Consider the following 43641-nt stretch of genomic DNA (forward strand, 5'->3'; position numbering starts at 1 on the left):
TGCGGCCCCGCCACTCCTGCGGTGCCCACTGTCCCCTGCGGTCCAGCAGGTCCAACTGTCCCCACCCCGCTTCCGACCAGCGCAATGTCCAACTCGGGAGCATGCGCAGTCTCATCATTCTCTTTGCTGTCAAACTGCACCACCGTCCCACTCCCCGCCACCAGCGCCAATCCAAAGTTCGTTCCCGGTGCCCCCACCCATCCCTGCACCGCCGACGTCACATCGAACGTCACAAACTCTCCCGCCCCCGTCACCTGCGCAGTCTGAAACGGCGCGCCCATAGCCGGCAGCGTCGCATAGGTCACACTCGACTCCGTCCACGCACCGCCCACCAACTCTGCCTGCACAACCCCCGGGACATCTGCCCGATTGCAGTACACACGCAGCGTCGCCTTCGCAATCTGCGCCGGTGTCGTCCCCGCAGGCAGCATTCTCAGGTCAATCTGAACCAGCGAGGTATACCCGCCACCCACATTTAGATTGCTAAGGCTTCCCGAGTTCACCGCAGGCTGCGCGCTCGAGACATGCGCATCGCCCGCCAGAGTCCCCTGTTGACCCCACATACTCCCCGGCACGCACACCGCCATCACCAGCAGCAACCTCACCGCAGTGCAAACCGTGCCCCTCATCCGGAGCGTGCGCTTCACTTCTTTCAGCCCTCAGCTGCATACAGCAACGATCACAACTCAACAACGCACATTGCCGACGGGCCTCCCGGATTTCCAGAGTGGTTACCAGGGGTAGGACCTTTTAGTTCGGCAGAGACCTAAGCCAATTCAAGCAACAATTAGAGAAACCTCATGTGATGAAAATCACATGACTTAGGACATGATCGCCCTACCCCGTCTGGCCCTGCAGCACGACACAAAATCCCCACCCTCACCTTCCTGCGTCAAGTTATGAGACGATGCACCCAATGCCCTCCTCGCCCGACCAGGGTCTCGCTCCCTCCGACAGCGCCAGCAATCACCATCTCTCGCGCCAGCTCACCCTTCGCGACCTTGTCCTCTCCCAGGTCCTCACCGTCGTCGGAAGCTCCTGGGTAGGCCTTGCCGCTGGCCTCGGCCACGCCCAAACGCTGGTCTGGCTCTTCGCTTTCGCCGTCTTCTACACCCCAATGGCTGTCGCCGTTTACTTCCTCAACCGCGAGATGCCTCTCGAAGGGGGCCTCTACGTCTGGGCCCGCCGGTCCTTCGGCGACACCATCGGCTTCCTCACCGCGTGGAACATCTGGGCCTACGGACTCTCCTCCATCGCCACCATCTTGTTCCAAATCCCCAGCGAGTTCGCCTTCATGATCGGCCCGCGCGCGGCCTGGGTCCCCGAAAGTCACACCATCGTCTTCATCGGCCTCGCCGTTCTTCTCGCTGCCCTCGCTCTCTCCGCCATCCGCGGCCTCGCCCTCGGCAAGTGGATCCATAACGTCTCGGGCGCCGCGATGATTGCTGCGTTTGCCCTGCTCATCTTCGCGCCGTTTTGGGCGATGGCCCATCATGTCCCCATACACTTCACCCCTTTCGAGCTGCATCTGCCCCACACCGATCCCAACTCCCTCGCTCTCATCGGCCAAACCCTCTTCGCTGCCGCTGGCCTTGAATACATCGCGATCATGGCGGGCGAAGCCAAGTCCCCCTCCCGCGACATCGGCCGCTCCATCATCATCGCCACGCCCATCATTGTCGTGATGTTCATCTTCGGAACCGCTTCGGTCCTCGCCTTCCACGAGTACACCGGCGTCCCCATCAACTACATCGCCCCGATCCCCCAGACCCTTCGCCTCGCCTTCGGCGCCAGTACCCTCGGCAACCTCGTCGCCCGCGTCATCATCCTGCTGCTCCAAATCCGCATCCTCGGCGCCGCCAGCTATCTCTTCACGGGAGTCTCCCGCCTACCTATGGCAGCGGGCTGGGATCACCTCATCCCCGAATGGTTTTCCCGTCTCCACCCGCGCTACCGCACCCCCACCAACTCAATCCTCGTCGCCACACTCATCGTCGCCGCACTCATCGTTCTAGGCAGCGCAGGAGTCCACGCCGCCGTCGCCTTCAACCTACTCAACAACGCCTCCAATGAGTTCTATGTCCTCGCCTACCTCGTGATGTTTGCGATCCCCGTCCTGATTCCGATAGCCGGCCTAAAATTGCTACGCGGTCGCATCCCCACCTGGGCCATCGTCATCTGCGCCGTCGGCTTCGTCACCTCCGTCGCAGTGTTCGCGCTCAGCGCCTACCCCTTCGACGGCTCCTCCAAACTCCTCACCTTCGCCACTGAGATCATCGGCACCACCCTCATCGTCAACCTCATCGGCTACGCCTTCTACCGCACCCGCTCCCTCCGCGCCACTGCGCGCTAACTACTTTTAACTCCCGCCGTCCGCGCAGGACCCAGCATCCAACCCGTATGCTTTCTTCCATGCCTTCGAACGCCACCGACCCGCTAGCAAACACTCCTGGCCATCGCTCCACCCCGGACCGCCTCGTCAACATCCCTCGCCTGGTCACGGCCTTCTATGCCAACCACCCCGACCCCGCCGTCCCCGAGCAGCGCGTCAGCTTCGGCACGTCAGGCCACAGAGGCTCGTCGCTGAACTCGAGCTTCAACTACGCGCACATCCTCGCCATCACGCAAGCCATCGTCGAGTACCGCGCCACCCAGAACACCACCGGCCCCCTCTTCCTCGCGCAGGACACCCACGCCCTCTCCGAGCCAGCCTTCTCCACCGCCCTCGAAGTCCTCGCGGCCAACGGCATCACGGTGATGATCGACCAGGACCTTGGCTACACGCCCACGCCTGTCCTCTCGCACGCCATCCTCGAATACAACTCCTCCGGCGCGAAGACCCCCGCCGACGGCATCGTCATCACGCCCTCGCACAACCCGCCCGACGACGGCGGCTTCAAGTACAACCCGCCCAACGGTGGCCCCGCCGACACGACCGCCACCAAATGGATCGAGAATCGTGCTAACGAGCTCATCACCAACAAACTTCAGGGCATCAAGCGCCTTGCCTTCGCCAAAGCTCTCGCCGCCGAAACCACCCGCCGCCACGACTACATCACCTCCTACGTCAACGACCTCGGCAACGTCATCAACTTCGATCCCCTCGCTGGCACCGCCTTAAAGCTGGCGGTCGATCCGTTAGGCGGCGCTGGCGTAGCCTACTGGCCTCGCATCGCCGAGCAATATAAACTCCCGCTCCAGATCCTCAACCCCTATGTCGATCCAACCTTCCGCTTCATGACCCTCGACTGGGACGGCCGCATCCGCATGGACTGTTCTTCTCCCCTCGCCATGGCGAGCATGATTGCGAATAAAGATCTCTACGACGTAGCCTGGGCCTGCGACACCGACCACGATCGCCACGGAATCGTCACGCGCAGTTCCGGCCTGCTCAATCCCAACCACTACCTCGCCGTGTGCATTCAGTACCTCTTCACGCACCGGCCTGATTGGTCCGAAAATGTAGGCATTGGCAAAACTCTCGTTAGCTCCAGCATCATCGACCGCGTAGCCAAAGGCCTCGGCCGCCCCATGCTCGAAGTTCCTGTGGGGTTCAAGTGGTTCGTCGACGGATTGATCGACGGGACGCTAGGATTCGTAGGCGAAGAGTCAGCTGGCGCCACCTTCCTCCGCCGCAACGGCAGCGTTTGGACCACCGACAAAGACGGCCTCATCCTGGGTCTACTTGCTGCAGAAATAACTGCCACTACCGGGAAAGACCCCGGCGTTCTCTACAACGAACTCACCGCCAGATACGGTGCCCCCGTCTACCAACGCATCGACGCAGCCGCGACCAAGGAAGAAAAATCCAAGCTCGCCAAACTCTCGCCGAGCCAAGTCACCGCCAAAGAACTAGCCGGTGAACCCATCACGTCCATCCTCACCGAAGCCCCCGGCAACCACGCGCCCATCGGAGGCCTCAAAGTCACGACCGAAAACGGCTGGTTCGCCGCTCGCCCCAGCGGCACCGAAGATGTCTACAAGATCTACGCAGAGTCCTTCAACGGCCAGGACCACCTAACCCAAATCCAAACCGAAGCCAAAGCCCTGGTCGCCAAGGCCATCGCTTAACTCTCGCCGCCGGCGGAGGACGAGCCAACCCTCCCTTACAGCTGCCATCTAAATAATGAAAGCGGCCGGACGCAGACCGCTGCAAATCTGTTGCCCGGAGCGAAAGTATGCCAACCAAATCCCACACCCTCTCTGCCGACGATCGCAAGCAAATCGACGACTCCAAGTTCGCCTTTCCCGAACAGCGCAAAGAGCCCCTCGAAAACGCATCCCACGTTCGTAACGCCATCGCGCGCTTCGACCAGGTCAAGGACGTCTCCGATGCAGACCGCGAGAAAGCCTTTCACCGCATCAAGACCGCCGCGAAGAAATTCGGCGTCGAGATGAAAGAGACCCACTGGCACCAGCTAGGCAATCACGCCCACACCAAGAACTCCTCCAACTAACTCTCACACGGCAAACACGGGTGCCCATTTATGACTGTCTCATCGCCATGGGTGGGCATTGCGTAACGCGCGACCGCCCGCAGCTTGAACCAGAACCCAACCCTTTTCCTCCCGACCGGCCCTTGCCGTCCGCGGAGGACAAGGACTGCGCTATCCTTCTCATGTCCTCGGGCCTACTTCCTTCACAGGAGCCCCACATGCGAACCCTCCGCCGTATTCTTCTCGGCCTCGCCGTCCTAGTCGCGGCCGTCTTCGCGATCGCCTATCTCGACGGCCTTACCCTCCCCGTCAACCACGTCGCTACTGTCACCGGCACGGTCGCCGCGCCACCCGCCAAAGTCTTCGCGCTTATCACCAACATCTCTGGCGCTCCCAACTGGCGACATGCCGTCAAATCCGTCACTGTCCTTCCTTCGGACGCCGGTCGCGACCACTGGACAGAGAACCTCGCCCACGGCCAGACCATGACATTCCTTGCCACCCGCACCGAGGCCCCCACCCGCCGCGACGTCCTCCTCGACCTTGCCACCCCCTCCTACGGCGGCACCTGGACCTACCTGCTCGTCCCAGGCCCCACCCCCGACACCACCATCCTCACCATCACCGAAACCGGCTTCATCCGGCCCCCACTCTACCGTTTCATGATGCACCACGTCCTCGGCCTCACCTACAACCTGAACCAATATCTAACCGACGTCCGCGCCGCAGCCCCCACACTTTAAACCCGCGCCGGACCTTGACGCATCCGACTGACTCCTTTAGTCTCAAGTTCAAGATGAAGCAGATCCACACCGCCGCCTTCTGTTGCATGTGTTGTCGCATGCCGCGCTGTCGCGCCGGTGTCTGTCTGCTCTAAGCGAACCCACAAACTTCGCAGCAAGCTCAAACACCCACGCACAGCTCTTTAGCAGCGTGGGTTTCGTGCATCTGAGCCCAATTTTCTCCCCTCACAACCAAGCACAGGAGTTCCCCATGGAATCCCCCACCCGCAAGCTGGCCTTCAACGCCGACGCCGCCGCTATCCTCATCGCCCTCACCTTCGCGGCGCTCATCCGGCTCAACATCATCCATCGCATCTCCTGGTAACCACGGTTCTTTCTGAGAACTGACAACTGAGAACTGACAACCTGCCTTTGTCCGCCCAAACCATCCCGCTGCCCACACCCGCTCGCAAGCCTCCGCGATCGCAGCAACTGCTCGCGCTCCTGCCCGGCACGCTCCTGCTCTTCGCCATCGGCCTCGCCGGCAAAGCTCTCGAATCCCTCGGCATCTTCCTTCGCGCCCACCACCACTACTTCCCGCGCATTGAGTACGTCCTCTGGGCCATCATCCTCGGCCTCGTTATTTCGAACGTCTTCTCAGTCCCCGCGATCTTTCGACCCGGCATCGCAACGTACGAGCTCTGGCTCAAGCTCGGCATCGTTCTCGTAGCGGCCCGTTTCGTTCTTTCCGACGTCCTCCGCATCGGCGGCATGAGCCTCGTCCTCGTAGCCATCGAGCTCGTTCTCTCCCTCAGCGTGATGACGCTGCTAGGCAAGCTCTTCCGTCTTCCACCGAAGCTCACGAGCCTGCTCGCCATCGGCAGCTCTATCTGTGGCGTCACCGCGATCATGGCTGCGCAGGGCGCCATCGACTCCGACGAAGAGGACACCACGACCGCCATCGCCGCCATCCTAGCTCTCGGTGCCCTCGCCCTCTTCACCTTCCCCGCGATAGGTCATGTGCTCCACATGGGCCAGCAAGCGTACGGAATCTGGGCCGGCCTCGCGGTCGACAACACTGCCGAAGCCACCGTCACCGGCGCTCTCTACGGCGACATCGCCGGCCGCTTTGCAATTCTCGCGAAAACGGCCCGCTCTGCCTTCATCGGCTTCGTCGTCCTTGGCTACGCGGTCTACTGGGCATCGCAGGGCCAGGCCGCCCGCGTGGAGCGCAAAGCCCTCTTCCTCTGGCAGAAGTTCCCCAAGTTCATCCTCGGCTTCATGGCGCTCTCCATCCTCGCCAGCGTCGGTTTCTTCTCGGCGGGGCAGCTAAGCTCTCTTGGCAATCTCAGCAAGTGGGCTTTCCTCCCCGCCTTCGCCGGCGTAGGCCTCCGCACCCAGCTCCGCGACCTCGTCACCCAGGGCTGGCGCCCCATACTCGTAGGGGTCCTCGGTGAGATCTTCATCGCCCTCATCACACTTGGCATGGTCTTAGCGGTCTACCACCACGGAGCCGCCCAATGACGAATCTTCCCACCGCACCCCTCGCAACACCCCGCTGTCGTTGTCGCTGTTAGTCCCCAACTAACTCGCGCGAGAACCAGCTCTCCACCACAACACAAATCCAAAAGCCTGCCGCAAGCACGCGCAGGCGCACACCCACACTCAGGAGTCCCATGCAACGCCTTCGCCTCATCCTCCCTCTCTTCCTCCTAGCCTTTTCCCTCGCGGCCCGCGCCCAGGTCGTCGGCGGCACCATCGCCGGCCTCGTCACCGACTCCTCCGGCGCCGCCATCCCCGGCGCCCACGTCCTCATCCACAACGACGACACCGGCGCCCAGCGCTCTCTCAACACCAACGCCTCCGGCCAGTACATCGCCTCCTCTATTGCGGTCGGCCCCTATACCCTCAACGTCACCGCGCCCGGCTTCGCCCAAACTACCCGCACCATCACCCTTACCACCGGCCAATCGCTCAACCTTAACCTCGCCCTCTCCGTCGCCGGCCACGAGACCGTCACCGTCCACGACACCCAACCCATCGTGAACACCTCCACCGAACAAACCGCTGGTCTCGTCGACTCGCGCCAGGTCAAACAGCTTCCCCTCAACGGCCGCTCCTACGACCAGCTCATCCTGCTCAATCCTGGCACCGTGAACTACACCAACCAACGCAGCGGCGGCATCGGAACTTCAAATTCTTCGGTGGGCAGCATGTTCTCCGTATCCGGCCGCCGCCCGCAAGACAATCTCTTTCTCCTCAACGGCATCGAGTACACAGGCGCGTCGCTGATCAACACCACGCCCGGCGGCACCTCCGGCCAGCTTCTCGGCATTGACGGCATTCGCGAGTTCAACGTCGTCACCGACACTTACTCCGCGGCCTACGGCAAGCGCGACGGCGCGCAGATCTCCATCGTCACCACTGGCGGCACCAACCAGCTCCACGGCTCCGTATACGAGTTCGCCCGCAACAGCTTCTTCGACGCCCGCAACTACTTCGACGGCCCCCGCATACCGGAGTTCCAGCGCAACAACTTCGGCGCCTCGCTCGGCGGCCCCATCCGCAAGAACAAGCTCTTCCTCTTCGCCAACTACGAAGGCTACCGCCAGAACCTCGGCGAGTCGCTCGTCACCCTCGTCCCCGATGCAACCTCGCGTGCCAAAGCCGTCGCCAGCGTAGAGCCGCTGCTCAACCTCTGGCCCATCGCCAACGGCCCGGAGATCACGCAAAACGGCGCCGCGACCGGCATCGCTCAATGGATAGGCTCCGCTCCGCAACACATCCGCGAGGACTTCGGCACCACCCGCTTCGACGCCAACCTTTCCAACAACGACACCTTCAACTCCATCTACACCATCGACGACTCCGACGCTGTCTCTCCCTCTGCCAATCCCTACTCCTACGTCGACGAAACCCTTCGCGAACAAGTTCTCAGCGCCGAAGAGCACCATGTCTTCTCGCCTAACTTCATTAACGTCGCGCGCTTCGGCTTCTCGCGCGCCAGCTACTACTTCAACGGCTACGTCCCCGCCGAACAGCAAGCGCTCACGCCCTCCGTCCGTCCCGGCGTCCCCACCTACGCCGTCGTCATCTCCGGCTCCACTGCCTCCAACGGCGCATCCTCCATCACGGGCGCCGGGGCTAACGTCGGCGCCAACAACGCCATCACCCGCAACCTCTTCACCTTCGACGACCACGTGTTCTACACCGTCGGCAAGCACACCCTAGAAGGCGGCATCTGGATCCAACGCCTGCAGTCCAACGACAACCTTGCCCAGGATCAGTACGGGCAGGCCTCTTTCGCCTCGCTCGCTACCTTCCTCACTGGCGCCATCAAGACCTTCACCTACGCGCCGGACATCACCGAGCTAGGCTGGCGCACGCTCTTCGCCGACGCCTTCCTCGAAGACACCTGGCGCATCACCCCTCGCCTCCAAATCCGCGCCGGCTTCCGCAGCGAGTCCTCCACCGGCTGGAGTGAATCGCAAAACCGCGCCAGCGTTTACTCCTTCGGAGCCGTCAGCAGCGGAGCACCGCTGGGCGTCATCTCCACCAACCCCACCTCCGGCCTCTCCAACGCTCTCACCGACAACCGCGCTCTCTTCCTCCCCGAGCCGCGCATCGGCCTCGCGTGGGATGCCTTCGGCAACGGCCGCACCAGCGTCACTGCCTCTGCCGGTCTGCATCACTCCCTGCTCGATGCGCTCGACTACCGCCTCGACCAGGCCGCCCCCTACAACACCGTCAACTCCTACTCCAGCACCACCGTCACCAACCCCATAAGCGGCACGCCAAAGATTTCACCCTCCACCATCGCCACCAATATCTCCACGCCCACGCTGTTCTCCTACACGCTCAGAATCGAGCAGCAGCTCGCGCCCTCTACCTCCCTCACTCTCGGCTACAACGGCTCGCACAGCTACCACCAGATCCTCAACGGCGATCTCAACGAGCCAGACTTCGAAGTCCTCGCCAACAACCTCATCTACTACCCCACCACCACCAAGGCGAACAACGCCGTAGCGAACACTACCTCCTGGTGGTCCGGCGGCACGGGCAATTACAACGCCTTCATCGTTGACCTGCGCCACAACCTCTCCCGCGGTCTGCAATTCCGCATCAACTACACCTGGTCCAAAAATCTCGACGACGGCTCCGCCTGGAACACTTCCGTCTCTTCCAACACGCCAGCCTTCGTCTCAGTCCCGGCTCTCCCGCATCTTGACTACGGCCCCGCCGCCACCGACGTCCGCCACCTCTTCGCCGCCAACGCTACCTACGATCTCCCCATCGGCACCGGCCAGGCCCTCTTCGCCGACGCCAACAAGTTCACCGAGCACGTCATCTCCGGCTGGAGCCTCGCTTCCATCGTGAGCCTCTCCACGGGCTTCCCCTTCTCGCCGCAACTCGGCTACAACCCCACCGGCTCCGGCGACAGCCGCAACCCTGTCCGCCCCAACGTCAACCCCAACTTCACGGGCAAGCTCTACCCCGGCGGCAGCACCGCCCAAAAGGCCGCGCAGTTCTTCAACCCCAACGCCTTCTCCGCTCCCGCCTACGGCACCGTCGGCAACGCTGGCCGCGACAGCCTCGTAGGCCCCGGCTACGCCGACTGGGATTTCTCCCTCCTCAAGTCAACGCAAATCACCCAGCGTTTCCGCCTGCAATTCCGCGCCGAGTTCTTCAACATCCTCAACCACACCAACCTCTCTCTCCCCAACGAAGTCGTCTTCTCTAATGGCCCCACCCAAGGCACCACTGCCAACCAAACCACACCCGCGGCCTTGGGCACTCCAGGCGTCATCACGGCCACGGCCAACACCAGCCGCCAAATCCAACTAGGCCTCAAACTTCTGTTCTAAGCGACGCCTCCGGGGGCCCCATTCATAGACGGCATCATCGTCATGAGTGGGGTTCACAGATCTCTGCTGATATATGCTTCCTTGCAGAGTCCATCATGCCCAAGCCCCTCTCCCCAGGCCGCCTCGAAGCCTTCTCCGACGGAGTCATCGCCGTCATCATCACCATCATGGTGCTCGAGCTCCACGTCCCTGGCAAAGAAGTTTCGAACCTCAACGGCCTTATCGCCCTCGCCCCACTCCTCACCGTCTATCTCCTCAGCTTCGTCCAGACAGGCATCTACTGGGTCAACCACCATTACCTCGTCGACGATCTCGACCACGTCACCCACGGCATCCTTTGGGCCAATCTCGCCTTCCTCTTCACGCTCTCGCTCATTCCGTTCGCCACCACCTGGATCGGTAGCCGAGGCATCTCATCCTTCTCCGTTGCGCTCTACGCCTTTACGTGCGTTCTCCCCGCCATCACCTGGGTTGTTCTTTCCAACTGCATCTGTCACACGTCCGGCCAACCACCCGCGGGCAGCCGGATCAAGCAAGCCATCTCCACCGGCCTCTACTTCGGCTCGATCCCCGCCGCCTACTGGTCGCCCAAAGCCGCGCTCGGCATGATCTGCCTCGTGGCAATCCTCTGGCTCCTGCCTCCTCAAAAGGTTGTCGAACAGACCCGATCCTTCAAGTCCGATAAACAGTCCCACAGCGATCCGCGCTAAACTCGCAGCGGTATGAAACTCCAAGGCTGCGGCACCGCGCTCGTCACTCCTTTCCACCCCGACGGCTCACTCGACGAGCCCGCCCTCCGCGCCCTCGTCGAATCCCAGCTCGCCCAGGGCGTCTCCCTCCTCATCCCCTGCGGCACCACCGGCGAAGCTTCCACTCTCACCGAGGCTGAGACCCACCGCGTCATCGGGATCACCATCGAGGTCGCTGCCGGCCGCGCTCCCATCTTCGCTGGCTGCACCCACAACGCCACCGCCCAGGCCGTCCACAACGCCAAGCGCATCGCGAAGATTCCCAACCTCACCGGTATCCTCACCGCCAACCCCTACTACAACCGGCCCAACCAGGAAGGCCAGTACCAGCACTTCCGCGCCATCGCCGAAGCCGTGCATCTGCCCATCCTCCTCTACAACATTCCAGGCCGCACCGCGACCAACCTTCTCCCCGAAACCGTTCTCCGCCTTACCGAGATTCCCAACATCGTCGCCATCAAGGAATCGAGCGGCGTCATGGGCCAGATCACTGAGCTGCTCGCCAACGCCCCCTCCACCTTCTCGGTCCTCGCTGGCGACGACGCCTTGGCCCTGCCTGTCATCGCCCTCGGCGGAACAGGTCTTGTCTCCGTTGCGTCGAACGCAATCCCCGGGCCTATGTCCCTGATGATCGCCGCCGCGCTCTCGGGTGACTGGGTTACCGCGCGCGATCTCAACAAGCGCTACTTCGCCCTCATGCAGGCCCACTTCATCGAGCCTAGCCCCGCCCCTATCAAGGCCACCCTCGCCCTCCTCGGCCGCTGCTCGGAAACCCTTCGTCTTCCAATGGTCCCCGTAACCGAAGCCACCCGCACCAAACTAGAATCCATCCTCCAGGGCCTCAACCTCCTGCCGAGCAACTAGCCGTCTTGCGTCTCTCCACCGCCATCCCCGCTACAATCAACACATCCATGAACTCCGCAACTCCGCAAGACCTAGAACCCCTCATCGAGCACTGGTTCGCCCAGGGCCTCTTCGCCGTCGGCAACCCTGACGCTCTCGCCGTCTTCGTCCAGCTACGCGACGCCCTCGAAGCCGGCACCCTCCGCTCCGCCCAGCCTGACCCGACCGCCCCAACCGGCTGGCGCGTCAACGCCTGGGTTAAGCGCGGCGTACTCCTCGGCTTCCGCCTCGGCCGGCTTGAAGCCGTCGAGGATGGCGTGCTCCACTGCGTCGACAAGCACACCTACCCCACCCGCCGCTTCACGCCCGAGCAGAACATCCGCATCGTTACCGGCGGCTCGGCTGTCCGCGCCGGCGCTTATCTCGCTCCCGGCGTGATCGTCGTCCCGCCCGCCTACATCAACACTGGCGCCTTCGTCGACGAGGACTCACTGGTGGATTCCCACGCCCTGGTCGGCTCCTGCGCCCAGATCGGCAAGCGAGTCCACCTGTCAGCAGCCTGCCAGATCGGCGGAGTCCTTGAGCCCATCAATGCCTCCCCCGTCATCATCGAAGACGACGTTTTAGCCGGCGGCAACACCGGCGTCTACGAAGGCACCATCGTCCGCTCCCGCGCCGTCCTCGCCTCGGGAGTCATCCTCACCCGCGGCACCCCCGTCTACGACCTCCCCAACAAAACCATCTACAAAGCCACCCCCGAAACCCCCCTCATCATCCCCGCCGGCGCCGTAGTCGTAGCGGGCAGCCGAGCGATCCAGCACGGCTACGGTAAAGACTTAGGCCTCAGCGTCTATACCCCCATCATCGTCAAATACCGTGACGAGAAAACCGACCTCTCCACTAGCCTCGAAGACCTTCTCCGCTAGCCACGGAACCACCGACCCCGGCGCTGCGTACAATTCCATAGAAAGGCAGCCACGAACCATGAAGCTTCTCCTCTTCCTGATCCTCCTCATCCTCTGCTGGCCCGTAGCCCTGCTCGCGCTCGTCCTTTACCCTTTCATCTGGCTCATCCTCCTCCCCTTCCGCCTGCTCGGCATCGTAGTCGGTGGCGTGTTTGAGCTCATAGGCGCCCTCTTCACCCTCCCCGCCCGCATGATCCGCGCCATCTAGCCCCACCGCCCCGGCATCTAGCGCTACACTATCCGCACGATGCCCAATCATCATGACCTCGTAACCAAGGACGGTTTCCGTCTCCGCGGCACCCACATGTCCCGCATCGACGGCTTCTCCGACGTCGTCTTCGGATTCGCCCTCACCCTCCTCGTCGTCTCCCTCGAAGTTCCCCACACCTACGACCAATTCCATGCCGCCCTCCTCGGCTTCGTCCCCTTTGCCATCTGCTTCTTTTTCCTCATCCTCGTCTGGATGTCCCATTTTCGCTTCTTCCGCCGTTACGGCCTGCACGACATGGGCACCCTGTGGATCAACTCGGCTCTTCTCTTCTCCGTCCTTTTCTACGTCTATCCCGTCAAGTTCATGTTCGCGGTGGCCAGCGGCATCCACGTCGACTCCAACGTCTTCTCCAATCCCTCCCAGCCCCGCGAGATGATGGAGGTCTACTCCCTCGGCTTTGCGGCAATCTACTTCTGCCTCACCGCACTCTACTGGAACGCCTGGCGCCAACGTCGCCAGCTCAAGCTCAATCCCCTCGAGATCACCATCACCCTCGCCGACTTCTCGGAAAAATTAGGCGATGCATGCATAGGTCTCCTCTGCGCCTTGATCGCCCATCTTCTCCCACCGCATGAAACCGGCAACGCTGGCTGGTTCTTCTTCCTCATCGCCATCTGGAGCACCATCAATGGCAAAATCGCCGGCCGCAAGATTCGCCGTCTCCGCGCCCTCACCCCTCCCGAAGAACTCGAGCCACTACCCCACGCCTGAGTCGCGCACCTCGGCACCGCATCCCGCCAGCTGGCCGCCAATCGCGCTACACTTGCCCAACCATGCAGTTCTCCCACCAGCCAAAGTCCCACCAAGGCTTCCGCCTGCGCGGCCTGTCCACCTCGCGCATCGACAGCTTCTCCGACATCGTCTTCGGCTTCGCCCTCACCCTCATCGTCGTCTCCTCCGCCGTTCCCCACACCTTCGACCAGCTTCGCACCGTCCTTCTCGGCTTCTACGCCTTCGCCATCTGCTTTTGCCTGTTCATCTTCATCTGGCTCGCACACTTCAACTTCTTTCGCCGCTACGGTCTCCACGACGCGACCACCATGTGGATTAACTTCGCCCTGCTCTTTACCGTGCTGGCGTACATCTATCCACTCAAGTTCCTCTTCAGCTTCGCGGCCCACGATACCGGCCCGGGCGTTTTCTCCAGCTTTTACCAGCGGCGCGATCTCGTGGTCATCTACGGTGCGGGCTTTGCCGCCCTGCAGCTGTGCTATGCCGCTCTCTACGGCAACGCCTGGCTCAAGCGCACGCCTCTCCACCTCAGTCCACTGGAAATCGCTCTCACCCTCGCCGACTTCTGGAATTACATCGGCACCGCCTCGGTCGGCCTCCTTTGCTGTCTCCTTGCTTTCCTCCTTCCCCTTGCCCACGCCAGCAGAGCCTTCTACGGCTTCTTTCTCCTCATCATCTGGGGACGAACCCAGGCCATTGTCTCCGCTCGCCGCATCCGCGCCGCCCGCGCCCGCACCGCGCCCCAGGATCTCGAACCCTTTCCCTCCAAAGCGAATGCCGCGTAAATTGCAGCCATTCCTGCCCCCAATTGCTCACTCATCTGGCCGCAATCTTTCCCCAATCCGACTCGACTTTCCGTACTGCGATAGACTGAAGGTCCATGGCTAATGAAAAACTGCAAATAATCCCGCTTGGCGGACTCGGCGAGTTCGGCATGAACTGCCTCGCGCTCCACTATGGCGACGACATCATCGTTATTGACGCCGGCCTCATGTTCCCGGAAGAAGAGCTCCTCGGCGTCGACATCGTTGTCCCCGACATCTCCTACCTCATCGAGAACCGAGCGAAGGTCCGCGGGATCATTCTTACCCACGGACACGAGGACCACATCGGCGGCCTCCCGTGGATCCTCTCCGACCTCAACGTCCCCGTCTACGGCACCGAGTTCACCCTCGCCTACGTCGAAGGAAAGCTCGAAGAGCATCGACTCCTCGACGATGCCGAGCTCATCGAAATCCTCCCCGGCCGCCGCTTCAACCTCGGCGTCTTCTCGATCCTCCCCATCCGCGTCACCCATTCCCTAGTCGACTGCGTCTCCTTCGCGATCCACACCCCCGTCGGCATCGTCGTCCACACCGGCGACTTCAAGATCGATCTCTCCTCGCCCGACGGCCACCCCTTCGACCTCCAGGCCTTTGCCGACCTCGGCAAGCAGAATGTCCTCTGCCTCCTGCAGGACTCGACTAACGTCGATCGCCCCGGCTTCACGCCCGGCGAAAAGGCCGTCATCCCCCGCCTCGACGACATCTTCGGAGCCGCCAAGCGCCGCATCTTCTTCTCTTGCTTCTCTTCCTCCATCCATCGCATCCGCATCGCCATGGACCTCGCCCACAAGCACGGCCGCAAGGTTGCGTTGATCGGCCGCTCCATCGATAACTCCACAGAAATCGCACAGGACCTCGGCTACATCGACCCGCCCCAGGGCCTCATTATCCATCCCAACCAGATCAAGGACACCCCAGCCAACAAGCTCTGCATCCTGATCTCCGGCACGCAGGGTGAACCCATGTCGGCGCTCTCCCGTGCCGCCGTCGACAACCACCGCTTCGCCAAGATCGAGCCCGGCGACACCGTCCTTCTCAGTTCGCGCGTCATTCCCGGCAACGAAAAGGCCATATACCGCGTCATCGATCACCTCGAGCGCCGCGACGCCCGCGTGATCCACGACGACGGCACGCATGGATTGATTCACGTCTCCGGCCACGGCTCGCAGGAAGAGCTCCGCATGATGATCAACCTCGTGCGCCCCAAGTTCTTCATCCCCGTCCACGGCGACTACCGCCACCTCAAGCGCCACGCGGAACTCGCCGCCGCCACCGGCGTCCCCGAGAAGGTCATCCTCCTCGAAGACGGCGATGTCCTCACCCTCGACCGCGAACACGCCGAAAAAACCGGCAAGGTCACCACCGGCCGCGTCTGCATCGACAACAACTCCACCGCCGACGTAGTCGAAGACACCGTCATCCGCGACCGCAAACATCTAGGCGAAGACGGCGTCTTCCTTCCCATCATCGCCATCAACAAGCGCACCGGCCAGGTCGAAGGTGTCCCCGAAATCACTACCCGTGGCTTCGCCGCTGACGACCCCGAACTCCTCCGCAATGCCCGCGATATCGTAGCCCGCACCCTTGAGCAGTCGAGCGAAGAAGAGCGTCGCGACTACGGCGTCATGAAGGACAAGATCCGCGGCGATCTAAAGCGTTTCCTGCAAAAGAACGCGAACCGTCGCCCCCTCATCATGCCCATCATTCTGGAGCTGTAACCAGCCCTCTAATCCCAGCGATCAATGTGGCGCTGTCGTGCTGCTGACCGGCGCGCTCTGTTTCCCTATGCTCGCGGTCATCTTTGCGACAAAGTCCGCCTGTAGCGCCTTCAACTGTGGCTGCATCTCGACCATGCGGGCCTGCACCACCTTCATACTTGCCTGCATGAGCTCCGGCGTCTTGCTCAACATCGTCTGCCCAGCGGGCGACTTGTAGAACGCTGTGATCGCCTCGATCTCTTCCGTCGTATACTCCGCCCCATAAATCTTCACATACTCCGGCTCGAGTGACTTCCAACTCAATGCGTCATGAGAAAGCTTCATCGCCTTGTCCGTAAAGTCCTTGATCAGAGCTCTTTGCTGCTCCGTCATCTGGCTTGCGCCGGGCGTCGTCTGTATCGTCTGCTCAATCATCCCGTTGATGGTGGTCATCATTTGCTCCATCGTGCGATCCATATGCATCGCGTCGAAGAGCTCCTGCACCTTCGCTTGCTTAGCCGCATCCAGATCCGCCGATGCCACCGTCTGCGCCTTCACCACAGGCCCCACCGCCAACATCACCGCACACACTGCTATCCAACGCTTCATCCGAAACCCTCATGCCTTCCTGAATTTTGAGCCGCGTGCCTGAGCCTACGCCTTCCCCTCACAAAGACTCAACCACAGCAGCGGCTGCCCATCCGTCCGCGCAGGACCTACGGCGCATACTGCGTAAACACACCATCACGCGAAGCCTTCGCATGGCAAGGCGCGCAAGTCTTCATCTGCGCGTCCGTAAATGCTTTGCCCTCCGGCGTGAAACTCCCAAACCCCCACCCACCCGTAGCCGCATACTTCTTCGAATCCTTCACCATGAACTGATAATTCGAAGGCGGCCCCGGCGTGTACGACTGCACATCGCCAAACACCGTGTTGTTCTCCGCATTCGGCAAGTGGGTATAGTGCAACGCCGCAATGATCGTCCCGTCAGGATACGGAAGCGTCTTTTCGCGGTAAGCCTTCATCGCCACCTCGTTGCCCAGCATAGCGCCAAGACTATTCAGCTTCCCTGCCTCATGCGCCACGGAAATCAGCTGCCAGTCGCGAAATCCAGACGGCATTTTGGTCAGGTAAATTGGGGGCGCCGCCTTATCCGCCTGTCCGGACGCGGGCACCATCCAGGCGATACTGCCAGCCAGCATTGCAAGTGCCATCAGAAAAAAATGGATCCGTCTCATAGTTCCTCATTGAGTAAGTGCGTCCACAAGTTCTCCTGCCTGGCATCGAAGCGGGAAACGAGTGAATTGAGCCTCGTGAAACCAGATAGCCTGCGAAGCGGGATCTGCCACTCCCCTTCGGAAGCACGATCGGCCGGGGTTCCCCCGCCCATCCTGCCTCCTCATACGAGAGGCCAGAATTGTAGCAATCAAGCTTGAAGAGTCGCAACGTCTCGGAGAGAACGCCCGCACTTCGCATGGCTGGCTCGCCCGCATCGTTTCGTCCGCCCCGCCAATTCCTGTCAAGCCCTCCAACCCCACCGAATCCGCCAAAACCCCTGTCAACACTGGCGATTTAAATTCTCAAAAGTTGGCATACTTGCCCCTTCCACTCAACTAAAATAGAAGTAGGGACAAATTCAGCGTCGACAGGGCTATCACCCTAATTTGCAGGAGAGCCTTGACCTCGAAAGCCTGCACTCGACTCGCGGGATAAGTCCCTGCTCCGAAGAGGCATACTGTGCAGATGGTCAGACCCTGTTTTCTCGTGATCGACCGTGAACACGCTGGCGCGATTTCGACCCGAAAGTTAGTCATCGAGACCGCGAAATTCAACGTGCTCACGTCCTACTCTTCAGCCGAGGCCATTGCCACGCTCCAGAAGTTCCCGCAAGTCGACGGCGCTGTCGTCGATGCCGGAATGGACGACATGTCCTGCAGCGATCTCGTCCGCGGTTTACGCGAGGTTCGGCCCAACTTGCCGATCATTTCGATCTGCCCACCGGGCGCGTCCAACTGCGAAGGCGTGACCCAGCAGCTCGAGTCCTTCGATCCCAGGCGTCTCCTCGCCATCCTGGAGAAGCTCGTGCCAGAGGCATCCGACGCGATCGAAAAGCACGAAGAGGACCTCGCCCGCAGAGACGAGTAAGTCGCTCCTAACTCAGAGTCCAACCGTCCAACTTACCCAAAACACCGTTTTTCGGGACGTACCAAAAGAGTGGATCGCTGACGAGAAGCCGACTTATGAAGTCTGATCGCGGAGCAATCAGGCTTTGAATTGCTTCCATTCTCCTTCGGAGACAACTTCAACAGAGTCGCCGATCACCTTGATGGCGGTCTGATCATCGATGGCGTACACCGGCACCGGTAACTTTGCCGCCCACTTCGATGCGCCAGCGAACGAAGCGTCAGGGCGATCTTTGTGGTTCGCGTGTGGAATCAATGCAAAGTCAGTAAATCCCGCTCCTCTGGCCGTGATGAAATTCATCGTGACTTCGCCATCGCCGGTGGGGAATGTCATGTCTTCCCGCGTGAGTGGACTTCCAGTCCCCTGATACGGCTTGTGATAGGTTTCGCCGAAGATGGGAGCTACCACCATGCTACCGGCGCTTACCCCGACATACACCACAGGTCGTTGCATGGACGACAAGAGATCTGGCAATCCGGACTTGTTCATCCAGTAGCTCAGGAATAGCGGATCGCCGCCCCAGACGAGCAGTGCATCCGTTTCCTCTACCGATGGAACCCACACGTTTCGATCGATGCTGGGCAGCGCGGTGAGCTCGAGCAACCCTAACGACTTCCAGCCCAATTCGCACAAAGGAGTTGGGGCCTTTCCGCAAATCGCCCTATAGGCCATGGCAGCGCCTACGGAGAAAGGATAGATGCCGGTAGGAACGAAGAGGGCGTTGGCTTCGGCAATCGGCTTGCCCAGAAGATCGACCAGAGCGCGCTGAATGCTCGAGTTGCTGATGCCGGAAGAAGTGAGGAGAAGCTTCATCATGCGTGTCCTTCGTATGAGCGTGTTCGATGAGCGAAGCGTCCGAGAGCTGTTGAAGGGATACTTTTGCATCTAAGCCGTCTGAATGCAATACTTTACAAGAAGGGGTGGGGGTACTTTTGCCACCTAACTGCAATGGTATGAAATAGTTACAGGCAAGGTATGACCAGCAGGGGGGAGGGGGGGTACCCCATGCCTCATTGGGCCGCCGGAGGAGCCATCGCCTTCACATACAGCTCCTGGAGCCCCTGCATCTTCGGCTGAAAATCGCCCATGTGCCCGTGCACAATCTGCATCACGCCGGCCGACAACTCCGGCGTCTTGGTCAGCAGCGCCTGACCAGCCGGTGATTTGTAGAACGCCAGGATCCCGTCCAGCTCAGCTTCGGTGTACGTGTCCGCGTAAAGTTTCACGTACGCCGGCTCCAGCTCCGACCAACCAAAGTTTTCATCTACCACCTTCATCGAGTTGTCGACGAACTCCTGCTGCATCTTCTTCTTCTCAGGAGTCATCTGCTCGGTTCCCGGAGCGTTCTTGGCCGTTGCCTGCACCTGCTGCTCCATCGCGCTGCGCATCCGGTCCAGGCTGTGGTCCATATGCATGACCGCGAACAGCTCCTTCACCTTCGCCTGCTTCGACGCTTCATCCGCCCGCGCCCCCACCGGCGCCACAACCATCACCACAGCCAACATCAAAATCCGACGCTTCATCTAAAGTTCCTCGCTCTCAACCTGTTCCAGAATCTTCTCTGAATCCAACGGCTTCCTCGCAAAGTAATACAAGCTGAACGCGAGCGCTGCGAAGCTGATCACACTGATCCAATCTTTATGCAGCGGATTGGTGGATGAGAAACTCGGAATCACCTTGTCGGTCGCAGCCTCGTACAGCTTCACGCAAACGCCCAACAGCCCCATAATTCCGCCAGCAGCAATCAGCCCCGATGCATACAAACTGCCTGAAGAAATCTCGCTCTCTGCCTCCGTCTTCGGCCCATCACCGCTCTTCGCGAGCGCGCTGTCCACCATCCATCGCACCACGCCGCCGACGAAGATCGCGAGCGTCGTCCCGATCGAAAGGTAAGCTCCCACGGCAAACGTCAGCGACCGCACGCCCAGCAGCTCAATGCCAATGACCAGCGCGACGCCGAGCAGTACCAAACTCCACGGCAACTTACGACTCAGGATCCCGTTGATTACGGTAGCCATCAAACGTCCCTGCGGCGCAGCAGCCTTCTCGCTGCCGATCCCCTGAACCCATTGCACTTCGATCCTCCCAGTCGCCGGGTCATACAGATACTTGCCATCCTGCAACGTAGCCGACCCAATCGAGTTCAGCACCACATACTTCGTCGCATCCGACAGCTCCTCATGCGCAGCCGACCCCGAACTTCCGGCCACCGGCCGCTCCGTCACTGTCACATGATCACGCTTGAAGTTCCCCTGGTTCGACACGCCGTCCGGCAACGCGGCCAGCGAGATCGCCCGCGGCGTCGGCAGCTGCTGGAAGCTCTCCAGTCCCTTGTTCATCGCGTTCAGCGTAGCCCCAATCGAGAACACCGACACGATTACACCAACCATCACCGCGACCTGCTGCTTCCACGGCGTAGCGCCAATCAGGAACCCCGTCTTCAGATCCTGGCTCGTGTCGCCAGCATTCGACGCCGCAATACACACCATTCCGCCAATCGTGATCGCCAGCGCCCCAAACGCCGGAGCAGTCCATCCCTTCACCAGGAAGATCGCCGACACCGCCATCAGCGTAGCAATCGTCATCCCGCTCACGGGGCTAGCGCTAGAGCCCACAATGCCCACGATGCGCGCCGACACCGTCACAAACAGGAATCCGAACACCACCACCAGCAAGCTCGCCGCAAGGTTCGCCAACCAACCCACCTGCGCTCCCGGAACCGGCTTGAACTGCAGGAACAGGAACATCAGCAGGATCAGTACCAGGCTGCCCGCAATCACCACGCTCATCGGAATGTCGTTCTCGGTCCGCAGCGGCTTGTCCGTTGCCGCACCCTTGCTCAATCCCATCTTGGCAAACCCGGAGGTAAGCGCACTCACAATCGTCGGCGCCGTCCGCAGCAGAGTAATCAAGCCACTGGCCGCAACCGCGCCAGCTCCCATCGGCCGCACATATGTCGACCAAAGCTCGCTAGGACTCATCTGCGCAATCGGCACAACACCCGGATACAATGGCCCGGCCAGATGCTTCCCGAAGAACACGATCGCAGGCATCAACACCAGCCAACTGAACACACCGCCCGCCAGCATAATTGCCGAGACCCGCAACCCGATGATGTACCCCACGCCCAGGTACTCCGGTGTAACATCCGCCCGAATCGCAGCGCCTTTCAGAATCTGCTGTCCGTTCGGATCGAAGTTCGGCGACCAGTTCGGAGTAGCCGGAAACAAGCTCAACAGATTCTCATTCTGGAAGAGCGTATATAGGCCGCCGAGCCCGAGACCCAAAAACACGCGACTCGCAAACGAACCACCGCGTTCTCCAGCTTGCAATACATCGGCGCAGGCGGTTCCCTCAGGGTACGTGAGCGTTCCGTGCTCTTCTACGATCAACTGTCGCCGCAGCGGAATCATGAACAGCACGCCAAGCCAACCGCCGAACAACGCGAGCGCAAAGATTCGCGAGCTCTCAAGATCGAATCCTAAAAATATCAGCGCAGGCAGCGTGAAGATCACGCCAGAGGCAATGGACTGCCCCGCATTGCCAGTCGTCTGCACAATGTTGTTTTCCAGGATCGAAGCACGCCCGAATGCCCGAAGGATCGAGATCGACAGAACAGAAATTGGAATGCTTGCTGCGACCGTCAGGCCGGCGCGCAGGCCAACATAGACCGTCACCGCGCCGAAGATCACTCCAAAGATCGAGCCCAAAAGCAGCGCACGTATCGACAGTTCCTTTCGATCCTCACTTGCTGGAACAAAAGGGCGAAAGGTCGTATGTTCAGCCATCAGGCAAGGTCTCCTCAGCAACGCAAAAGGCTATTAGCTTCGCATCGGAGTTTACTCCATAGCTCTTCACCCGCGAAATCGAGGGATCTAGCATGAAGGCCGTAGAGGGCGAGACGAGAATGGGAGTTTAGCCAGCGATCCGCATCGTGCGACCATGCCTGGTAACGATAGCTAACCGCTCGCTGCCAAGGATCTTCCTTGCCTGACTGCGCGCATGGCTCGCCCATGGCCCAGTCGGATCCAACCTTGTATAGCTTGTCCAATGCCGCAGAGCTTTCCGAGGTTCCTGAATACGCTCGTACGCCAGCGCAAGATTATAGTGAGCATCCGCATACTGAGGCACCAGCGCAAGAGCTCGCTGATACGCTTCGATTGCCTCATCCATCCGCTGCTGCTCGTCCAGCACATTCCCCAAATCAAAAAATGCCAGGGCATATTCGGGGTCAGCGTCAACCGCTTGCCGATATCGTTGCTCTGCCTGCACGAAGTCTTTCTCGTTGTAAAAAATTGTCCCGAGATTGATAGCCGCAGCCGCATGTCCGGGCTGGATCTCAAGGATCGTTTGATACACGGTCTTGGCTTCCTCCAGGCGCCCGGGAATATCCTCGAGCCGCACCGCCCGCAGAAACATCTCGTGTAGGTCGGAGTAGTTCGGGGTCAATTCCTGGCCGTTCTTTCGAACGACAGCCATCCCATTCGAGGGCATTAATTCGAAGTCAAATGCCATCTGTCTCGTCATGGGATCCACCAGCGCGCCCCATTGCCGAAATGCGAGCCTTGAGCCTTGCAGCACCGCCACCGATTCCAGCAGCGGATTGGTCATGCCGGACACCCTCTGCATCGCATCAACAGACTGACGAATGCTTTTAACAGAGATCCTCGTTGCCGTCAGATCGCGCAGCTTGCGCAACTGCACTAATTCGTCGAATGAATAATTTTCGGAAGAAGCGATTAATCCAGCCTTTTCCCACGCAGTGAGCTGGCGGATAGGTAACCTGAGAATGCGCAGAACATCTTCACGGCAATATCGGCTCACGGCGCTCATCTCTTAGTACTAGACTTCCACAGCAGCCGCGTCATGCGGCATGCCCTAGGTGCGAGTATGCTTCGCAGCCCTTCATCTATCAAGGGCTTTGCGTGTGGATTTCATGAATTCAGTGGATAACCCGAACCAAATGTGGTTCCGTGGCACCAGCGAAGTAAATCCCAACGCCCCTGTCACTTAGCTCACAGACCGCGCAGTCGCCGAACCGAGTCCAACCGCAAGCAACCCGATAATAAGGCTCGCGCCAATGTAAAGTAGTCCGATCCAGTAGGCGCCATTCGTGAAATCTGACCATGCTTCCCATTCAAAACTGGAAAACGTCGAATACGCACCCAGAAATCCGATCGCAAACGCGTACCTCCATGCGGGATTCATATGCGTATGACGTGTGAGGTACTCGAGGATAAAGCCGATCATGAAGCATGCGCTGATATTGATGGAGAATGTGCCGATCGGAAATCTCGACCTGAAATGCTCGGCGGCAAAGACACCAACAAGATATCGGGCCAAAGCTCCCAGTGCTCCGCCCACTGCAATCAATAGATATCGTCTCAAGCTGGCGCTCCTTTGCGTGTCTCTAAAACAGTAACTGAACACAGTTGGTTACAACCGACATCTCATCGAGGGGTCGAGTCATCAGTTTCAGGGTGCTAGTTTGAATATTCATGCGGATCTGCGCCCCAGATCCGGGGTTCGCAGTGTGCCATCTCAACCGGCGCGAGAGCTTCATGACCGAACAACTCCTCCGCAGGTAGTCCTGCGAGGAGTCATCATCCATAATCTGAAAATTCCTCAGGCTATGGCGGTTCGGGTGAACTCCATCACCCTTGAACTTCTTGACTGAAAAGAAATCTGCGAAAAATCCTGACCAACGTCCCGCCAAATACTCCGGGATGACATTAGTAAGGATTGGTGGAGCTGAGCGGGATCGAACCGCTGACCTCCTCGTTGCGAAATCGCTTCGCAACGTACTTTCAATAGTTTAGCAAAGGAATTGCGGGCACAAAAGGGCGGATAAGCATCCGTCGCAATCCTTATTGTTCCCACATTGTTCCCTTATTGTTCCCACGCTTGGGCTGCAAATCAACGCGGCGCGGACGGTACCTCAGCGTGGAACACGAGGGATCTTGCAGGAAACCAATCGCCATGGTCTGTAGTTGCCGATAACCCGACATTGCAGGAGGCCGGTCTGACCGCTTTACCAATGTCGCTGAGTGCATTGGCGATTTAGCGCTCATTGAACTGGCAGAGAAGGATCCCGGGTCGTAGTTCTCTACCCCCCCTTTGCGGGATTCTACGGAGCAGAAGGGCGTGGAGGCCGAGGTAAGACCAAACTTTTAGTGCGCGGGTGTCGCCTCAGGAAACTTCCAGCTGCCATTCAGGATCTCGGTGCGGGGACGATAGAGTCGCACCATGTAGTTCCAGCCGGGCATGATGGGGAGGCAGTTGGGAATCTTGCCGTCGCACCCGCCGAATTGTATGGAGACGGAGCCGTCGGTGTCTTCTTTCGCGGTAAGGTTGTTCAGCGAATAGGCGTTGTATGGATTCTGTTCGAAGTACCCCTTCTCGTTGTACAGGCTGATGGACCAGAAGCCATCGACGGGGACATCTTTCACATGCAGCCGATAGATGGTCTTGCCATCGTTCTTTGCGGGGACGACATTGAGATAGAGGGCATCTTTTTCAGGGTTGCCGCCCACGCAGATGCCGAGCCGATGAGATGCCTGATGGGATCTACCTGGTTTTGGGGACCGAACATCCCCTTGGTATCGGGTAGTCCTTCGGCGAGGACGAGCAAGGCTCCGCGCACCTTCTTCTGACTGACGAGGTCCCACTGGGGAGGTTCGAACTTGCCCGCATCTTTTTGAGTCAGTGTGATGGCATCCTGCAGTGCTTGAACTTCCTTGAGGTCCTGCGGATTCTGCGGATCGATGAGGGTGCGGATGGCCAGGATAACGTATCTCGTGCCCATCTGATCCCACGGTGCGCGCGCTGCAGTGTTGAGGATCAAGCGCGACCGGGCGCCCATCGGAGCCTGGCTCGATGCACTTGACTCCCGCGCACCTAAGAACGTCGTCGTGGTTGCCATGGCCAACAAGCTTGCACGGATTGCGTGGGCTGTCCTGTCCAGCGGCAACGATTACAGGCCAGCAGCTGTTCCCGCGTAACGGTGCGGAAAAGACGCCTTCGGCTTGGAACCGCTGCGCGCTCCCACTTTCCCGCACCACCACGACGACTAAAGTTTTCCCCACCGAAGTCTGCACGGAGTAGCAACGACGAAAGAACAGTCCCAACGGCGTGGCCGCAGCCTGATCCTGAAAATGGTCTTCAACGACCGACCGACTTTGAAGGACGGACACGCGCGCAACTCATCCTGGCCAGGAGAACTAGTCTCCAACTAAAGGCCGTATACATTTGCGCAGACTTGTCTTCCCGTCCAAACTTCCCCTTGCAGTCCTGCGGCGGACCATACATTTTCGGGAGGCGGCTATCTCGGTCTATCCAGGAGCTTGCAAATCACTCGCTTCTCTGATCGTTCCTTGCGGATTAGCGCACTCTGGCAACAACGGGTAGAGTCCAGGCGCCACTTAGAGCATCCTCGCCGGGCCAATATGCACGAATACACAGAACAGGGTCTTCCTTCGGCGCGGGAAGCCAATTGGCGCGCTTATCACCAACGGATCGGCTTGTACATAGATGGTGAGAGAGCCCTCGCGCGCAGTAACGAGAGTCTTGTTTTTGGTACCGCCCGAGTAACGTCTATCTCGTTGGCCGAGAAGAAGTGGTACTGGTTATATGAAGTGAGTGTCCAAAACCCTTTGACCGGGGGAAGCTTGCCACCGGCGAACGTCACCGCATAGGCGTGGCCACCGTTGAGTTGCTGCCCGGTACCGTCTGCATTCTGATAAAGGTATTTGGTCTCGCGGACGGTGTTTACGAGGATGTGGGCCTTTGCCGCTGCGGTACGGCTGTAATAATCCGTGCCAAACGCCGCGCCATTGCTGATCGTGGTCCAGTTATAGGGCAATGAAAGGCGGCAATTATGAAACTGAAATAGGGGCGTCACGACGTTCTTATCGGCATCGAGAGCTGGCGCGACCAGAGCTGCACGGAGCTGCGGATCCTGGCCCAGCGCGGAGCTTTTCTATTAAAGGTGAAGCAGGCCTTCGGCATTCTTGTGTGCGATCTTTTCTTTATCTTCATGACTGATCGGCAGCGACTCAAGGAAGCGTCGCGCACCCGCCATGGTGAGGTAGGGATAGTCGACGGAGTACAGGATTCGTTCAGCACCAACTACCGAATGAATAAATTGAAAATGAGGCAGGTTCATCATGCCGCTCGGGGTAACGTACACATGCTCTTTGAACGTGCCTGTGATTGATTTCGACAATCCTGTCATTTCCTGGGGCATCGTGTCATCGAGGCGTTGCAAGTAGAACGGGACCATCTCTCCCCAATGGCCGCTGATCACCTGCAGGTTTGGGAACTGGTCAAACTTCTTCGATAGAAGCACTCGCAATAGGTGAACGCCTGCTTCGTTGTGCCAACCCCAACCGAATAAGGACAGTCGAGCCGTCACCTCCGTGTCCAGGCCCCCATAGTAAGGGATTTGCACTTGCGGCAGGGGGTACCCAGGGTGCATATAGATGGGGACGCGAAGTTCGTTCAATTTAGCCAGGACCGGCTCAAACTGCGGATCATCCAGAAACACCCCAGCCGGACGCCCGATCAGGAGGGTTCCGACAAAGCCGAGATCTTTCACCGCACGCTCAAGTTCAGCGGCAGCGGCCTCCGGGTGTTGCCAGGGAAGAGCGGCAAATCCTTGGAAGCGCGTGGGCGCCGCCTGAACCTTTTCAGCGAGTTTGTCATTTGCTCTCCGCGTCAGGTCGATTGCTTCGTCGGGGGGCGCGTCCTGCGCGGGATTGCTGTAGGAAAGAACCTGCATGTCGATTGCATGCTTGTCCATCTGCGCAATGCGTTCTTCGCCTGTTTCCAGCAGGAGCCCATTTGTGGTCCGAAAATCCAGGCCCATGGGAAGCTTGTCGTCCCCGTCGTCAAGACTTCCTCGGAAGCTTGTACCGACCTCGGTGAAGTAGGCGGCATTCGCTTGCTGCTTGGCTTGGCCTGCCTTGAACAATCCCTGATCGCCGATATGCTCTTCAACAGTGATAATTCTCATCGATTGCTCCTACTGAAACATGTTTGCTGCCTGGACGTTTTCACACAAACGTGTGATGCTTCTTCGAGGTTGCTCGGCATCTATTCCTCTCGAGGGCATGCAGAAAACGCTATATCGGCTAGTCCCTTTATGCCGTGCTAAGTTGCATCCTATACATCAGTACTGAGGAGGAGCTCGAAATGGGTAAAGAGGGCCAGGTCGAAACGCAGAGTTCGATGACGAAGTTTATTTTCTACGCAACCATCGTCTCGGGATGTGTTGCTGCTTACTTGATGTATCGCCGGGGAGAGTCGCTTGGTACGATTGCCCGCCGGACCATCACCAACCCGGTAGGTTCGTTGGTGACGGAAGTGAAAAGCGCTGTCTAAGCGCGGTGGAGGAGCCCCACTGAGCGAGACAAGAAGATCTATTTGCCCTCCCACCCGCTGTCGACCAACGAGGTGCCCGCTCGTAGTTTCGATCGCGTCGAGAAGCTGTCGCCGGGCGAAATCGCCGAAATTGAAATCGAGCTGATGCTGATCGGTCTCATGTTATACCCCGGCGAGCAATTGCACTTTGTGATCAGTTCAAGAAACCTTCTGGGAACGCTGATGCCTGCGATCGAAGAGTATGTCGGCGCGAACAGTGGCCAGCACGTAATCCATACGGGCGGCGAACGCCCGTGTCATTTGGGAACTGCCCATTCAAATGGCGGGATAAACTATTCGAACATGAATGGCGCGGACAACGAACTGATCCTTCCTGATGGCAGGAAACTCTGTTATGCCGAGTACGGAGACCCGAATGGCTTGCCTGTGTTTTACTTCCACGGCGCGCCGTCGTCACGCCTTGAACCTGAAATGTTCGGAGACGAGTTGTCGTCCTCAGGGCTTCGGATCATTGCGCCGGATCGACCGGGAATTGGCCGCTCCGATTGGCAGGAATCACGATCTTTCACTAACTGGGCAGAGGATATCGAGAATCTCGCCGATCATCTTGGTTGGGAAACTTTCGCGCTACTGGGGAACTCCGGAGGGGGACCTTATGTAGCGGCCTGCGCGGCTCTGCTACCAGAGAGGGTGACGGCCGCTGTCGTCGTCTCGGGTGGTTGGAGGATGGACGCGCCAGAGGTAAAGGCGAATCTGCCATTCGTCAACCGACTCTTCTGGATTCTGGCTCGCCGCTTTCCTCTGGGGTTGCGACTGCTGCTTACAACCATGAGGAAGTCCGGCTCTAGCGTTCAACCCGATTTACCTTCGGAAGCGGATCTCAAGAGACTCCAGGTCAGGTTGCCGGCACCCGATGTGGCGGCTCTCTCAGTCCCTGGCCGAATGAAGGCAACCTCCGCGAGCATCGCGGAAGCTTTGTCCCGTGGGACAAAAGGTGAAGCGTGGGAAGCGCGCATGTATGTTCATCCGTTCAGCTTTGATCACACGAGGATTCGTGTGCCATTTAGCGCTTTTCATGGTGGGTTAGATCGTAATGTTCCGCTGGCCTTGGTTGAGGCCTACGTCGCGCAGATCCCGAACGCCACGCTCAAAGTATGGCCTGAGGATGGGCATCTGTCTGCTCCATGTAATCACATTTCTGAGGTTTTCGAAGTCATCAGGAAATCATCCACCGAACATTCTGGAAGAGTCGAGCTCATCTCGCCACAGTTGGGTGAGTGATCCATCGCAGAGCTACTTTCCTCCAGCACCTTCCGTTGTGAAAGCGACGGTCCGGTGGGCTAGCGGCCAATTTAGCTGGCCGCTAGCTGATGCGCGAAACTGTGGGCACGCTGGTGCCCTACGTTTTCACCGTCGGAAAGATCGTCACGCGCAACTCCGTTGATCCGTAAGGGACTAAGGTAAGCTCCTCCACCTCTTGGCTGAGCTTGCTGACGCCCAACTCCGGCAAGGGCGGCGTAAATTTCTGCGCGGGATTGTCTGGATTGATTTGTAGCTGCCAGTTCTCGATCCTGCGGGCGCGAACGGTCAGCGTGGTCGGCGGATTTTCCCAAGGGCCGAGATTTTCACTCGCATCGTCTGGCCGCCGCTTGAAATCGATCCCTCTGGTTGGCTGAGTTGGATCCAAGGCAAGGCCGTAGTTCCAATCACTCATCGGCGTTGCTTCCCAACTGGGAAAATCCGCGGTCGTGTACTTCTCCTCGACGACGGCTTTCCAATTTGCCTTGATCGCCAGGGAGTAAACCAGTGGGCCATGTTCCAGGCCGACGCCTCCTTGCGGCCAACGGGTCAAGGCCGTCTGCATCGGGAGAGTCAGGGTTAGTGTGTCGCCGGGATTGAACGTACGCCGCACAACAAGAAATCCTTTCGTTGTTGGTTGCGCGCTCGTAGGAACACCAGTCACGGTCAACTTCGGGTTCTGGCACCAGGCTGGAATCCTTAGTGAAAGCGGGAAGTTTACTGCGCGGCTCACACGAAGGGTGAAGTGAATCTTGTCGTCGAAGGGATAACTCGTCGTTTGTTCAATCTCGACCGGTTCGTTCCCTGCCCCCACATTTGCCCTGACCGTTGAAGGCCCGTAGAGCACTGCCGCCAAGCCCCCGTCTGCGGTCTGCATCCACATGCGGGTCGTGTAGTTCGGGAAGATGCGATGTACATTGCCGCCGCAGCAGGCTACGCGCTTTCCCGGGTTCGGCTGATAGGCCATCTTGAAGCCGCCAAGGCCCTTCAAGTGATGATCGGAGTTAAGAGTCGCGAGGAATTGATTTGGGCAGGACATATATTGCAGCGCCTTCCAATCTTTCTTGATCGCCCCAGGCGCGGCGTTGAAGCAAGCCCGCTCGATGCGATCAGCCCATACCGCATCACCAGTCGCCATCAATTGGTAGCCCCATGACCAGGTGTGGTCGGCAATGTCGCAGGTCTCATGCATGTCGAGCGAGGTGACCGTGGCGTAGAACTCGGAGGTAGATGGAATGCCGTCGATCAACATGTGGTGATCGAAGATTCGTCGCTCGGCCGCCTCGGCAAACTTCAGATACTCTTCCTTGCCGGTGTAGAGACAGAGGACGGCCGGAAGCTTAATCGTCTCCGCATAGGTGACACCGTGCGCGTCAATCGGCGTGGCAGCATAGACGCGCAGCGGTGATAAATCGCCGTGAAGCTCGTCGCCGGCCACCTTCATGAAAGCTGCCCAGGAGTTTTCTGCTAGAGCAAGTAGGCGCGGGTCGCCGGTACGCGCATAACACCAGAGGATTGACTCGATATTGGTGATGTTGCGCTCTGGAGTGCCGTACGAGGCTTGATCGTTGAGGTAATGCTTGCGCATCGCATTGGCGATGTCTTTGCCAGATGCTCTCTTCAACGGCGATGAAGTGTCGGCGCAGGCTGTCAAGCTGCGAAAGAAGACGGCTTGCGGCCAGCGATGATTATCACCCTTCGGATCCTTGAAGAGCTGTGGTCCAAGATATCCGTCCGTGTCAGGGTGGGTCAGCGTGTAGTTGATCGTCGTCCAAACCTGCTCCATGAGCGCCTCGTCTTCCAACACCAATGCGAGCCGCGCCGCGCCGTCAACCCAATAGCCCCGCTGCTCCCAAGGGAACCACGATTGTCCTGGCTTTATCGATTCATCCTTCTCCTCGCCCGCCCAATAGGCTCCCGTAAACGGCCATGAGACCTGCGGAAGTTTCGAGCCGAGTTGAACTGCCTGCTTCTCAAGCATGCCGCGCAGCCAACCGTCCGGCCGCACAGCACCGGGAGCTAATTCGCGCAGTTGTGCGTGGGGAGTCTGCTGTTCTCCCTCCAGGATCGAACCCGTACCCATCAGCATTGCGGAACTGATGATCGCGAGTCTCAGAAACTCACGCCGACTCAGTTCATTCGGTTCCATAGGAGCTTTGCTCTCCACCACGATCTCCTTCTGTATCCGGTTCTCGGTCCGTTCATAAATTACTAATGCAGCGAATCACCCGGACGTTCGGGGTAGCCCGTGTCATCGAGTATCTGGACTGCGGTGGCGGGACCGTAATTGGCCCAGTCCTGCATGACCCAAACGACCTTTTTGTCGCGCGTTACTTCGACTAGCTGAGGACCCTGCTGGTGGCCGCCGCGCGAGCAGACGATAGTGTCGCCGTTATCGAGGCGGGTGACGGATTGTGCGTTGCCATACCAAAACTGCGGGGGAATGTCGTCCTTGGTGAGTTCCCAGACGGTTTCGCCTTTGGGGTTTACTTCGCGTTGGAGGACGGCCTGCTCCGAGGTGATGAGGGTGTTGCCGTTCTTGAGGCGAATAGCGGCCCAAGGGTGGGGGATGTCATAGCTCCAAATCTCTTTGAAGTCTTTGTCGTACTCGACTACACGGCCCATGGAGAGGAAGCTTGCGAGGTAAGTGCCCTGCGCAGTGATGCGGACACGGCGAAACTGAGGGTGGATGGACTTCACGTCAGTATAAGAGGGCGAAGGCAGTTGGCGATCCACCTCGACCCCCTTGGTGTGGATGTTGACGATCATCAGGCGGGGACCCGGCAGGCCGTTGAGAACGAACATCACCTTGTTAAAGCCGATGGGCTGGCAGGTGTGAATCTCAGTTCCACGGGGCGCATCGTAACGCCAGACGATCTGCTTGCGGGGCGTAATCTCCGCAATATAGTACATGCGCGTAAAGAGTATGTTTCCATTCGAGAGCATCCAAACGTCGTCGTACTCGTTGCCGCCGCCGGTGGAGTATGTCCACTGAGTCTTGCCGTGATTGATGAGGTACATCTTGTTGTACCCCTCACCGATGTAAAGCATAGGACGCTGCGAGGCACCCTTGTCAGGAAGGCCAGTCAGCGTGGGAGATTTGGCGACAAGCGGGTCAACCGGCTCTTCTTCAGGACCGAGCACAGGCACATTGGCTGCGCTGAAGCGGTGGAGCTGCTTGACGACAGGCTTGGCGCCCGAACCTGTGGCGCGCATCGCAGGCAGCGGCGAAGGGTAGGAATCAAGAATGGGCGCGGGAGGCGTTGGGTGGGTATTCGACCCGCTCTGTGCTTGCGCGGTCAGAGCAAGAAGAGGAAGCAGGATTGTGGCTGTTGCGATGAAGATACGGGCCGGCGATAGAGCGGATGTTTTTTGAAACACGGGATTCTCTTCTGTAAGGACGTAGTGGATATATCGGTCGAAGCGCTATTAGCCGTTGAGCCAGGCTTCAGCTAAAATAGTTGGCCTCTCAGCATCGGCCGCACCTCTCATCGCGATAGATACGCGGAAAGGTTCATCGGCTAATCATGTTGTACTCCGCGTGGACTGCATTCGTATCGCCTTCAGCTATGGAGGCAGAGCCGCGAAGATCGCATCCGGAAACGAGGATGTCCTTGGATGACTTCAGGTTCAGAAGTGCGCGCGCACCTTGGGAAGCCTTGGTTTCCGACAGCCAGGCACCCGTCACGTCTGTCATCTGTAGCATGGGTTCCCCGTTAAGTGCAGGCGTTGATTGCAGGCCATTGCACCGGAGGTCCTGAACGTCGTCGAACACCAGCGTGGGCCTCCACTCCTCCGCTGGCGCCGAGAAGGAGACGTCGCGCAGGGACAGGCCCTGCACATGCCGGACATACAAGCCGCTCGCGGGCAACCAACCGAACATGCGTGACTGCGGGTAATCAGCCGGCACCTCCGGCACCGGATGCGCCACCCACTCAGGCTTGCCCGGCATGACGGTGGCGATGCGAATATCCGACAGGCGAACATCCTCTACCTTCATACCGGGTAGTCCGGTAATTGAGCTGGTCAGGATCGCGTCGGAAGCGTGCAGGCCGTCGATGACGATACCGCGCATACCATTCTGCGCTGTGACGCTGACCGTATCCCGCGTTCCTCGGCGAAGACAAATGGGCGCACGCACGCGTCGCATCTGAATGCCGGTGATCACGACCCCGTCCACCCAGCCGCCATCCACCGCGCTTAGCTGGATTCCCGCAATGACGCGCGACGATAACGGCACGTCGTCGTTATAGATCACAGAATTGGAAAAGGTTATATTTTCGAATCCACCATAGGTAGGTGTTCCGAATTTGAATCCATTACAGCAGCCGGTGAGAATGCAGTTCGTGACAACAATGTTTTTCGACAAGCGAGCAGGTGCACCGTTAAGCGACTCGCTCTTGAGGCAGATCGCGTCGTCTCCGGTGTCAATGATGCAATCCGAGATCAGCAAGTCCTGGCAGCCAGTGGGGTCGATACCGTCTGAATTGGGACTGTAGACCGGGTTCTTGATTACTATTCCGCGGATCTGCACGCGATCGCAATTGAAGGGCCGGAGAGTCCAACCGGGTGCATTGCAGAGGAAGACATCCGAGATGCGGACGTCCGTACAACTTTCGAACTCAACCATGGGCGAAGGGTGATTCGGCTTGTGAGTCCAGTCAAGGTGGATGGCGTCACTCCAAACCTGACCCTCCGGCACGGGTGCTCGACCACTTCGGACCCAGAACGCCGAGCCCTGACCGTCGATCTTGCCGGGACCGGCCAACCCTACATTCTGCGCGCCGCTGGCGTAAATGAAATGACGCGGTTGGTAGTCGTTGGCGTCGCTGCTGCCGAGCAGGACAGCGCCAGCCTCAAGATAAAGTGTGACGTTGGACTTGAGGACGATGGTGCCGCAGAGATAGATTCCTGGGCCTAAATAAACAATGCCTCCGCCGTCCGCTGTGCACACGTCGATCGCCCGCTGGACCGATTTCGTATCTTTTGCACGTCCGTCGCCAACCGCGCCGAACGAGCGGGGATCGAAGATGGCCGGACGCGTCCCGTCACTGCTGGGCGCGGCGCCGGCTGCGGTACTAAATGTAGACAAGCCGAGGCCGGCAATAGCACCAAGCATTTCCCTGCGATCCATCAGCGTTTCTCCTGAAACATGGCCCATTGCTACACGGGATAAATCTTTAGGCGTTAGCCTTCACCAGATGCGGCCGCAGTTGTTTTGCGATCTGCCGGGTCTCATCGTGGGAAGGGCAACGGACTTTGGAGGATGATCGAGGTCCGGTCGGTTCATCCGAAGATGAAGGGACGTTCCGGACCTCGACTGTGACGTGAGGCTGGTAAAGCGTGGCTCAGAATACGATGCGAGCCGAAAGCTGCGCCTGGCGGGGATTGTTGGTTTGGGTCGACGGGATGCTGAAGCTCGCGTTACCCACCGTAGTGTTGACGTTCCCGAACTGCACAAAATTGGTCACGTTGTACAAGTCAGCCTGGAGCTGCAGGGCGGTCGATTGCGTGATGTGCAAAGGAAAACTACGTCGGAGGCTTATGTCCATGCCGAAGAATCCAGGTCCTGTAAGGCCGTACGGTGCCGTGCGCGGAGAATTGCCAAACGTGAATGCCGGCATGTACACCGAGTTCGCCAGAGCCGGCGTGATGAACGGCCCTTTAGGTGCAACCGTTGCACTGCCGGTACTTGCCACTATGTTCGGTCCGAAGCCGCTCCAATGCTTGGTACTACGTGCGCTGCCGGTAAATCCTGGGTTGAGCGTTGGCATACAGGTCGCCTGTGCAGGATTGGTCTGACAAGAGGTGGCCGTTATAGCGAGCGGTGAGCCAGAGTAAATCTGCACAATTTGCGAGAACTCGAAGCCGCCAAACACAGCTCGTGTCCAGGCATGTTGACCACCTAATCTGCCGCTGCCGAAGGGAAGATGTTCCACTCCCGTAAAGATGAAGTGATTCGGCTGATTTGTCGATGACACGGTACGCTCGATGGCATCTGCCGCATACGAACGGCCTGTATTGGAGTAAGCTGCGGGGATCGCATAGCCGGAACGGAACGTGCCACTATCGTCGATTGCGCGTCCCCATGTGTAACTCGACATGAGGGTCACGCCGCGCGTTACGCGAAGGTTGGCAACGACCTGAAGAGCGTTGTAATGTGCATTGGCAACTTGGTTATAGTTATCGTTGACGGCGTACTGCGGGAACGGCCTTAGAGCAACGCTAAGTTGTTGTCCCGTGTTGAACCAGGTGGGAACGGCAGTTCCGGATTGCTGCAGTGCAGCTTCGCAGTTGACGCCTGCGGCATTCTTCGTGGTGGCCAGTTTGGAGACGGCGGTGGTGAGACAGGACCCGAGGCCCAGATATTTCGGATCCAGTTGATCCGCCCAGTAACCACGCGGGTTGCTGCCGTCTGGCTGGAGAAAGTGTCCCTGGGAGCCGATATAGCTCATCGAAGTGGTGAAGCTATTCGTCCACTGGTGTTCGAAGCCGAACGTGTAGTTGATGAACTCTGGTGCGCGGCCACCATAGTAGGGATCGCCGTAGTAGGCGGTTGATGGCGAGCCCGTAAAGCCTTTGGTGGTGGTGTAGCCCGTGCCATATTGCGGGCCAGAAGCACGCCCCTCGGCGGGGGTGTAGGCTGGCAAACCCGAATCAAGCGGAGCCGAAGTGAGATAGGTGCTGGAATTCGACTGAAAGTTCGGCGAAGCTGAGAACCCGAGAGTCTTCGTGCCTTGACTCGATGCCGCCGAGCCCGCAACGCCGTTCCCATGCGAATAGATAACAGCAAAGCTTGAGCGAACGACAGTCTTCGGGTCAACCTGGTACGCCAGGCCAATGCGCGGACCAATGTTCTTGAAATAATTTTTTACAGGTGTGGCGCAGTTACAGGTACCCACTCCATGGCCCGCGAAGTTCAGCGCTCCGTTCACTCCGGTAACGGGATTCAGCAGATTGGGGTCGAAGTAACTCATCACATCATGAGCTTCTTTGTATGTCGGATAAAAGTCATAGCGCAAGCCTAGATCGAGCGTTAACTTGTCACTGACCTTCCAGGTGTCCTGCACATAAGGCGAGACCGGCCGGAATCGTGCATAGGTTGTAGCCACGGCATACTGCGTAAAACTCACGTTATCGGGTTGCCCAAGCAGAAAGCTCGCATAGGCTACGCCGGTCGAACTGATGAGAGAGCCGTTGCTTTGAATGCCTGCAGTCTCCGTCACGGCGTTGGTGAAGGTTACGGGCGAGGATCCCCCGGTAGCGGGAGTGTTGGCGTACTCCAGCCAACTGATCATTCCGCCAACTGTCACAGAGTGCTTGCCCAGCGTCCACTGCACATTGTCGAGCAACTCATATGAGTTCGCAATTCCCCAGACGGCGGTATAGCCCGCAAAATTAGTCGGTGCGTCGACACCAGCAAACGTCACACTCGGAAACGCTCCCGCAGCCTGACCCGCGGGGGCTCCGGTGTAGCCGTAATTCGTCAACGCATATTTTGGAGTCTCGTTCACGTTGTAGTCCAAGGAAGCGTAACGAGCGAATCCGTAGTTGAATTGATTGACCAGATTGGGTCTGAAGACATGCGTCTCTTCGATAAGCCCGACATAGGTTTTGGGCGCATAGGATTGACCATAGTTATAGGGCTGCGGACCCTGATTGTTCGTTGTACTGGTCGAACCGACCGGACTACTACTCACTTGACGGCCGTACGCTCCGATGACAGTCAGCACATCCTTTGGAGAGATGATGTAATCGATGCGGTTCGTAAGGGAATAGTTATTCAGGCCCTTCACGTTAGGAGCGATGAAGTTGTTCGTTGGATTGGTGTTGATCAACTCCGAATTAGGAAGGCTAGCCTGCAACCCCAAAGCAACCTGACTCATCTCGCTCATCGGAATCTGATCAATCGGTTGGCCGTCGGGTATTTGTGCGCTGGCCGGAGTTGCACCGTGCGTGTAGCCGAATCGATAGCGGCATTCATAGGAGTAGAACGCCGTGCAGGCCGACTGGGTGTTCGGGTCATAAATTTGCGCGATGCCTTGAAAGTTACCCTGCTGTTCGGCTACTGATGGGTAACTCTGGATGGTTGGGTGCGTGGAGTCACTCCGGAATCCTGTGTAATTGCCAAAGTAGAACAACTTTTTGCGCCAGGTTCCGAACGGAAGCAAGGGTCCGCCAATGGAGACACCGAATTCGTTTTGATGTTCAACTGGCTTTTCCGGAAGTCCAGTGTACGGATTCTTGCCTTTGATGAACCCCCACGAATCAAGTGCAGTGTTGCGAAAGAAATCGTACGCAGAGCCGTGGTATGTATCGCCACCTTGTTTCACGTTGTAGTTCTGCACGCCCTCGCCCTCATACATAGCGGAGTAGCCGGAAGTCTGCACCTGAAATTGACCGACGGCATCCACCGAAATCGCTGACCACACAAATCGCGGGTCGCCTTCGCCAGATACATTCGTGAACGGCACACCGTCGACATAGATCGCAATTGCGCCGCCACGCGATCCGACTCCGTTCACGATGCCCGAATTGGTTGTCGTTCCGCCGCTGGTCTGGTTGCCCTGCACGCCAGGCAGCAAATAGGCAAAGTCGGTCGCCCGGCGCTGGTCCTGCGAGCCGAACGCACCCATCTCAACCGGAAGGGCGGAGTACATCTCCGCCTCAAGTGTTCCCCCGAGAGTGGCGTTGGCCGTTTGGAGCTGAGGGGGCGCGGTGGACACGGTCACTGTCTGTGAGCTCGATCCGAGCGTCAACTTCGGGCTATACGTCGTGGATTCCAAGGCATTGACATTGACGTTTTGTTGCTGCTGCGTCTGAAATCCGGGAACCTCTACCTTGACGGTGTAGGCGCCGGGGTCAAGGGTAGAAAGCGTATAGTCACCCGCGCTGGTTGAGGTGGTCGTTACGCTGATACCTGTGGCGGTGTTGGTGACCGTCACCTTGGCATTTGGGATCGCGGCGCCGCTTGGATCCTCAACGATTCCGCTGATCGCGCCCTTTCCAGCCAACTGCGCCAGCATCGCCGCTCCAGGAAGCAGGCAGGCGATAAGGATGAGTCGAAGTAGGAAAGGAAGACCGAAAAGCCGGCGGATCTGACCGCTCTGTGTGAATGTGTGTTCCGCAATCTGCATGGTGGCGCTCCTGAGACTATGTGCGGCCGGTTGCCTTTGGCGAACGCGGCGAAGCAGTAGTTAGTGACGAGCCTTGATACGTTGTTTCAGAATCTTAGTAACGTGTGACACAGTGCTCTTACTGTAAGAAGAGCTCTAACTCCTTGTTTCAATTGATCCTTCAGAGCTTTTGCCCCGTACCGACTGCAGCGTATAATTTCCGCGTGTTCAAAGAAGCTCCATTCGATCATGGATATGACCCACCCTCTCCTGGCTCGGAGGACGACCCGATTGAGTCGAATCTCGTTCGACAGGAGCTTCACCGAATCATAACCAGCCGGCATTTTCGAACCAGCAAACGCGGCAAAGAGTTTCTCCAGTATGTTGTCGATCAGAAGATTAGCGGTAACGGCGACCTGCTGAAGGAGCGCCTCATTGGGGTGCACGTCTTCGGCCGAAACCCGGACTACGCCACCGGCGAGGATCCGGTAGTTCGCGTTCAGGCTGGCGACGTGCGGCGGCGTCTGGAGAGCTATCACTCGGATCCGGAGGTTCAATCCGACATCCTCATCCAGATTCCGCTCGGTTCGTATGCGCCTGTTTTTCTGCTAAAAAGGAGCGTCCAGCCAGACCAAGTGTGGCAAGGAAGCCTGGACACGGCAACCGATCCCAAAACCGAGACTACTGGACCCAGCTCCGCACGTCCGAGGGAAGTTAACGAGTCGAGCGCGCTGAGTCCGACCCAGGCCCTGGTGAACGGGTCAAATGGCTTGCAAACTTTAGAGTTCGACGACCATCCGCGGGAGGTTGCTCGCCCCTCCTCAAGAATGGGAGTTTGGCTGTTAGCAATACCAGCGCTTGCCTGCGTCACGCTTCTGGCTTATTTCGCCCTCTCGTATATCCACAGATCTCCTGCGTGGACGCTGAAGGCATTCTGGTTGCCCGCGTCGGTGGCGACGAAACCCATACTGATTTGTTTGCCGCGACCCATCGTCTACAGGCCTTCCGAGAAGCTTTATGACAAGTACCAGCAGATGCACCCAAATGCCTTCGCCACTCGCGAAGCACGTCGGGATCAGATTCTTCCGCTGTTACCCACTGACACGATTCAGTGGGGCGATATGGTGCCCGTTCGCAATTCCGGACCCGGAATCGGCGCCGTCGTTGCGGCAGTAAACATCAGCAAACTGCTCACCGAACAGGGCATAAGGTTTGAATTGCGATTTGGAGAAGAGGCCACTTACGCTGACATGCGGGACTCTCCCGTAGTGATTATTGGGGCCATCAACACTGATTGGGCAACGCAGCTGACGTCAGGCTCGGACTTTGTCTTCGACGAAACACGCGGTGCGCCGAACATTTATGAAACCGCGGGTGCGAAACGGGTTTGGAGGATGGAAAAAAACGACGGCATTATTACGCGCGATTACGGCTTGATCACGCGACAATTGTCAGGAAAAACAGGCCAGTTCCTGGTGCAGGTCGCAGGTATCTCTCATTTCGGAACCGAGGCCGCCAGTGAGTTCCTCGCAAACGAGAAGGATCTGACTAACGTGCTGCAGGCAAGATCGATCAATCTCCAAAAAAAGAATTTTCAGATCGTCGTCTCAACTGACATCACGGATGGAATGGCGGGGCCACCTCACGTTGTTGCCGTCGGTACCTGGTAATTCGGCGATTTCCTGGCCGGGCTTTGAGCGGCTTAACGTTCAGAGAATGGGTAGAGCATGTCTTCGCTATCTAACTCAAAACGGATCATTTAATGGTGGGCATACTGTAAGACACCGTTTGACACCTGTCTGAAAACCGCGCGATGCCGTATCAAGGTTGGGCGCCATCTGAATCGTCTGGTTGAACGGCAAAAACAGTCGGACCAATTCCTCGGTCCATACGAACAACGCCTGGGTGGCACGCCCCGCTCGAACAATTATGCATTCAATCGCGATCTTTCTACTACCCGAAGGAGCGTTGTGGACACACGCCGCAGGGATTTACTTAGGCTTTCGCCGCTTGCCATAGCGATGACCACGATCGGTCACACCGCAGGTGCTCAAGCTCCCGAAATTGCAACGGACGTGACATTCAACGTGCGTCGCTATGGAGCGACCGGCGATGGGAAGACGGTCGATACGCCAGCCATCAACAGGGCCATTGACGCCGTCGCTGCAGCCGGGGGCGGCCTGCTCTTTTTCCCGGCGGGAACCTACTTGAGTTTCACGATCCACCTGCGTAGCAACGTAGATCTGCACCTCTCACAGGGCTGTACCATCCTCGCGGCCGACTCACCGAAACCTGGCGAATCCACCGGCTACAACGGCGGAGCCTACGACGCGGCAGAAGCTAACGCGCCTTGGGATGCTTTTGAGGACTACGGCCATAGCCATTGGAACAATTCCCTCTTCGTCGGCGTGGACATCGCGAATTTTTCTATCCTCGGCCCAGGTCTCATTCACGGCAAAGGCCTCTCCCGCGGAAGTGCTCCCGGGCAGGTTGCGCCGGGCTATTCATCCTTCGTTGCCGAACAGGCAGGCGTCGGGAACAAAGCAATCGCGCTTAAGAACTGCCGCCACGTGACTCTCAGGGACGTCTCGATCTTGAAGGGGGGGCATTTCGCGGTTCTTGCTACTGGTGTTGACAACCTCACACTCGACAATCTGCGGATCGATACAGACCGGGACGGCCTGGACATCGATTGCTGCCGCAACGTGCGTATTTCGAACTGCACCGTAAACTCGCCATGGGACGATGGAATCTGTCCGAAGTCCAGCTATGCCCTGGGGTATGCGCGCGCCACCGAAAACGTGACCATCTCCAACTGTTTTGTCACCGGGGCGTACCAGCTCGGCAGCGTCATCGAGGGCAGGTGGAAGAAGTTTCCCGACGGCGCGGCTCCGCACAATGGACGCATCAAGTGCGGCACGGAATCCAATGGCGGCTTCCGCAACATCACCATCTCGAACTGCGTTATTGAAGGCTCGAAAGGTATCGCCCTGGAAACGGCTGACGGCGCCATTGTCGAAGACATTGCCATCTCAAATATCACCATGCGCGAGATCACGGATGCGCCTCTATTTCTGCGCCTGAACCGACGCAACCGTGGTCCAAAAGACTCGATGCGCGCCGGAAGCCTTCGTCGCGTCCTGATCTCGAACATCGTTTCGAGCGACTCCGCGGGATCGACGGCATCGGTGTTCTCCGGGATTCCCGGAAACGTGATCGAAGATGTCCAACTATCAGGTTGCTACTTCCAGCATCGTGGCCTTGGACACCCCAAGGATCCCTCGAAGCCGTTGCTCGATTGGCGAACACGGCAAGTGCCAGAACTAGAAGAGGAGTACCCTGACCCAAACCGATTCGGCCAGACACCATCTCACGGCTTCTTCCTTCGCCACCTCAAGCAAATTGCGATGTCTCACGTTGAGATCGCACCCCTCAACAACGATCCGCGCCCCGCGTTCTGGTTGGAGGACGTTCAACGCGCTGACTTCTTCGCGATCACTGCTCCACCTCAACCGAACTTCGCGCTTCGCAATGTCAGCGATTTCCGTATTCTGTGGTCGCGGGCCGCGAAAGACACCACTCTCCAACAAGTCCTCAACCAAACGTTATAGAGAAGTAGTGAATGTACGGATCGGCGCGGTACGAATTTAATGCGCTAGCCAGGAGAAGAATCCATGTTTCCAATACTCGTTGGGCGCTGTGCGATGCGGTTGAGCGGTGCTGCTATTTTCGTGGCCTCTGGATTGCTCGTTATTCCTGCCCTCGGTCAGACAGTCGCCGGTAAATGGATCGGAACTCAGCGCGTGCTGGACAATGGCGAGAACGATCGCGTCTTTCTGGATCTTCGTCAGACAGGATCGGAGCTGACCGGAACGGTGACGACGATTGGACACATTTACCAGGTCACGGGCGCGATCTCAGGAACTCACTTTGAGCTTTTTTCATCTCCTAAGGACACCAAGCCGCGAGTGGCCGGCGATCTGAAAGGCAATGAGTTACACCTGACTCGCGATGACGATCACTTCGTGGCAGTTCGTGCAAAGCCCGGGGATGAATATCCTCCGTTCGAGCACATCGATCCGCCCACCTTACATGATGTGCCGTATAACGGATTGGCGAAGCTGCCACCCATGGGCTGGAACAGCTGGAATCTATTTCAGAGCCGCATCGACGATAAGACCGTCCGTGAGATGGCGGATGCGATGGTTACGAGCGGCATGCGAGACGTCGGCTACGTCTACGTAAACATCGACGACACCTGGCAGGGCGTGAGGGATGCCCAAGGAAACCTGGCCCCGAACAAGAAGTTCCCGGACATGAAGGCTCTGGCGGACTACGTACACTCGAAGGGCCTGAAGCTTGGCATCTACTCCTCGCCTGGACCGCGCACCTGCGCCGAGTATCCCGGTAGTTATGGGCACGAGGACCAGGACGCCAAGACCTTCGCAGCATGGGGTGTCGACTACCTCAAATACGACTGGTGTGGCGCGCGCATGATCTACAGCCACGACGCTCTGCAACCCGTCTACCAGAAGATGGGCGATGCCCTACTTAACAGCGGGCAACCGATCGTCTATAGTCTTTGCGAATACGGCAGCGGCAACGTCGAGCTCTGGGGTGCGAAAGTAGGGGGCAATCTCTGGCGCACCACGGGGGACATCAGCGATACATGGACGAGCATGATCAGCAACATCGAGAAACAGGCTCCAACCGCCCCTTATGCAGGCCCAGGGCATTGGAACGATCCGGACATGCTGGAGATCGGCAATGGTCACATGACCGACGAGGAATACAGGACTCATATGAGCTTGTGGGCACTAGCGGCCGCCCCGTTACTCGCGGGCAATGACATTCGGAGCATGACGCCCGCCATTAGGGAGATCCTGATGAACCGCGAGGTGCTTGCGGTCGATCAGGATCCGTTGGGCAAGCAGGCTGCGCCGGTGAAAAGCGGGACCCTTGAGACGTGGGTGAAGCCACTTGCCGATTGCTCGGTTGCCGTGGGCGTCGTGAACATGGGCGACGCCGAGACGATCGCTACCGTTAGGGCGAGCGATCTGAGACCTGGCGCCGAAGCGAAGTTAGCGCGCGACCTTTGGCGGCATTCGAGCGTAGCGTTTCACGACGGCCTCTATACCGCGAGTATCCCAGCACATGGAGTGCTCATGCTTCGGGTGCTTTTTAAGGACTGAACTTCGAAGTCCACCAGGAACCGCCGAGACCTTCTGCCCTCACTTAAATTGGTGACAGATCGCCATAGCGATCATCGAGGTTCGGATTCGTACCGGAGTGTCGGATTGTAGGAAGTTCCCGACCTGCGGGCCCACATCGTTCCCCGGGAAAGACACTTCGACAACAAGAATTTTTGGGGGTTCAGATGCGGTTGACACCAGCAAGATCGAACCGCTGACTTCCTCGTTTGCGAGGTTCGATCCCGGTCCAAATCGTTCCCAGCTCTCGCCAACTCGTTGATTTGGTTAGGGAGTCGGGCGGGACCCAATTGCTGATTATTCGTCCCTGGGCCAGATTCCCGTCTGATTGTTCCCACGGGTCTTCT

Annotated in this window: 36 protein-coding genes and 1 riboswitch; of the genes, 19 read left to right on the forward strand and 17 right to left on the reverse strand. The window is 58.7% G+C overall.

What is annotated here, in order from left to right; all coding sequences use genetic code 11:
- On the reverse strand, window positions 1–647 hold a 647-nt coding region (locus tag GSQ80_RS14240), incomplete at its 3' end, for a DNRLRE domain-containing protein (RefSeq protein ID WP_158788242.1).
- 269 nt (window positions 648–916) lie between these two features.
- Between GSQ80_RS14240 and GSQ80_RS14245 the strand changes: the two genes are divergently transcribed.
- The 13 genes from GSQ80_RS14245 (at window position 917) to GSQ80_RS14305 (ending at window position 16125) form a co-directional block, all read left to right on the forward strand.
- The gene (locus GSQ80_RS14245; RefSeq protein ID WP_158788243.1) at window positions 917–2353 is read left to right on the forward strand and encodes an APC family permease; all 1437 of its coding nucleotides are present in this window, start codon (window positions 917–919) and stop codon (window positions 2351–2353) included.
- Window positions 2354–2412: 59 nt separating this feature from the next.
- On the forward strand, window positions 2413–4071 hold the full coding sequence (gene pgm, locus GSQ80_RS14250) for a phosphoglucomutase (alpha-D-glucose-1,6-bisphosphate-dependent) (RefSeq protein ID WP_158788244.1): 1659 nt from the start codon (window positions 2413–2415) through the stop codon (window positions 4069–4071).
- A 107-nt stretch (window positions 4072–4178) separates the two neighbouring features.
- Window positions 4179–4457, forward strand: coding sequence for a DUF6582 domain-containing protein (locus GSQ80_RS14255; RefSeq protein WP_158788245.1), 279 nt, complete (start codon window positions 4179–4181; stop codon window positions 4455–4457).
- 197 nt (window positions 4458–4654) lie between these two features.
- Complete coding sequence (locus GSQ80_RS14260) at window positions 4655–5179, forward strand: SRPBCC family protein (RefSeq protein ID WP_158788246.1); 525 nt, start codon at window positions 4655–4657, stop codon at window positions 5177–5179.
- 411 nt (window positions 5180–5590) lie between these two features.
- On the forward strand, window positions 5591–6682 hold the full coding sequence (locus GSQ80_RS14265; protein ID WP_158788247.1) for a YeiH family protein: 1092 nt from the start codon (window positions 5591–5593) through the stop codon (window positions 6680–6682).
- 152 nt (window positions 6683–6834) lie between these two features.
- Entirely contained in the window at window positions 6835–10023 is a 3189-nt protein-coding gene (locus GSQ80_RS14270) for a carboxypeptidase-like regulatory domain-containing protein (protein WP_158788248.1), read from the forward strand.
- A gap of 95 nt (window positions 10024–10118) precedes the next feature.
- Window positions 10119–10733, forward strand: a complete 615-nt coding sequence (locus tag GSQ80_RS14275) for a TMEM175 family protein (protein ID WP_158788249.1) — start codon at window positions 10119–10121, stop codon at window positions 10731–10733.
- Between the two features lie 12 nt (window positions 10734–10745).
- Window positions 10746–11636, forward strand: coding sequence for a 4-hydroxy-tetrahydrodipicolinate synthase (dapA, locus tag GSQ80_RS14280; protein WP_158788250.1), 891 nt, complete (start codon window positions 10746–10748; stop codon window positions 11634–11636).
- 47 nt (window positions 11637–11683) lie between these two features.
- On the forward strand, window positions 11684–12541 hold the full coding sequence (locus GSQ80_RS14285) for a 2,3,4,5-tetrahydropyridine-2,6-dicarboxylate N-succinyltransferase (RefSeq protein ID WP_158788726.1): 858 nt from the start codon (window positions 11684–11686) through the stop codon (window positions 12539–12541).
- A 58-nt stretch (window positions 12542–12599) separates the two neighbouring features.
- Window positions 12600–12788 (forward strand): hypothetical protein, encoded by a 189-nt coding sequence (locus tag GSQ80_RS14290; protein ID WP_158788251.1) that lies wholly within the window; start codon window positions 12600–12602, stop codon window positions 12786–12788.
- 39 nt (window positions 12789–12827) lie between these two features.
- Window positions 12828–13562 (forward strand): TMEM175 family protein, encoded by a 735-nt coding sequence (locus tag GSQ80_RS14295; protein ID WP_158788252.1) that lies wholly within the window; start codon window positions 12828–12830, stop codon window positions 13560–13562.
- Between the two features lie 62 nt (window positions 13563–13624).
- Entirely contained in the window at window positions 13625–14368 is a 744-nt protein-coding gene (locus tag GSQ80_RS14300; RefSeq protein ID WP_158788253.1) for a TMEM175 family protein, read from the forward strand.
- Between the two features lie 95 nt (window positions 14369–14463).
- Entirely contained in the window at window positions 14464–16125 is a 1662-nt protein-coding gene (locus tag GSQ80_RS14305; protein ID WP_158788254.1) for a ribonuclease J, read from the forward strand.
- Window positions 16126–16146: 21 nt separating this feature from the next.
- Here the strand turns inward: GSQ80_RS14305 and GSQ80_RS14310 are convergent, their stop codons facing one another.
- Together GSQ80_RS14310 and GSQ80_RS14315 are read right to left on the reverse strand one after the other, a co-directional pair.
- Complete coding sequence (locus tag GSQ80_RS14310; RefSeq protein WP_158788255.1) at window positions 16147–16713, reverse strand: DUF2059 domain-containing protein; 567 nt, start codon at window positions 16711–16713, stop codon at window positions 16147–16149.
- Window positions 16714–16820: 107 nt separating this feature from the next.
- Window positions 16821–17342: a cytochrome P460 family protein gene (locus GSQ80_RS14315; protein ID WP_158788256.1), complete on the reverse strand. Its 522-nt coding sequence runs from the start codon at window positions 17340–17342 to the stop codon at window positions 16821–16823.
- A 505-nt stretch (window positions 17343–17847) separates the two neighbouring features.
- On the opposite strand from GSQ80_RS14315, the gene GSQ80_RS14320 reads away from it, so the two are divergent.
- Window positions 17848–18249, forward strand: a complete 402-nt coding sequence (locus tag GSQ80_RS14320) for a response regulator (RefSeq protein ID WP_158788727.1) — start codon at window positions 17848–17850, stop codon at window positions 18247–18249.
- Window positions 18250–18366: 117 nt separating this feature from the next.
- Here the strand turns inward: GSQ80_RS14320 and GSQ80_RS14325 are convergent, their stop codons facing one another.
- The 9 genes from GSQ80_RS14325 to GSQ80_RS14360 form a co-directional block, all read right to left on the reverse strand.
- Window positions 18367–19104: a Type 1 glutamine amidotransferase-like domain-containing protein gene (locus GSQ80_RS14325; protein ID WP_216850324.1), complete on the reverse strand. Its 738-nt coding sequence runs from the start codon at window positions 19102–19104 to the stop codon at window positions 18367–18369.
- Window positions 19105–19298: 194 nt separating this feature from the next.
- Window positions 19299–19811, reverse strand: coding sequence for a DUF2059 domain-containing protein (locus GSQ80_RS14330; RefSeq protein WP_158788257.1), 513 nt, complete (start codon window positions 19809–19811; stop codon window positions 19299–19301).
- Window positions 19812–22076, reverse strand: a complete 2265-nt coding sequence (locus GSQ80_RS14335; RefSeq protein WP_158788258.1) for an OPT family oligopeptide transporter — start codon at window positions 22074–22076, stop codon at window positions 19812–19814.
- 127 nt (window positions 22077–22203) lie between these two features.
- Entirely contained in the window at window positions 22204–23121 is a 918-nt protein-coding gene (locus GSQ80_RS14340) for a tetratricopeptide repeat protein (protein WP_174241341.1), read from the reverse strand.
- A gap of 177 nt (window positions 23122–23298) precedes the next feature.
- Complete coding sequence (gene crcB / locus GSQ80_RS14345) at window positions 23299–23652, reverse strand: fluoride efflux transporter CrcB (RefSeq protein ID WP_254059703.1); 354 nt, start codon at window positions 23650–23652, stop codon at window positions 23299–23301.
- Window positions 23653–23875: 223 nt separating this feature from the next.
- A riboswitch (Fluoride riboswitch) is annotated at window positions 23876–23956 on the reverse strand.
- A 502-nt stretch (window positions 23957–24458) separates the two neighbouring features.
- Window positions 24459–24737: a DUF1214 domain-containing protein gene (locus GSQ80_RS23075; protein ID WP_216850326.1), complete on the reverse strand. Its 279-nt coding sequence runs from the start codon at window positions 24735–24737 to the stop codon at window positions 24459–24461.
- The gene (locus GSQ80_RS23080; protein ID WP_216850328.1) at window positions 24734–25210 is read right to left on the reverse strand and encodes a hypothetical protein; all 477 of its coding nucleotides are present in this window, start codon (window positions 25208–25210) and stop codon (window positions 24734–24736) included. The genes GSQ80_RS23075 and GSQ80_RS23080 overlap by 4 nt, the downstream gene beginning before the upstream one ends.
- 582 nt (window positions 25211–25792) lie before the next feature.
- Complete coding sequence (locus tag GSQ80_RS14355) at window positions 25793–26188, reverse strand: DUF1214 domain-containing protein (RefSeq protein WP_216850330.1); 396 nt, start codon at window positions 26186–26188, stop codon at window positions 25793–25795.
- Between the two features lie 81 nt (window positions 26189–26269).
- Window positions 26270–27154, reverse strand: a complete 885-nt coding sequence (locus tag GSQ80_RS14360; protein ID WP_216850332.1) for an amidohydrolase family protein — start codon at window positions 27152–27154, stop codon at window positions 26270–26272.
- Between the two features lie 326 nt (window positions 27155–27480).
- On the opposite strand from GSQ80_RS14360, the gene GSQ80_RS14365 reads away from it, so the two are divergent.
- Together GSQ80_RS14365 and GSQ80_RS23085 are read left to right on the forward strand one after the other, a co-directional pair.
- Complete coding sequence (locus tag GSQ80_RS14365; protein ID WP_158788261.1) at window positions 27481–27669, forward strand: hypothetical protein; 189 nt, start codon at window positions 27481–27483, stop codon at window positions 27667–27669.
- 42 nt (window positions 27670–27711) lie between these two features.
- Entirely contained in the window at window positions 27712–28950 is a 1239-nt protein-coding gene (locus tag GSQ80_RS23085; protein ID WP_158788262.1) for an alpha/beta fold hydrolase, read from the forward strand.
- 118 nt (window positions 28951–29068) lie between these two features.
- On the opposite strand, the gene GSQ80_RS14375 is transcribed toward GSQ80_RS23085, so the two are convergent.
- The 5 genes from GSQ80_RS14375 to GSQ80_RS14395 all read right to left on the reverse strand — a co-directional run bounded on the left by GSQ80_RS14375 (window position 29069) and on the right by GSQ80_RS14395 (window position 38641).
- Window positions 29069–31117, reverse strand: coding sequence for a beta-L-arabinofuranosidase domain-containing protein (locus GSQ80_RS14375; RefSeq protein ID WP_158788263.1), 2049 nt, complete (start codon window positions 31115–31117; stop codon window positions 29069–29071).
- A gap of 62 nt (window positions 31118–31179) precedes the next feature.
- Window positions 31180–32349, reverse strand: coding sequence for a hypothetical protein (locus GSQ80_RS14380; protein WP_158788264.1), 1170 nt, complete (start codon window positions 32347–32349; stop codon window positions 31180–31182).
- A 133-nt stretch (window positions 32350–32482) separates the two neighbouring features.
- Window positions 32483–34102: a glycoside hydrolase family 28 protein gene (locus GSQ80_RS14385; protein ID WP_158788265.1), complete on the reverse strand. Its 1620-nt coding sequence runs from the start codon at window positions 34100–34102 to the stop codon at window positions 32483–32485.
- 214 nt (window positions 34103–34316) lie between these two features.
- The gene (locus GSQ80_RS14390) at window positions 34317–38105 is read right to left on the reverse strand and encodes a TonB-dependent receptor (RefSeq protein ID WP_158788266.1); all 3789 of its coding nucleotides are present in this window, start codon (window positions 38103–38105) and stop codon (window positions 34317–34319) included.
- A gap of 86 nt (window positions 38106–38191) precedes the next feature.
- Complete coding sequence (locus tag GSQ80_RS14395; protein WP_158788267.1) at window positions 38192–38641, reverse strand: hypothetical protein; 450 nt, start codon at window positions 38639–38641, stop codon at window positions 38192–38194.
- A 213-nt stretch (window positions 38642–38854) separates the two neighbouring features.
- On the opposite strand from GSQ80_RS14395, the gene GSQ80_RS14400 reads away from it, so the two are divergent.
- The 3 genes from GSQ80_RS14400 to GSQ80_RS14410 all read left to right on the forward strand — a co-directional run bounded on the left by GSQ80_RS14400 (window position 38855) and on the right by GSQ80_RS14410 (window position 43276).
- Window positions 38855–39754 carry a hypothetical protein gene (locus GSQ80_RS14400; protein WP_158788268.1) on the forward strand — a complete coding sequence of 300 codons (900 nt, stop codon included), beginning with the start codon at window positions 38855–38857 and terminating at the stop codon, window positions 39752–39754.
- A 351-nt stretch (window positions 39755–40105) separates the two neighbouring features.
- The gene (locus GSQ80_RS14405; protein ID WP_158788730.1) at window positions 40106–41695 is read left to right on the forward strand and encodes a glycoside hydrolase family 28 protein; all 1590 of its coding nucleotides are present in this window, start codon (window positions 40106–40108) and stop codon (window positions 41693–41695) included.
- Window positions 41696–41758: 63 nt separating this feature from the next.
- Complete coding sequence (locus GSQ80_RS14410; RefSeq protein WP_254059648.1) at window positions 41759–43276, forward strand: glycoside hydrolase family 27 protein; 1518 nt, start codon at window positions 41759–41761, stop codon at window positions 43274–43276.
- Window positions 43277–43641 lie beyond the last annotated feature (365 nt).

It is taken from the genome of Granulicella sp. L46, assembly GCF_009765785.1.
Classification (GTDB): domain Bacteria; phylum Acidobacteriota; class Terriglobia; order Terriglobales; family Acidobacteriaceae; genus Granulicella.

Excerpts from the sequence above, each read along its gene's own strand:
- GSQ80_RS14245 (WP_158788243.1), top strand. The coding sequence starts at position 917 with ATGCCCTCCTCGCCCGACCAGGGTCTCGCTCCCTCCGACAGCGCCAGC.
- pgm (WP_158788244.1), top strand. The coding sequence starts at position 2,413 with ATGCCTTCGAACGCCACCGACCCGCTAGCAAACACTCCTGGCCATCGC.
- GSQ80_RS14255 (WP_158788245.1), top strand. The coding sequence starts at position 4,179 with ATGCCAACCAAATCCCACACCCTCTCTGCCGACGATCGCAAGCAAATC.
- GSQ80_RS14260 (WP_158788246.1), top strand. The coding sequence starts at position 4,655 with ATGCGAACCCTCCGCCGTATTCTTCTCGGCCTCGCCGTCCTAGTCGCG.
- GSQ80_RS14270 (WP_158788248.1), top strand. The coding sequence starts at position 6,835 with ATGCAACGCCTTCGCCTCATCCTCCCTCTCTTCCTCCTAGCCTTTTCC.
- GSQ80_RS14275 (WP_158788249.1), top strand. The coding sequence starts at position 10,119 with ATGCCCAAGCCCCTCTCCCCAGGCCGCCTCGAAGCCTTCTCCGACGGA.
- dapA (WP_158788250.1), top strand. The coding sequence starts at position 10,746 with ATGAAACTCCAAGGCTGCGGCACCGCGCTCGTCACTCCTTTCCACCCC.
- GSQ80_RS14285 (WP_158788726.1), top strand. The coding sequence starts at position 11,684 with ATGAACTCCGCAACTCCGCAAGACCTAGAACCCCTCATCGAGCACTGG.
- GSQ80_RS14290 (WP_158788251.1), top strand. The coding sequence starts at position 12,600 with ATGAAGCTTCTCCTCTTCCTGATCCTCCTCATCCTCTGCTGGCCCGTA.
- GSQ80_RS14295 (WP_158788252.1), top strand. The coding sequence starts at position 12,828 with ATGCCCAATCATCATGACCTCGTAACCAAGGACGGTTTCCGTCTCCGC.
- GSQ80_RS14300 (WP_158788253.1), top strand. The coding sequence starts at position 13,625 with ATGCAGTTCTCCCACCAGCCAAAGTCCCACCAAGGCTTCCGCCTGCGC.
- GSQ80_RS14305 (WP_158788254.1), top strand. The coding sequence starts at position 14,464 with ATGGCTAATGAAAAACTGCAAATAATCCCGCTTGGCGGACTCGGCGAG.
- GSQ80_RS14310 (WP_158788255.1), bottom strand. The coding sequence starts at position 16,713 with ATGAAGCGTTGGATAGCAGTGTGTGCGGTGATGTTGGCGGTGGGGCCT.
- GSQ80_RS14315 (WP_158788256.1), bottom strand. The coding sequence starts at position 17,342 with ATGAGACGGATCCATTTTTTTCTGATGGCACTTGCAATGCTGGCTGGC.
- GSQ80_RS14320 (WP_158788727.1), top strand. The coding sequence starts at position 17,848 with ATGGTCAGACCCTGTTTTCTCGTGATCGACCGTGAACACGCTGGCGCG.
- GSQ80_RS14325 (WP_216850324.1), bottom strand. The coding sequence starts at position 19,104 with ATGATGAAGCTTCTCCTCACTTCTTCCGGCATCAGCAACTCGAGCATT.
- GSQ80_RS14330 (WP_158788257.1), bottom strand. The coding sequence starts at position 19,811 with ATGAAGCGTCGGATTTTGATGTTGGCTGTGGTGATGGTTGTGGCGCCG.
- GSQ80_RS14335 (WP_158788258.1), bottom strand. The coding sequence starts at position 22,076 with ATGGCTGAACATACGACCTTTCGCCCTTTTGTTCCAGCAAGTGAGGAT.
- GSQ80_RS14340 (WP_174241341.1), bottom strand. The coding sequence starts at position 23,121 with ATGAGCGCCGTGAGCCGATATTGCCGTGAAGATGTTCTGCGCATTCTC.
- GSQ80_RS23080 (WP_216850328.1), bottom strand. The coding sequence starts at position 25,210 with ATGGCAACCACGACGACGTTCTTAGGTGCGCGGGAGTCAAGTGCATCG.
- GSQ80_RS14360 (WP_216850332.1), bottom strand. The coding sequence starts at position 27,154 with ATGGGCCTGGATTTTCGGACCACAAATGGGCTCCTGCTGGAAACAGGC.
- GSQ80_RS14365 (WP_158788261.1), top strand. The coding sequence starts at position 27,481 with ATGGGTAAAGAGGGCCAGGTCGAAACGCAGAGTTCGATGACGAAGTTT.
- GSQ80_RS14375 (WP_158788263.1), bottom strand. The coding sequence starts at position 31,117 with ATGGAACCGAATGAACTGAGTCGGCGTGAGTTTCTGAGACTCGCGATC.
- GSQ80_RS14385 (WP_158788265.1), bottom strand. The coding sequence starts at position 34,102 with ATGGATCGCAGGGAAATGCTTGGTGCTATTGCCGGCCTCGGCTTGTCT.
- GSQ80_RS14390 (WP_158788266.1), bottom strand. The coding sequence starts at position 38,105 with ATGCAGATTGCGGAACACACATTCACACAGAGCGGTCAGATCCGCCGG.
- GSQ80_RS14405 (WP_158788730.1), top strand. The coding sequence starts at position 40,106 with ATGACCACGATCGGTCACACCGCAGGTGCTCAAGCTCCCGAAATTGCA.
- GSQ80_RS14410 (WP_254059648.1), top strand. The coding sequence starts at position 41,759 with ATGTTTCCAATACTCGTTGGGCGCTGTGCGATGCGGTTGAGCGGTGCT.